This is a genomic window from Actinophytocola oryzae (genome assembly GCF_004364325.1).
Classification (GTDB): Bacteria; Actinomycetota; Actinomycetes; order Mycobacteriales; family Pseudonocardiaceae; genus Actinophytocola; species Actinophytocola oryzae.
This window is the reverse complement of sequence record NZ_SOCP01000008.1, coordinates 402,336-458,177: the sequence shown is the minus strand read 5'-3', so window position 1 is coordinate 458,177 and position 55,842 is coordinate 402,336. Positions and strand designations below refer to the sequence as shown.

At 70.5% G+C, this 55,842-nt stretch carries 60 protein-coding genes and 1 pseudogene (1 of these 61 cut by a window edge); 9 read left to right on the top strand and 52 right to left on the bottom strand.

Annotated features, from left to right (window positions below):
- Positions 1-1,219 carry the 3' portion of a sensor histidine kinase gene (locus CLV71_RS23770; RefSeq protein ID WP_341771666.1) on the top strand. The gene continues 128 nt to the left of window position 1, outside the view, so only the last 1,219 of its 1,347 coding nucleotides appear in the window; its start codon lies beyond the left edge, outside the window; it ends in the stop codon at positions 1,217-1,219.
- Between the two features lie 111 nt (positions 1,220-1,330).
- Here the strand turns inward: CLV71_RS23770 and CLV71_RS23765 are convergent, their stop codons facing one another.
- Both CLV71_RS23765 and secG read right to left on the bottom strand, forming a co-directional pair.
- Positions 1,331-1,672, bottom strand: coding sequence for an RNA polymerase-binding protein RbpA (locus CLV71_RS23765; RefSeq protein WP_133905027.1), 342 nt, complete (start codon positions 1,670-1,672; stop codon positions 1,331-1,333).
- A gap of 72 nt (positions 1,673-1,744) precedes the next feature.
- A complete protein-coding gene (gene secG, locus CLV71_RS23760; RefSeq protein WP_133905026.1) occupies positions 1,745-1,978 on the bottom strand; it encodes a preprotein translocase subunit SecG in 234 nt (77 codons plus the stop codon).
- A 219-nt stretch (positions 1,979-2,197) separates the two neighbouring features.
- On the opposite strand from secG, the gene CLV71_RS23755 reads away from it, so the two are divergent.
- Complete coding sequence (locus tag CLV71_RS23755; RefSeq protein WP_133905025.1) at positions 2,198-3,313, top strand: beta-1,3-glucanase family protein; 1,116 nt, start codon at positions 2,198-2,200, stop codon at positions 3,311-3,313.
- A gap of 59 nt (positions 3,314-3,372) precedes the next feature.
- On the opposite strand, the gene tpiA is transcribed toward CLV71_RS23755, so the two are convergent.
- The 11 genes from tpiA to CLV71_RS23700 all read right to left on the bottom strand — a co-directional run bounded on the left by tpiA (position 3,373) and on the right by CLV71_RS23700 (position 14,876).
- Positions 3,373-4,155, bottom strand: coding sequence for a triose-phosphate isomerase (gene tpiA / locus CLV71_RS23750; RefSeq protein WP_133905024.1), 783 nt, complete (start codon positions 4,153-4,155; stop codon positions 3,373-3,375).
- A 139-nt stretch (positions 4,156-4,294) separates the two neighbouring features.
- Complete coding sequence (locus tag CLV71_RS23745) at positions 4,295-5,497, bottom strand: phosphoglycerate kinase (RefSeq protein ID WP_133905023.1); 1,203 nt, start codon at positions 5,495-5,497, stop codon at positions 4,295-4,297.
- Between the two features lie 7 nt (positions 5,498-5,504).
- Positions 5,505-6,509: a type I glyceraldehyde-3-phosphate dehydrogenase gene (gene gap, locus CLV71_RS23740; RefSeq protein ID WP_133905022.1), complete on the bottom strand. Its 1,005-nt coding sequence runs from the start codon at positions 6,507-6,509 to the stop codon at positions 5,505-5,507.
- Positions 6,510-6,935: 426 nt separating this feature from the next.
- A complete protein-coding gene (whiA, locus tag CLV71_RS23735; RefSeq protein ID WP_133905021.1) occupies positions 6,936-7,922 on the bottom strand; it encodes a DNA-binding protein WhiA in 987 nt (328 codons plus the stop codon).
- Positions 7,923-8,099: 177 nt separating this feature from the next.
- The gene (locus CLV71_RS23730) at positions 8,100-9,044 is read right to left on the bottom strand and encodes a gluconeogenesis factor YvcK family protein (protein ID WP_133905020.1); all 945 of its coding nucleotides are present in this window, start codon (positions 9,042-9,044) and stop codon (positions 8,100-8,102) included.
- Entirely contained in the window at positions 9,041-9,931 is an 891-nt protein-coding gene (rapZ, locus tag CLV71_RS23725; protein ID WP_133905019.1) for an RNase adapter RapZ, read from the bottom strand. Before rapZ ends, CLV71_RS23730 begins: the two co-directional genes overlap by 4 nt.
- Before the next feature lie 130 nt (positions 9,932-10,061).
- Positions 10,062-12,005 carry an excinuclease ABC subunit UvrC gene (gene uvrC, locus CLV71_RS23720; protein ID WP_133905018.1) on the bottom strand — a complete coding sequence of 648 codons (1,944 nt, stop codon included), beginning with the start codon at positions 12,003-12,005 and terminating at the stop codon, positions 10,062-10,064.
- Positions 12,006-12,014: 9 nt separating this feature from the next.
- Positions 12,015-12,278, bottom strand: coding sequence for a DUF397 domain-containing protein (locus CLV71_RS23715; RefSeq protein ID WP_133905017.1), 264 nt, complete (start codon positions 12,276-12,278; stop codon positions 12,015-12,017).
- Positions 12,172-13,077, bottom strand: coding sequence for a helix-turn-helix domain-containing protein (locus tag CLV71_RS23710; RefSeq protein WP_133905016.1), 906 nt, complete (start codon positions 13,075-13,077; stop codon positions 12,172-12,174). Before CLV71_RS23710 ends, CLV71_RS23715 begins: the two co-directional genes overlap by 107 nt.
- Before the next feature lie 162 nt (positions 13,078-13,239).
- Positions 13,240-14,259, bottom strand: coding sequence for a GDSL-type esterase/lipase family protein (locus tag CLV71_RS23705; RefSeq protein WP_133905015.1), 1,020 nt, complete (start codon positions 14,257-14,259; stop codon positions 13,240-13,242).
- A 122-nt stretch (positions 14,260-14,381) separates the two neighbouring features.
- A complete protein-coding gene (locus CLV71_RS23700) occupies positions 14,382-14,876 on the bottom strand; it encodes a Rieske (2Fe-2S) protein (RefSeq protein ID WP_243866664.1) in 495 nt (164 codons plus the stop codon).
- Between the two features lie 144 nt (positions 14,877-15,020).
- On the opposite strand from CLV71_RS23700, the gene CLV71_RS23695 reads away from it, so the two are divergent.
- Entirely contained in the window at positions 15,021-15,812 is a 792-nt protein-coding gene (locus CLV71_RS23695) for a carboxymuconolactone decarboxylase family protein (protein WP_133905014.1), read from the top strand.
- Here CLV71_RS23695 and CLV71_RS23690 read toward each other — a convergent pair.
- The 10 genes from CLV71_RS23690 to def all read right to left on the bottom strand — a co-directional run bounded on the left by CLV71_RS23690 (position 15,804) and on the right by def (position 23,722).
- Positions 15,804-16,253, bottom strand: a complete 450-nt coding sequence (locus CLV71_RS23690) for a PH domain-containing protein (RefSeq protein WP_243866663.1) — start codon at positions 16,251-16,253, stop codon at positions 15,804-15,806. The two genes, CLV71_RS23695 and CLV71_RS23690, sit on opposite strands and share 9 nt — an antisense overlap.
- Entirely contained in the window at positions 16,250-16,747 is a 498-nt protein-coding gene (ribH, locus tag CLV71_RS23685) for a 6,7-dimethyl-8-ribityllumazine synthase (protein ID WP_133905012.1), read from the bottom strand. The genes CLV71_RS23690 and ribH overlap by 4 nt, the downstream gene beginning before the upstream one ends.
- Positions 16,748-16,920: 173 nt before the next feature.
- A complete protein-coding gene (locus CLV71_RS23680) occupies positions 16,921-18,156 on the bottom strand; it encodes a bifunctional 3,4-dihydroxy-2-butanone-4-phosphate synthase/GTP cyclohydrolase II (protein WP_208297707.1) in 1,236 nt (411 codons plus the stop codon).
- On the bottom strand, positions 18,149-18,802 hold the full coding sequence (locus CLV71_RS23675) for a riboflavin synthase (protein ID WP_133905010.1): 654 nt from the start codon (positions 18,800-18,802) through the stop codon (positions 18,149-18,151). The genes CLV71_RS23680 and CLV71_RS23675 overlap by 8 nt, the downstream gene beginning before the upstream one ends.
- A 2-nt stretch (positions 18,803-18,804) precedes the next feature.
- Positions 18,805-19,455 (bottom strand): ribulose-phosphate 3-epimerase, encoded by a 651-nt coding sequence (gene rpe / locus CLV71_RS23670; RefSeq protein WP_208297720.1) that lies wholly within the window; start codon positions 19,453-19,455, stop codon positions 18,805-18,807.
- Between the two features lie 62 nt (positions 19,456-19,517).
- Positions 19,518-20,501, bottom strand: coding sequence for an asparaginase (locus tag CLV71_RS23665; RefSeq protein WP_243866662.1), 984 nt, complete (start codon positions 20,499-20,501; stop codon positions 19,518-19,520).
- Complete coding sequence (locus tag CLV71_RS23660; protein ID WP_133905008.1) at positions 20,498-20,812, bottom strand: hypothetical protein; 315 nt, start codon at positions 20,810-20,812, stop codon at positions 20,498-20,500. The genes CLV71_RS23665 and CLV71_RS23660 overlap by 4 nt, the downstream gene beginning before the upstream one ends.
- Positions 20,809-22,254 (bottom strand): RsmB/NOP family class I SAM-dependent RNA methyltransferase, encoded by a 1,446-nt coding sequence (locus CLV71_RS23655; protein ID WP_133905007.1) that lies wholly within the window; start codon positions 22,252-22,254, stop codon positions 20,809-20,811. The genes CLV71_RS23660 and CLV71_RS23655 overlap by 4 nt, the downstream gene beginning before the upstream one ends.
- On the bottom strand, positions 22,251-23,177 hold the full coding sequence (fmt, locus tag CLV71_RS23650) for a methionyl-tRNA formyltransferase (RefSeq protein WP_133905006.1): 927 nt from the start codon (positions 23,175-23,177) through the stop codon (positions 22,251-22,253). The genes CLV71_RS23655 and fmt overlap by 4 nt, the downstream gene beginning before the upstream one ends.
- The gene (gene def / locus CLV71_RS23645) at positions 23,177-23,722 is read right to left on the bottom strand and encodes a peptide deformylase (protein ID WP_133905005.1); all 546 of its coding nucleotides are present in this window, start codon (positions 23,720-23,722) and stop codon (positions 23,177-23,179) included. Before def ends, fmt begins: the two co-directional genes overlap by 1 nt.
- Before the next feature lie 102 nt (positions 23,723-23,824).
- Between def and CLV71_RS23640 the strand changes: the two genes are divergently transcribed.
- Positions 23,825-24,406 carry an RNA polymerase sigma factor gene (locus tag CLV71_RS23640; protein WP_243866661.1) on the top strand — a complete coding sequence of 194 codons (582 nt, stop codon included), beginning with the start codon at positions 23,825-23,827 and terminating at the stop codon, positions 24,404-24,406.
- The gene (locus CLV71_RS23635) at positions 24,403-25,194 is read left to right on the top strand and encodes a hypothetical protein (RefSeq protein WP_133905004.1); all 792 of its coding nucleotides are present in this window, start codon (positions 24,403-24,405) and stop codon (positions 25,192-25,194) included. Before CLV71_RS23640 ends, CLV71_RS23635 begins: the two co-directional genes overlap by 4 nt.
- On the opposite strand, the gene CLV71_RS23630 is transcribed toward CLV71_RS23635, so the two are convergent.
- The 18 genes from CLV71_RS23630 to pyrR all read right to left on the bottom strand — a co-directional run bounded on the left by CLV71_RS23630 (position 25,191) and on the right by pyrR (position 43,422).
- Entirely contained in the window at positions 25,191-27,173 is a 1,983-nt protein-coding gene (locus CLV71_RS23630) for a primosomal protein N' (protein WP_133905003.1), read from the bottom strand. The genes CLV71_RS23635 and CLV71_RS23630 overlap by 4 nt on opposite strands.
- A gap of 36 nt (positions 27,174-27,209) precedes the next feature.
- Positions 27,210-27,638 carry a hypothetical protein gene (locus CLV71_RS23625; RefSeq protein WP_133905002.1) on the bottom strand — a complete coding sequence of 143 codons (429 nt, stop codon included), beginning with the start codon at positions 27,636-27,638 and terminating at the stop codon, positions 27,210-27,212.
- A complete protein-coding gene (locus CLV71_RS23620; RefSeq protein WP_133905001.1) occupies positions 27,635-28,168 on the bottom strand; it encodes a MarR family winged helix-turn-helix transcriptional regulator in 534 nt (177 codons plus the stop codon). The genes CLV71_RS23625 and CLV71_RS23620 overlap by 4 nt, the downstream gene beginning before the upstream one ends.
- A gap of 10 nt (positions 28,169-28,178) precedes the next feature.
- Positions 28,179-28,400: a hypothetical protein gene (locus tag CLV71_RS47880; protein WP_166664200.1), complete on the bottom strand. Its 222-nt coding sequence runs from the start codon at positions 28,398-28,400 to the stop codon at positions 28,179-28,181.
- 134 nt (positions 28,401-28,534) lie between these two features.
- On the bottom strand, positions 28,535-28,888 hold the full coding sequence (locus tag CLV71_RS23610) for a DUF5313 family protein (RefSeq protein ID WP_243866660.1): 354 nt from the start codon (positions 28,886-28,888) through the stop codon (positions 28,535-28,537).
- Between the two features lie 13 nt (positions 28,889-28,901).
- A complete protein-coding gene (gene metK / locus CLV71_RS23605) occupies positions 28,902-30,104 on the bottom strand; it encodes a methionine adenosyltransferase (protein ID WP_166664223.1) in 1,203 nt (400 codons plus the stop codon).
- A gap of 66 nt (positions 30,105-30,170) precedes the next feature.
- Entirely contained in the window at positions 30,171-31,397 is a 1,227-nt protein-coding gene (coaBC, locus tag CLV71_RS23600; protein ID WP_133904999.1) for a bifunctional phosphopantothenoylcysteine decarboxylase/phosphopantothenate--cysteine ligase CoaBC, read from the bottom strand.
- Positions 31,398-31,839: 442 nt separating this feature from the next.
- Positions 31,840-32,130: a DNA-directed RNA polymerase subunit omega gene (gene rpoZ, locus CLV71_RS23595; protein WP_208297706.1), complete on the bottom strand. Its 291-nt coding sequence runs from the start codon at positions 32,128-32,130 to the stop codon at positions 31,840-31,842.
- Positions 32,130-32,729 carry a guanylate kinase gene (gene gmk, locus CLV71_RS23590; protein WP_133904998.1) on the bottom strand — a complete coding sequence of 200 codons (600 nt, stop codon included), beginning with the start codon at positions 32,727-32,729 and terminating at the stop codon, positions 32,130-32,132. The genes rpoZ and gmk overlap by 1 nt, the downstream gene beginning before the upstream one ends.
- Positions 32,726-33,043 carry an integration host factor, actinobacterial type gene (gene mihF / locus CLV71_RS23585; protein ID WP_133905065.1) on the bottom strand — a complete coding sequence of 106 codons (318 nt, stop codon included), beginning with the start codon at positions 33,041-33,043 and terminating at the stop codon, positions 32,726-32,728. The genes gmk and mihF overlap by 4 nt, the downstream gene beginning before the upstream one ends.
- A 574-nt stretch (positions 33,044-33,617) precedes the next feature.
- Entirely contained in the window at positions 33,618-34,439 is an 822-nt protein-coding gene (pyrF, locus tag CLV71_RS23580; RefSeq protein WP_133904997.1) for an orotidine-5'-phosphate decarboxylase, read from the bottom strand.
- Entirely contained in the window at positions 34,436-37,738 is a 3,303-nt protein-coding gene (carB, locus tag CLV71_RS23575) for a carbamoyl-phosphate synthase large subunit (RefSeq protein WP_133904996.1), read from the bottom strand. The genes pyrF and carB overlap by 4 nt, the downstream gene beginning before the upstream one ends.
- Positions 37,725-38,348 (bottom strand): DUF4276 family protein, encoded by a 624-nt coding sequence (locus CLV71_RS23570; protein ID WP_243866659.1) that lies wholly within the window; start codon positions 38,346-38,348, stop codon positions 37,725-37,727. The genes carB and CLV71_RS23570 overlap by 14 nt, the downstream gene beginning before the upstream one ends.
- Positions 38,345-39,526 (bottom strand): AAA family ATPase, encoded by a 1,182-nt coding sequence (locus CLV71_RS23565; RefSeq protein ID WP_133904995.1) that lies wholly within the window; start codon positions 39,524-39,526, stop codon positions 38,345-38,347. Before CLV71_RS23565 ends, CLV71_RS23570 begins: the two co-directional genes overlap by 4 nt.
- Positions 39,523-40,638 carry a glutamine-hydrolyzing carbamoyl-phosphate synthase small subunit gene (gene carA / locus CLV71_RS23560; protein WP_133904994.1) on the bottom strand — a complete coding sequence of 372 codons (1,116 nt, stop codon included), beginning with the start codon at positions 40,636-40,638 and terminating at the stop codon, positions 39,523-39,525. The genes CLV71_RS23565 and carA overlap by 4 nt, the downstream gene beginning before the upstream one ends.
- Positions 40,635-41,906, bottom strand: coding sequence for a dihydroorotase (locus CLV71_RS23555; RefSeq protein WP_133904993.1), 1,272 nt, complete (start codon positions 41,904-41,906; stop codon positions 40,635-40,637). Before CLV71_RS23555 ends, carA begins: the two co-directional genes overlap by 4 nt.
- Positions 41,903-42,835 carry an aspartate carbamoyltransferase catalytic subunit gene (locus tag CLV71_RS23550; RefSeq protein WP_133904992.1) on the bottom strand — a complete coding sequence of 311 codons (933 nt, stop codon included), beginning with the start codon at positions 42,833-42,835 and terminating at the stop codon, positions 41,903-41,905. Before CLV71_RS23550 ends, CLV71_RS23555 begins: the two co-directional genes overlap by 4 nt.
- Positions 42,832-43,422 (bottom strand): bifunctional pyr operon transcriptional regulator/uracil phosphoribosyltransferase PyrR, encoded by a 591-nt coding sequence (gene pyrR / locus CLV71_RS23545; RefSeq protein WP_133904991.1) that lies wholly within the window; start codon positions 43,420-43,422, stop codon positions 42,832-42,834. The genes CLV71_RS23550 and pyrR overlap by 4 nt, the downstream gene beginning before the upstream one ends.
- Positions 43,423-43,686: 264 nt before the next feature.
- Between pyrR and bldD the strand changes: the two genes are divergently transcribed.
- Positions 43,687-44,175: a transcriptional regulator BldD gene (bldD, locus tag CLV71_RS23540; protein ID WP_075123575.1), complete on the top strand. Its 489-nt coding sequence runs from the start codon at positions 43,687-43,689 to the stop codon at positions 44,173-44,175.
- Between the two features lie 276 nt (positions 44,176-44,451).
- Here bldD and CLV71_RS23535 read toward each other — a convergent pair whose 3' ends face one another.
- The 4 genes from CLV71_RS23535 to CLV71_RS23520 form a co-directional block, all read right to left on the bottom strand.
- The gene (locus CLV71_RS23535; RefSeq protein WP_133904990.1) at positions 44,452-45,375 is read right to left on the bottom strand and encodes a DMT family transporter; all 924 of its coding nucleotides are present in this window, start codon (positions 45,373-45,375) and stop codon (positions 44,452-44,454) included.
- Between the two features lie 69 nt (positions 45,376-45,444).
- Positions 45,445-45,864 (bottom strand): transcription antitermination factor NusB, encoded by a 420-nt coding sequence (nusB, locus tag CLV71_RS23530; RefSeq protein WP_133904989.1) that lies wholly within the window; start codon positions 45,862-45,864, stop codon positions 45,445-45,447.
- A complete protein-coding gene (efp, locus tag CLV71_RS23525) occupies positions 45,865-46,428 on the bottom strand; it encodes an elongation factor P (protein ID WP_133904988.1) in 564 nt (187 codons plus the stop codon).
- A gap of 27 nt (positions 46,429-46,455) precedes the next feature.
- Positions 46,456-47,547, bottom strand: a complete 1,092-nt coding sequence (locus tag CLV71_RS23520; protein WP_133904987.1) for a M24 family metallopeptidase — start codon at positions 47,545-47,547, stop codon at positions 46,456-46,458.
- Between the two features lie 32 nt (positions 47,548-47,579).
- Between CLV71_RS23520 and CLV71_RS23515 the strand changes: the two genes are divergently transcribed.
- Entirely contained in the window at positions 47,580-48,050 is a 471-nt protein-coding gene (locus CLV71_RS23515) for a B-4DMT family transporter (protein ID WP_133904986.1), read from the top strand.
- Here CLV71_RS23515 and CLV71_RS23510 read toward each other — a convergent pair.
- The 6 genes from CLV71_RS23510 to aroC form a co-directional block, all read right to left on the bottom strand.
- Positions 48,011-49,528: a glycoside hydrolase family protein gene (locus CLV71_RS23510; protein WP_133904985.1), complete on the bottom strand. Its 1,518-nt coding sequence runs from the start codon at positions 49,526-49,528 to the stop codon at positions 48,011-48,013. The genes CLV71_RS23515 and CLV71_RS23510 overlap by 40 nt on opposite strands.
- A gap of 76 nt (positions 49,529-49,604) precedes the next feature.
- The gene (locus CLV71_RS23505; protein WP_243866657.1) at positions 49,605-50,459 is read right to left on the bottom strand and encodes a GNAT family N-acetyltransferase; all 855 of its coding nucleotides are present in this window, start codon (positions 50,457-50,459) and stop codon (positions 49,605-49,607) included.
- Positions 50,456-50,884: a type II 3-dehydroquinate dehydratase gene (aroQ, locus tag CLV71_RS23500; RefSeq protein WP_133904984.1), complete on the bottom strand. Its 429-nt coding sequence runs from the start codon at positions 50,882-50,884 to the stop codon at positions 50,456-50,458. Before aroQ ends, CLV71_RS23505 begins: the two co-directional genes overlap by 4 nt.
- A gap of 20 nt (positions 50,885-50,904) precedes the next feature.
- Positions 50,905-51,990, bottom strand: coding sequence for a 3-dehydroquinate synthase (gene aroB / locus CLV71_RS23495; protein ID WP_243866656.1), 1,086 nt, complete (start codon positions 51,988-51,990; stop codon positions 50,905-50,907).
- A gap of 88 nt (positions 51,991-52,078) precedes the next feature.
- Complete coding sequence (locus tag CLV71_RS23490; protein WP_133904982.1) at positions 52,079-52,591, bottom strand: shikimate kinase; 513 nt, start codon at positions 52,589-52,591, stop codon at positions 52,079-52,081.
- Positions 52,588-53,769, bottom strand: a complete 1,182-nt coding sequence (aroC, locus tag CLV71_RS23485; RefSeq protein WP_133904981.1) for a chorismate synthase — start codon at positions 53,767-53,769, stop codon at positions 52,588-52,590. The genes CLV71_RS23490 and aroC overlap by 4 nt, the downstream gene beginning before the upstream one ends.
- 128 nt (positions 53,770-53,897) lie before the next feature.
- On the opposite strand from aroC, the pseudogene CLV71_RS50695 reads away from it, so the two are divergent.
- Positions 53,898-54,176: pseudogene (locus CLV71_RS50695) on the top strand (IS110 family transposase); the annotation flags it as partial.
- A gap of 223 nt (positions 54,177-54,399) precedes the next feature.
- The gene (locus tag CLV71_RS23480; protein WP_166664222.1) at positions 54,400-55,257 is read left to right on the top strand and encodes an endonuclease/exonuclease/phosphatase family protein; all 858 of its coding nucleotides are present in this window, start codon (positions 54,400-54,402) and stop codon (positions 55,255-55,257) included.
- Between the two features lie 58 nt (positions 55,258-55,315).
- On the opposite strand, the gene CLV71_RS23475 is transcribed toward CLV71_RS23480, so the two are convergent.
- The gene (locus tag CLV71_RS23475) at positions 55,316-55,756 is read right to left on the bottom strand and encodes a prepilin peptidase (RefSeq protein ID WP_243866655.1); all 441 of its coding nucleotides are present in this window, start codon (positions 55,754-55,756) and stop codon (positions 55,316-55,318) included.
- Positions 55,757-55,842: the final 86 nt, after the last annotated feature.

The window sequence follows — 55,842 nt, the reverse complement described above, 5'->3', positions numbered from 1 at the left end:
CACGTTTCCACCCAAGGTCGCCGGCGCCTCGTTCGACATCGCCGACCTCCGCATCCTGCCCAGAACGCCGCGGCTCGCCACCCGCCTTCTGCCACGCTGGGTAGCCTTCTTCCGCACGAGCAAACGCGCCCGGGGCATCGCCTCCGACGTCGCCGCCCTGCTGCTCGCGGTGCTCGACGTCTGGCTCGTCATCCCCGAGGACGCGCCCTCCTACTCGACGTGGCTGTCCGCCGTCGCGGTGGCCGCCATGGTCATGCGCCGCCACGTGCCGTTCCTGGCCGTCCTGGTGACGGTGCCGGGCTTCATGACGGGCTGGTCGCAGCTCGCCGCCATGATCGCGCTCGGGTCGCTCGCGAAGAAGCACCGGCTGCTGTCCCCGAAGATGGTCGTCGGGATGGTGCTCGTCTTCCTGTGCGGGTACGTCCGCTGGCCGCTGTCGGACTTCGTCGCGTTGAGCTGGCAGGAGCACCTGCTGAACGTGATCTGGGCCGTCATCATCGCGGGCATGCCGGTGGCCATCGGGCTGCTCATGTCCGCGCGGCACGAGCTGTCCGCGCGGATCCGGGAGCTGGCGACGAGCCGGGAGCGGGAGCGGCGGCTCCTCGCCGAGACCGTCCGCGCCGCCGAGCGGGCCGAGCTGGCCCGCGAGATGCACGACGTGGTGTCCCACCAGGTCACGCTCATCGCCATGCAGGCGGGCGCGCTACAGGTGTCCGTGGACGGCAGCGCCGCCGAGGCCGCCCGCACGATCCGCGAGCTGTCCACCCGCACCCTGGAGGAGCTGCGCAACCTGGTGGGTGTGCTGCGCTCCGGCGACTGCGTGGAGGACACCCAGCCGGGCCTCGACGAGCTGGACGACCTCGTGCGCAACTTCCGCGACGACGCCCTGCCGGTCGCTCTGGACGTCCACGCGCGGCCTGGCGACCTGCCTCGCTCGGTGTCCCACGCCGTGTACCGGACGGTGCAGGAGGCGCTCACGAACGTCCGCAAGCACGCGGCGGGTGCGCGGGCCTCGGTCTCGGTGCAGGCAGGGCGGGACACGTTGGTCGTCGAGGTGCACAACGGGCGGGCCAAGGCACGCAAACCGTCACTGCCCTCGGGCGGTCACGGGCTCGTCGGCCTCAGGGAACGCGCCGGGCTGCTCGGCGGCACGTTCTCGGCGGGGCCGACGTCGGAGGGCGGCTTCCGGGTGTCGGCCACCTACCCCCTGGCGGGCTGAGACACGACGAAGGCCGCCGTACGGAACGTGGGTCCGTACGGCGGCCTTCGTCGAACGATCTCTGCGGCCTGCGCAGCTTCGGAGGGCGGAACTCCCCCGGGCCGCAGGCCCTCAGCCTTCGCGTTGTTTGCGGAGCTTGGCCAGGGCCTCGGCGAGGATGGCCTCGCCGTCGGCGTCCGACCGGCGCTCCTTCACGTACGCGAGGTGCGTCTTGTACGGCTCGTTGCGCGGAGCCTTGGGCGGTTCCTGCGAGTCCCTGCCGCCCGGGAGGCCGCAGCGCGGGCAGTCCCACGACTCCGGCTCCTCGGCATCGAGCGCGAACGAGGGTTTGGACTCGTGCCCGTTGGCACACCAGTAGGAGACCCGCCTGCGCGGTGCAGACTCGCCCCGCTCCGACTCGCCCATTGGCCCAGCGCCGACTCGAGTACCTCGAATCGCACTACCACCAGCCATCGACTGTTACACCCCCACAAGGTGGTTCAGGCGGAAAGAAGGTTCGTCCCGTTCCCGGAGAGGACAGGACGGTCAGGCGACCTTGATGAGCAGGCCGAGCCCGATGACGCAGATGATCCAGACAGCGCCGATGAACAGCGTCGCGCGGTCCAGGTTCTTCTCCGCGACGCTCGAGCCGGACAGGCTCGACTGCATGCCGCCACCGAACAGTGACGACAGGCCACCGCCACGGCCACGGTGCAACAGAACCAGAAGGATCAGCAGCAGGCTGGTGACGATGAGACCAATCTGCAGGGCTAGAACCATTTCATCCTCGCTGTCGACCCGGGACCGCGTCAGTTACGGTCGAAGCCACAGGTTACCTGGCGCCTGCTGATCGTTACACAGCGCCCCTTGCCACTTGCGGCTGATTGTTGCCCGCGAGAACAAATTGGTCAATACTCTGCGGCGGGACTCGTTACACCGTTGTATCCGCGTGGCCTCCTCTCGTGCCCTGCCCTGGGCACGTACGGAAGGAGAACACGCATGATCTCTCGTCGCTCGTTCCTCGGGGGGCTCGCGGCGGCGACAGTCGTTGTCCCGCTCGGGGCCCGTGTGGCCAGTGCGGCTTCGATGTCACTGGTGATCGCGAACGAGTCCGGCCGGGGACCGCTGTGGGTGTACGTGGTCGGCACGGACCTGGCGACCGGGCAGCAGTGCCGTCTGTCCGCCGACGGCGCGCTGGTGCCGGTGTCCACGAACGACAACGGCCCCGACGGCTACACCGACTACTCGATCCCGGTCGACGGCTCGCGGACGCTCTCGCTGCCGAAGGGCATGTCCGGCCGGGTGTACGTGGCGCTCGGGTCACAGCTCAGGTTCCGGGCCAACCCCGGCAACGCGCTGGCCTACCCGGCGGGCTGGGTGTCGTCCGACCCGAACTACCCCGTGCTGCACGACTGCATGGAGTTCACCTACGACGGCGCCGGGATGCACTGCAACGTCACGATGGTCGACATGTTGTCGGTGCCGCTCGCGATCTCGCTGTCCGGCGCGTCCCAGCAGTCGACGGGCCGGTTGCGTGACGGCGGCCGCGCGGCGGTGTTCGACGCGTTGCGGGGTGTGCCGGAGTTCGCGGGCCTGGTGTTGGACGACCTGCGGGTCATCGCGCCTGGTCACGGCCTTGACGCGGGCCTGTTCGACGGCGGCTACCTCGGTGGCTGGATCGACGAGGTGTGGGACCACTACCGCTCGACCACGATGACGGTCACGGCCGGCGCCAGGACCTTCACGGGTTCGGTGCAGGGCGACCAGTTCGTGTTCGACAACGGAGTGCGGGCGTTCTCGAAGCCCTCCACCCGGGACGTGCTGTTCTGCGACGGCGCGCTGGCCGCCCCGAACGACGGGGTGACCGGTCCGGTGGCGGCGGCCCTCGGTGCCGGGTTCAACCGTGGCGTCCTGCTGGACACCGGTGCCCAACCCGTGGCTGACGCGGGCACGTACTACCGGCGCGCGGTGACCAACCACTACTCCCGCGTGATGCACGAGAACACGGTCGACGGCAGGGCGTACGGCTTCGCCTTCGACGACGTGTGCGAGCACGCGTCCTACATCGAGGACCCGAACCCGTCGAACCTCACCCTGACGCTGACCCGGTTCTGAGAGAACGAAGGGCCCTCCGTGCAACCGGAGGGCCCTTCGCCAGAAGTCGCGACAGCCGGTCAGGGCAGCGGGCCGCCCGCGGCCATGGCGCTCAGCTTCGTGAACTCCTCGGCATCGAGGCTGGCGCCGCCGACCAGGGCGCCGTCGATGTCGTCCTGCTTGACCAGGTCGCCGATGTTGCCCGACTTGACCGAGCCGCCGTAGAGAACCCGCACGGCGTCGGCGATCTCCTGGCCGTACTTCTCCGCCAGCCTGGCCCGGATCGCGCCGCAGACCTCCTGGGCGTCCTGCGGGGTGGCCACGCGGCCGGTGCCGATCGCCCACACCGGCTCGTAGGCCACGACGACCTTCGACACCAGGTCGGTCTTCACGCCCTTGAGGCCGGCGATCAGCTGCTCGGTCGTGTGCTCGACGTGGTTGCCCGCCTCGCGGACGTCCAGCTTCTCGCCCACACAGAGGATCGGCGACATCTCGTGCTTGAGGACCGCCTTGACCTTCGCGTTGACGAGGTCGTCGGACTCGGCGTGGTACTCGCGGCGTTCGGAGTGGCCGACCGTCACGTACGAGCAGCCGAGTTTCGACAGCATCGCCGCCGAGGTCTCGCCGGTGTACGCGCCGGACTCGTAGCGGGACACGTCCTGCGCGCCGTACTTCAGCTTCAGCTTGTCGCCGTCCACGAGCGTCTGGATGCTGCGGATGTCGACGAACGGCGGCAGCACCGCGACCTCGACCTTGGCGAAGTACTTCTCCGGCAGGGAGAACGCGATCTTCTGCACCAGGGCGATGGCCTCGAGGTGGTTGAGGTTCATCTTCCAGTTGCCGGCAATAAGGACCTGCCTCATCCCGCCACCCCGCAATTCACTGTGTTGGTCGCCTTGCGAGAAGAAGAGTTCTGTTCGGTCACGTGCTTGTGGCTGGCTTGCGTCACGTTCCCCTGAGGCGCGGTTGAGCAGGGCTCATCGTGGCGCCACGAAAAACCGCTCACGCGTTGTCCTCCAGCACCGCGACGCCCGGAAGTTCCTTGCCCTCCAGGTACTCCAGCGACGCGCCGCCGCCGGTGGAGATGTGGGAGAAGCCGTCCTCCGGCAGCCCCAGCGCACGCACGGCCGCGGCGGAGTCGCCGCCGCCGACCACGCTGTAGGAGTCCGAGTCCACGATGGACTGCGCGACCGCACGGGTGCCGTCCGCGAACGGGGCCAGCTCGAACACGCCCATGGGGCCGTTCCAGAAGACCGTGCGCGCCTCGGCGAGCACGGCGGCGTACCGCTCGGCGGTGATCGGCCCGATGTCCAGGCCCATCCAGCCTTCCCGGATGTCGGCCACGAGCACCGACTCGGTCTCGGCGTCCGCCGAGAACCTGTCCGCGATCACGACGTCGGCCGGGAGCATGATCTTCTCGCCCGACTCGGCCAGCAGCTTCTTGCAGGTGTCGATCATGTCGCCCTCGAGCAGCGACTCGCCGACGCCAAGGCCCTCGGCGGCCATGAACGTGAAGCACATGCCGCCGCCCACGAGGAGCCTGTCGACCTTGGGCAGCAACGACTCGATGACGGCCAGCTTGTCCGACACCTTGGAGCCACCGAGCACCACCACGTACGGCCGCTCCGAGTCGCCTGCCAGCTTGCGCAGCACCTCGACCTCGGCGAGCACGAGCCCACCCGCGTAGGCAGGCAGGACCTTCGCCACGTCGTACACCGACGCCTGCTTGCGGTGCACCACACCGAAACCGTCGGACACGAACGCGCCGCCCTCGCCGACCAGTGCGGCGAGGTCACGGGCCAGCGCGGCCCGCTCCGACTCGTCCTTGCTGGTCTCGCGGGCGTCGAAGCGGATGTTCTCCAGCAGCGCGACCTCGCCGTCCGCCAGGCCGTCCACAGTGGACCTGGCGGAGTCGCCGACGACGTCCGCCGCCAGCGTCACGGTCGCGTCGAGCAGCTCATCCAGCCGCACGGCGACCGGCTTGAGCGAGTACTTCGCCTCTGGCGCGCCCTTCGGGCGGCCGAGGTGGGCGGTGACGACGACGCGCGCACCCGCGCCGGTCAGCTTGCTGATCGTGGGCACCGACGCGCGGATGCGACCGTCGTCGGTGATGGTCTCGCCGTCGAGGGGGACGTTCAGGTCGGCGCGCACCAGCACGCGCCGACCGGCCACACCCTCGGCGAGCAGGTCGTCGAGCGTCTTCATCAATACCTCAGAGCTTCGACGCGACGATCGCGGTCAGGTCCGCGAGACGGTTCGAGTAGCCCCACTCGTTGTCGTACCAGCCGTAGACCTTGACCTGGTTGCCGATGACCTTCGTGATCGGCGCGTCGTAGATACACGACGCCGGGTCGGTGACGATGTCCGAGGAGACGATCGGGTCCGTGCTGTAGCGCAGGATGCCCTTGAGCGGACCCTCTGCCGCCGCGAGGTAGGCGGCGTTGACCTCGTCCACGGTGACCTCGCGGGCGAGGTCGACCGTGAGGTCGGTGATCGAGCCGGTCGGCACCGGGACACGCAGCGAGTAGCCGTCCAGCTTGCCGTTCAGCTCCGGCAGCACCAGGCCGATGGCCTTGGCGGCACCGGTGGAGGTCGGCACGACGTTCAGGGCGGCGGCGCGGGCGCGACGCAGGTCCTTGTGCGGGCCGTCCTGCAGGTTCTGGTCCTGCGTGTACGCGTGGATCGTGGTCATCAGGCCCTTTTCGATGGTGAACGCATCGTGGAGGACCTTGGCCAGCGGGGCCAGGCAGTTGGTGGTGCAGGAGGCGTTGGAGATGATCGTCTGCGTGCCGTCGTAGAGGTGCTCGTTGGCACCGATGACGACGGTGAGGTCCTCGCCCTTGGCGGGCGCGGAGATGATGACCTTCTTGGCGCCACCCTCGTCGACGTGCTTGCGCGCGTCGTCGGCCTTGGTGAAGAAGCCCGTCGACTCGATGACGACGTCGACGTCCAGGTCCTTCCAGGGCAGCTTGCCCGGGTCGCGCTCGGCGAGCGCCTTGATGGTCTTGCCGTCGACCTCGATGCCCTCGTCCGTCGCGCGGACGTCGTAGGGCAGTCGGCCCAGGATGCTGTCGAACTGCAGCAGGTGGGCCATGGTCGCGACGTCGCCGAGGTCGTTGAACGCAACGATCTCGATGTCGTGCTTGCTCGCGGCCACCGCGCGCCAGAAGTTGCGGCCGATCCGGCCGAAGCCGTTGACGCCTACTCGAACCGTCACCGTGCGTCTCCTCATGATCGTGTTAGCTGAGGGCCCGAACTCACCCTACTGCCAGAGGTTTGCCTGGTTGTCGAGTGTGCGGGCGACCTAACTGTATCGAATCAGTTGACCGGCTCCCACTGGGCCCGGATCCGGTCGCGGGATTTTTCCGACCGTCACCGTATCTGGCCACGGGGCACCGACTCTTGTTCTGGTGTAAGGGCGCTGGCAGCGGTGGCGAGGCGGGGGATGGCTCGCTACCGCGGGGGGATCGGCACTCGGTGGAAAGACAGGGTTCGCCTGACTGTTTGGGGGTCAGTCAGGCGAGCCCTGTAGTGCGTTTGAAACGTTCACAGACCGCTCACCCGGCCCCGCCGGCCGTACTGAAGGACGCCTTCCTCACGCCCAGCGTTACGAAGGCGTCCTTCAGTGCGGGGCCCGGCCGGGTCAGACCTCGGCCTCGAGCATCTCCTGGGTGACCGCGGACTCGGTGTCCGGCAGCCCCATCTCCTTCGCCCGCTTGTCGGCCATGGCCAGCAGCCTGCGGATGCGTCCGGCGACCGCGTCCTTGGTCATCGGCGGGTCGGACAGCTGGCCCAGCTCCTCCAGCGATGCCTGCCGGTTGGACAGGCGGAGCCTGCCCGCCGCACTGAGGTGCTCCGGCGCCGACGGGCCGAGGATCTCCATCGCCCGCGCCACCCGCGCGGCGGCCGCGACCGCGGCACGCGCCGAGCGACGCAGGTTGGCGTCGTCGAAGTTGGCGAGGCGGTTGGCGGTCGCGCGGACCTCGCGGCGCATCCGCCGCTCCTCCCACGCCAGCACCGACGTGTGCGCGCCGAGCCTGGTCAGCATCGCCCCGATGGCGTCGCCGTCGCGGACCACCACCCGGTCGGCGCCCCGCACCTCGCGGGACTTGGCCTGGATGCCCATCCGCCGCGCGGCCCCGACCAGCGCCAACGCCGCCTCCGGGCCCGGGCACGTGATCTCCAGTGCCGACGAGCGGCCCGGCTCGGTCAGCGAGCCGTGCGCCAGGAACGCCCCACGCCAGGCGGCCTCGGCGTCGCACGCTCCCCCGGACACCACCGCCGCGGGCAGCCCGCGGACGGGTCTGCCGCGCTGGTCGAGCAGGCCGGTCTGGCGGGCCAGCCCGTCACCGTCCCTCACCACCCGCACGACGTACCGCGTCCCCTTGCGCAGCCCGCCGGACGCGAGGACGTGGATGTCCGCGCTGTGCCCGTACAGGTCGTGGATCTCCTTGCGCAACCGGCGCGCGGCCGCGCCCGTGTCCAGCTCGGCCTCGACGACCACCCGGCCGCCCACGATGTGCAGCCCGCCCGCGAACCGCAGGAGCGACGACACCTCCGAGCGCCGGCAACACGTCTTGGACACGGCCAGCCGGCTCAGCTCATCCTTCACCGCCGCGGTCATCGCCACGATGACAGCTCCTCTCCCACCTCGCGGGTACTCCTCCCACAGAGCCCCCCGCCTCCCACGCAGGCGTACATCCCACCATCAACCGGTGCAACGCGCCCGCTCATGCCCGAACTCCTGCCCGACCGGGCCCTTTCGCACACGTGCTCATCTACTGGAACGACCTCTGACCAGCTCCGTTCAACCCGCCAGCGCGCCGAGGAGGCTCTCGGCGAGTGCCACCGGGTCGTGCCGTTCCCGTGCTCCTGCCGTCGCGATCGAGTCCAGCCGAAGCCGGGCGCCGAGCGACTCCGCCGCGGTCCGCAGGCGGTCCGGCGTCGACACCGAGTCGGCGTCGGCGATCACCGCGTCGACCCGGAGCCGAGGAGCGTGCTCGCAGAGTACGTCGAGATGGCGTTCCGGGGAGAACCCGGCGGTCTCCCCCGGCTGCGGGACCAGGTTCAGTACCACCATGCGGGACGCCGAGGTGTCTATCAGGGCCTCGTGCAGCTCGGGGACCAGCAGGTGCGGCAGCACGCTGGTGAACCAGGACCCGGGGCCGAGCAGCACGACGTCGGCGTCGAGCACGGCCTGGACCGCGGCCTCGCACGCCTTCGGCACGTGGTCCGGGCCACCGGGTGCCTGCAGCCGGATCCGCCGGACCTGGCCTGGCGTGGTCGCCACGGCGACCTGGCCCCTGATGCGGCGCACGGCGGCGGGGTCCTCGTCGAGGCCGGTCACGTCCGCCTCGATGTCGATGGGCTCGGTGCACATGGGCAGCACGCGGCCGGTGAGTCCCAGCAGGCGAGCGGCCTCGGCCAGCGCGGCGACCGGGTCGTGCAGGATCTCCATCAACGCGGCGAGGACCAGATTGCCGACCGCGTGACCGGCGAGCGCGCCGGTGCCGCCGAAGCGGTGCTGGAACACCGTCGACCACAGCGTCTCCTCCTCGCCGTCACCGGCGAGCGCGGCCAGTGCCTTGCGGAGGTCTCCCGGAGGCAGGAGGCCCAGCTCGCGCCGCAGCCTGCCGGAGGAGCCGCCGTCGTCGGCGACCGTGACCACGGCGGTCACGTCCGGGGTCAGCCTGCGCAGTGCCGACAGCGTCGCGTGGAGTCCGTGCCCTCCGCCGAGCGCGACGGCTCTCACTCGCGCCCCAAGTCCCGGTGCACCACCTTCACCGCCATGCGATCCTCGGCCGCGAGCCGCTTCGACAGCTCCTCCGAGATCGCCACGCTGCGGTGCTTGCCGCCGGTGCAGCCGATCGCGAGCGTCAGGTAGCGCTTGCCCTCACGCCGGTAACCGGCGCCGATCAGCCGCAGCAGCTCGTGGTAGCGGTCCAGGAACTCCTCCGCGCCCTCCTGGGTGAGCACGTAGTTGCGCACGTCGGCGTCCTTGCCGGTCAGGTCCTTCAGCTCCGGGATCCAGAACGGGTTGGGCAGGAACCGGACGTCCATCACGAGGTCGGCGTCCATGGGGATGCCGTACTTGTAGCCGAAGGACAGGACGGTCACCTTCGTGGAGGTGGCCGAGTCCGTGCCGAACGCGTCCTCGATCTTGGCGCGCAGCTGGTGCACGGACAGCGTCGAGGTGTCCAGCACCAGGTCGGCGTCCTCGCGCAGCGGGCCGAGCAGGTCGCGCTCGGCCTTGATGCCGTCGATCAGCCTGCCGTCGCCCTGCATGGGGTGACCGCGCCTGACCTGCTCGAACCGGCGGACGAGAACGTCGTCGGTGGCCTCGAGGAACAGCACCCGGGGCTTGTAGCCGGACGCGTCGAGGTCGCGGATGATCGCGGCGAGGTCGTCGGTGAACGCGCGGCTGCGCACGTCCATCACGACGGCCACCTTGGTCACCGCGCCCTGGGCCTTGGCACCCAGCTCCACCATCGTGGAGATCAGTTCCGGTGGCAGGTTGTCCACGACGAACCAGCCGAGGTCCTCCATGCACTTGGCCGCGGTGCTGCGGCCCGCGCCGGACAGGCCGGTCACCACCGCGACCTCCACGCCCTGCGCGTGGTCCTCAGGCGTCTCGGTCACTGTTCCGCCTCTCCGGAATTCAAGGTGTTGGTCACGTCGGCGAAGCAAGGTTCTGTCTGGTCACGTACCTGTGGCTGGTTTGCGTCACGTTCCCCTGAGGCGCGGTTGAGAAGCACTCGGCCTGCTCCACTCAAGACGTTCTCCCGTTGTCCGTTTCGGCGGCAAGTGCTCTGTGCACCAGAGCCGCCGTCTGTGCGCCGATCCCCGGTACACCGCTGATGTCGTCCACTGACGCCTGGCGTAACCGTTTGACCGAACCAAAGTGCTTGAGCAAAGCGGCCTTGCGGCTCTGGCCGAGGCCGGGGATGCCGTCCAGCGCCGAGGTGGTCATCCGCTTGGACCGCTTCTGGCGATGGTAGGTGATAGCGAACCGGTGTGCCTCGTCACGGACGCGTTGCAGCAGGTAGAGGCCCTCGCTCGTCCGCGAGAGGATGGTCGGCTCGGGGTCGGCGGGCAGCCACACCTCCTCCAGTCGCTTGGCGAGGCCGATCACCGCGACGTCCTGGATGCCCATCGAGGCCAGCACGTCGGCCGCCGCGTTGGCCTGCGGGCCCGCGCCGTCGACGACGAGCAGGTTCGGCGGGTACGCGAACTTCTTCGGCCGCCCGGTCTCGGGGTCGATGCCGCCGCGCTGCTCCTCGCGGGTCTCCTGGAGGTAGCGGTGGAAGCGCCTGCGCACGACCTCCGCGATCGAGGCGACGTCGCCCTCGGTGGCCGCGTCCTTGATCGCGAAGCGGCGGTACTCGGACTTGCGGGGCAGCGCGTCCTCGAACACGACCAGCGAGGCCACGACGTCGCTGCCCTGGATGTGGCTGATGTCGATGCACTCGATGCGCAGCGGCGCGGTGTCGAGGCCGAGGGAGTCCTGCAGCTCCTGGAGTGCGGCCGAGCGGGCGGTGAGGTCGCCCGCGCGGCGGAGCTTGTGCTGGGTGAAGGCCTCTTTGGCGTTGCGTTCGAGGGTCTCCATCAGTGCGCGCTTGTCACCGCGCTGGGGGACGCGCAGCTGGACGCGGGAGCCGCGCAGCTCGGTGAGGAGGTCGGCCATGGCGTCCTCGTCCTCGGGCAGGGCCGGGACGAGCACCTCGCGGGGGACGGGGCTGGTGTCGGCCTCGGGACCGACGTCGCCGGCGAGGTCGGCCTGGTCGCCGTAGAACTGGAGGAGGAACTGGTCGACGAGGTCGGCCTCGTCCATGTCCTCGATCTTGTCGATGACCCAGCCGCGCTGGCCGCGGACCCGGCCGCCTCGCACGTGGAAGACCTGGACGGCGGCCTGGAGGTCGTCGTGCGCGAAGGCCACGACGTCGGCGTCGGTGCCGTCGCCGAGGACGACGGCCTGCTTCTCCATGGCGCGGCGCATGGCGGCGAGGTCGTCGCGGAGGCGGGCGGCGCGCTCGAACTCGAGGTCGGAGGAGGCGGCGTTCATCTCCTTCTCGAGGCGCTTCATCATGTGGTCGGTCTTGCCGGCCAGGAAGTCGCAGAAGTCCTCGACGATGTCGCGGTGCTCGTCGGCGGAGACCTTGCCGACGCAGGGGGCCGAGCACTTGCCGATGTAGCCGAGGAGGCAGGGGCGGCCCATCTGGCCGTGGCGTTTGAAGACGCCGCCGGAGCAGGTCCTGGCGGGGAAGACACGCAGGAGGAGGTCGAGGGTCTCGCGGATGGCCCAGGCGTGGGCGTAGGGGCCGAAGTAGCGGACGCCCTTGCGGCGGGGGCCCCGGTAGACGTGGAGGCGGGGGTACTCCTCGTTGAGGGTGACGGCGAGCACGGGGTAGGACTTGTCGTCCCGGTAGCGGACGTTGAACCGGGGGTCGAACTCCTTGATCCAGTTGTACTCGAGCTGGAGCGCCTCGACCTCGGTCGCGACGACGGTCCACTCGACGCTGCCCGCCGTGGTGACCATCTGCCGGGTGCGCGGGTGCAGCTGCGTGAGGTCGGCGAAGTAGGAGTTGAGCCTGCTGCGCAGGGACTTCGCCTTGCCGACATAGATCACCCGTCCGCCGGGGTCGCGGAACTTGTATACCCCGGGCGCGTCAGGAATCGTGCCCGGCGACGGACGATATGTCGACGGATCAGCCACCCGACCAGCCTACGACCGACCCCCGACAGCCATCGACACCACCGTTACGAAGCGTCGCCAGCTCGCGGATGGTAGGACCAACGCCGACCTGGCGTTCTTCGAGTCCCGAACCCCCGCCGACACCTCACCGAACGCCACCTCGACGCAGTCGCTCCCGCCCTCCTGGCTATAGCTGCTCTTCCTCCAGCTCGTAGATGCCAGCCTCACTCCGGCAGCTCCTTTGGTCGAGTGCGTTTGCCAGGGCGGCAACGAACGTCCTCGATTCTGCCTCATCGAGGGCGATCGAGGAGATCTTCGGCAGGAGCCGGCGATAGGCGATGACGAACTCTTGGTCCTCCAGGAAGAGGCCGGTCCTGACGTGGTCGAGGTAGACCAAGGGGTTGTGTTCGGCGTACTCGAACAGGCGGAACGAGTTGCCGAACACCGCCCGAACCTCCGCAGAAGCAGGCAGGACCCGCAGGGTGATGTGGGGCAAGGCTGCGAGGAACAGCAGCCTGAGCAACTGCTCCTTCATCACGTTGTGGCTGCCCACTCGCAGGCGGAGCGCCTGCTCGTGAATGTAGAAGATGAACTCGCCCTTTCGGGGCCGGTGCAGGATCTGCTGGCGTTCCTCCCGCGAACGAATGCCCGCCTCCACCGCTTCCCTCGACCAGCCAGGCGTTCGCTCGATCCACACCCGCGCGTAGCGCCGGGTCTGGAGCAGACCGGGGATGACTGTCGGCTCGTAGCTGATCGAGCGGTCGGCAGTGGATTCGTGATAGATCAGGGAGGTGAGGGAGTCCTCCAGCCAGTCGCCGTGTGGGCCCAGCCAGTAGCCAGTCTGGCGCTCAGCCTCCCCGCACAAGTGGAGAAGATCCCTGGCCTCGGCGGCGAACACCTTGCAGGCGCCCAGGTAATGAATGGCATCGACCAGGCTGATCTCCACCTGACCCTTCTCGACCCGGCAGACCTTGCTGCGGTGCCAACCGGTCGTTCTCGCGACGTCGTCGCCGCTCAGGCCGGCCAGTTCGCGGTACTTCCGTAGTTCTGCGCCCAGTTCCCGGTAGCAGGCTGTGGCGTTGGTGCGTCCCATGTGCGCACGCTACGGCCGCTCATCAGGGATTCCTTGTGCCACACGCGAAACACCACCCCAACGGATGGCCCCTTGCCAGGGTGGCGACACGTGCCCCCGCGGCGGCCGGCGAGAACACGGCCGCCGCGGGGTCACGCTCACCCCCCAGTGCCCCCTATCCGGCTACACGGCATGGAGGTTGCCGTCGGCCCCGATCTGGCACTGGGCTGAAGAACGGCCCGAGTTCACGAACTCCGTGACACACCGGCCAAGCTGTGCGTGCCCCTGCGCGTTGGGGTGGAAGGACTCCTGCGCCATGTGGATACCGATCGCGTCGAGACCACCGGTCACCCACGCCCACGGGTCGACCTTGACGCGGTTCTGCCACTCCGTGGCCGAGTTGCCGTAACCACTGCACGCCTCGTGGCCCTCGGTCGCCCGCGAGAAGTCCAGGAACCTGGCGCCACTGCGGGTCGCCGCGCCGCGCAGGGCCTCGGCGAACTGCGGCACCGCTTCGGTACGACCGTACTGAGCGTCGGCCAGCTTGAACGGGCAGCCCTGGGGGCCGTGCAGGGTCGCGTCCATGCGCTCGGTCAGCGGGGAGGCGTACGAGGTGAGGACCAGGTTGTACGAACCAGGGGCGTAGCCTGCCTGGGACATCGCGGACTTGACGTCGGCGAGTGCGGCCTCGACCCTGGGTGTCATGGCCGCGAGTCGTTGGGGCCACTGGGTTCGCAGGGAGGACCGGCAGCCGGAGCTGAACGGGTTGAACCACTCGCCGATGCAGTCGAGGATGGTGTCGGCGAACTGGGGCTCGTCGTTGGCGCCGATCTGCACGATGACCGTCGTCACGCGGTACTGCTGGGCCACCGAGATCAGCCTGCGGGACTGGGAGCCCTCCGTGTAGTGGGTCGTGTCGGCCAGCGACACGTTCGAGGAGTCGGCGCCGGAGCAGGCCAGGTTGATGGTCTTGCTGGCGACGGATGTCTTGTGCACCAGGGCGTTGAGCGAACGGTGGCACCAGTCGCCGTTCTCGCCTCGGGTACCTGTCTCGTAGTTGCCGGCACCCTCGCCGGAGATGGCGCTGTCGCCGAGCGACACGACGGCGGTCGGACGGTCGTCGGCGGCGTTGGCCGTCGGCGCGGCGACCGTCAGGCCGCCGATGAGTAACGCCGCCAGTAAACCGATCTTCGCTGATCGCATGACCTGACTCCCCGAGCACACGTGTTCACCACTGGTTATGGCGGTCCCACACTAACCACGCGGTCATCCGCCTGGCTATAACCCGAATGGGGCTCGCGTTTGCTCGGGGAGCCGTAAAACGGTCAGGCGAGCACGACCTGGTCGCCCTCGACCTTGACGTCGACCGTCGCGAGCGGTTGGGCCGCGGGCCCCTTCTTCACGGAGCCGTCGGCAGCGTTGAACTGGCTGCCGTGGTTCGGGCACGTCGACACGCCGTCGACCGGCGCCTCGACCGTGGTGCCCATGTGGGTGCACGCGGCGTTGTACGCCTTGACCTCGTCACCCTCACGGACGATCAACAACATGCCGCCCTCGGGATTGGCGACGATGACCCCGCCGCCCTCCGGTACGTCGGCGACGGCGGTCAGGCCCGCGGCACCACCGCCGCCGGGAGTCGAGCCGCCCGGGGTCGAGCCGTTGGTGGTGGCGCCTCCTGAACTGTCCGAGCTGTCGGAGCAGGCGGCGAGGACCGCGCCTGGGACGACGAGCGCGACCATCAGGCCACACAGGACATCGCGGCGCGACCGGGGAGCGGTCGTGGGGGTGTTCGTGGGCGAGGTGGGTTCGACAGCAGTCAAGCCGGGCCTCCAGTGGTTGTCTCGGCAATGATGGGAACACCGGGCCCTACGCGTCGGCGTGCCGAACGGTTCAGCGCCGGTACCTCCGAATGACGGAGGGGGAAGGGTCGCGCAGCGTGACCGTCGTGGGGTAGGAAGCGGGGTATGAGACTGTCCGTCCTGGACCACGGCCACCGCCTGCGTGCCCGGCTGTTCTTCCGCGCGACCGGCCGCGACACCCCGGATATCGTGCGCATGCTGCTGTACCGGCCGGACTTCTTCTCCCGCGCCCTGCTGGCCGTGACGGCCCCGGCGATGCGTGGACCCTCCTTCTGGACAGCCGGTGAGCGCGAGTACCTGGCGATGCGCACCGCGCAGCTGCACCAGTGCCCGTTTTGTGTCGACTCTCACGCCGAGCTGACCCGGATCGCGGGCAACGGCGAGATCACCCCGGAGGACCCCTCGTCGGCGCGGCCGGAGCTGCGGGCCGTGCGTGCCTTCCTCGACAGCACGCAGACGCCCGACCGAGTCGGTCGTGTCACCGAGGTCCCGAGGGCGGCCGTCGAGGAGGCGCTGCGGGTCGACCTGGTGTGGAACGTGGTGAACAGGATCGCGAACGCGTTCGGCTTCGTGCTGCGTGGCGACCAGGTGCACAGCGGCACCCGGGCGTTGCACAGGTTCGGGTACCGGTTCCCCGGGTTCCTGCTGGCGGGCGGTGCCCCCGAGGACGACCCGATCGAGGCGCTGCGTGAGGTGGTTCGCCGCACGCCCGTCGGGGACGACGTGAAGTTCTACGCCGCGCTGGTGCGCAACGCGTCGTACCGGGTCACCGACGAGGACTTCGACCGCCTGCGCGCTGCGGGACACAGCGAGGACGAGATCTTCGAGCTGACGGCGGCCACCTCGGTCGACGCGGCACTGCGCAGCTACGACGCCGGGATGCGCGCGTTAGCGTGACTCGGCGTCGGTCTCGGTCTCGGCGTCGGCCTCCCGGCGCAGGCGGCGCAGCTCGCGCATGGCGGTCACGGCGTGCTCGCCGTCGATGGCCTGGACGGCGAGGATGGGGATGTACTCGTCGGCGGGCAGCTCGAGGCGTGCCCACGGCGAGCCGTCCGGGAAGCTCACCGAGGTGACCTCCGCCCAGCGGTAGCGGTGCGTGCCGAGCATGTTGCGCACCTCGACGCCGTCGTGGTCGGCCCGCACGCGGGGACGCGCGAACCAGAGCGCGGCGAGCGCCAGGATGAGCCCGATCCCGATCATCGCGATCTGGTCGGACACGTAGAAGGTCACTCCCGTCGACGAACTGCGCAGCAGCAGCCCGACCACCACGAACACGACGACGAAGAACACCGCGACGGCGACGGCGATGATCCGGGCCTTGTGGGGATGGGCGGTCACTCGAAGCTCCGATCCATCCACGGCTGGCGCAGCCCGCGCACGACCATGGCCGTGTCGAGGGCGGCGACCGTGGCCTCGAAGCCCTTGTCCTCCGCCGAGCCGGGCAGTCCGCACCGGTCGATGGCCTGCTGCTCGTCGTTGACGGTCAGCACCCCGTTGCCGACGGGCGTCGACTCGTCGAGCGAGACACGCGTGAGCCCGTAGGTGACGGCGTCGCACACGTACTCGAAGTGGGGCGTCCCACCCCGGACGACGACCCCGAGGGCGACGACGGCGTCGTGCTGCTTGGCGAGGGCCTGGCAGACGACGGGCAGCTCGATCGCGCCGGGCACACGCACGACGGTCGGCTCCTTGATCCCGGCCTTCGCCGCGGCGGCGAGAGCGCGTTCGAGCAGCGTCGACGTGATCTTCTCGTGCCACCGGGTGGCAGCGATGGCGAGGCGGATGCCCTCGCACTCCTGGACCTCGACCTCGGGACGGCCTTCACCACTCACGTCAAGCAGTATCCTCCCCCGCCCACCGGACAGCGAGGGAGCCCGCCGTGCCGTCGCCGCCCCCACCCGCCGAACGTACTGAAGGCGTCCTTCAGTACGCCCAGCGTCAGGAAGGCGTCCTTCAGTGCATGGGGGCGGGACCGGGGGCCGGGGGGGTCGGGATGTCGCGGGGGTCAGCTTTGGGCTTCGAAGATCTCCAGGTCGCCCAGTTCGTGGCCCATGCGGTCGCGCTTGGTGCGTAAGTAGCGCAGGTTCTCGGCGTTGGGGCGGACCGGGAGCGGCACGCGGTCGACGATGGTCAGGCCGTAGCCGTCCAGGCCGACGCGCTTGGCCGGGTTGTTCGTCAGCAGGCGCATCGACTTGATGCCGAGGTCCACCAGGATCTGGGCGCCCTGGCCGTAGTCGCGGGCATCGGCGGGCACACCCAGCGCCAGGTTGGCGTCCACGGTGTCGTGGCCGTCGTCCTGCAGCTGGTAGGCCTGCAGCTTGTGCATGAGGCCGATCCCCCGGCCCTCGTGGCCACGCATGTACAGCACGACCCCCCGCCCCTCGGCAGCCACCGCCGCGAGCGCCGCGTCCAGCTGGGGTCCGCAGTCACACCGCAGTGACCCGAACACGTCACCCGTCAGGCACTCCGAGTGCACCCTGACCAGCACGTTCTCGCCGTCGTCAAGGTCGCCGTAGACCAGTGCGATGTGCTCGATGCCGTCGAGCTTGGAGTCATAACCGACGGCCCGGAACGCGCCGTGTGCCGTCGGGATGCGGGCCTCCGCCACGCGGACGACCTGCACCTCCTTGCGGCGGCGGTAGTCGATGAGGTCGGCGATCGAGATGATCGTCAGCTCGTGCTCGGCCGCGAAGACCTCCAGCTCCTCGCGCCGCGCCATGTCGCCCTCGTCCTTCTGCGACACGATCTCGCACAGCACCCCCGCCGGACGCAGCCCGGCCATGACCGTCAGGTCGATCGCCGCCTCCGTGTGCCCGGCGCGACGCAGGACCCCACCCTCCTTGGCGCGCAGCGGGACCACGTGGCCGGGCCGCGTGAAGTCGCCGGCCACGGACTTCTGGTCGGCCAGCAGGCGGATGGTCCTGGCGCGGTCGGCGGCCGAGATGCCGGTGCTCACGCCCTCCCTCGCGTCCACCGTGACCGTGTACGCGGTGCCCCGGACGTCCTGGTTCGTGTGGAACATCGGCGGCAGGTCCAGGCGGTCGCAGTCGGCCTCCGTCAGCGGCACGCAGATGTACCCGGACGTGTAGCGGACCATGAACGCGAGCAGCTCCGGCGTGGCCTTCTCCGCCGCGAAGATCAGGTCGCCCTCGTTCTCCCGGTCCTCGTCGTCCACGACGATCACCGGGCGCCCGGCCGCGATGTCGGAGATCGCTTGCTCGATGCCCTCGATGTCACCCATGAGTAGCCTCCTCCGCCTCGAGGCCATTCTCCTCCGCCAAGGTCGAGTTGCCCGCCAAGTGTGGTAGGGCCAACCTCTCGACGTACTTCGCCACCACGTCGACCTCCAGGTTCACCCGGTCGCCGGGTGTCCGCATGCCGAGAGTGGTCGCCCGCAGGGTCTCCGGGATGAGGCTGACGCTGAACTCGTCGTCGGACACGTCCACGACCGTGAGCGACACGCCGTCGACGGTGATCGAGCCCTTCTCCACGACGTAGCGCGCCAGCTTCGCGGGCAGCCCGATGCGGACGAGGTCCCAGTGCGCACTCGGCTCACGCGACAGGATCACCCCGGTGCCGTCGACGTGCCCCTGCACGATGTGCCCGCCGAAGCGCTTGCCGACGGCCGCGGCGCGCTCCAGGTTGACGGCCTCGCCGGTCGCGATCTTGTCCAGGCTGCTGCGCACGAGCGTCTCGCGCATGACGTCGGCGGTGAACGCACCCGCCGACACCTCGACGACCGTCAGGCACACGCCGTTGACGGAGATCGAGTCACCGAGCTGCGCGTCGCTCGTGACGAGCGGCCCCGCGATGGTGACGCGTGCGGCGTCCGGCAGGTCCTGCACGGCGACGACCTCGCCGCGTTCCTCCACGATCCCCGTGAACACCCCTACATCGCCCTCCTGGCTCGGTCCCTCAGTGCCTCGATCGCCCTGCCCGGGTCGTTCGCCCCGTACACGGCCGAACCCGCGACGAAGCAGTCCACCCCGGCCTCGGCCGCCTGCTCGATGGTGTCGGCGTTGATGCCGCCGTCGATCTCGACCACCACCCGCAGCTCGCCCGAGTCGACCAGCCGCCGCGCGCGACGCACCTTGTCGAGCACCTCCGGCATGAACTCCTGACCGCCGAAACCCGGCTCGACGGACATCACGAGCAACGTGTCGTAGTGCCGCAGCAATTCCACATAGGGCTCGAACGGGGTACCCGGCTTGACCGAGAGCCCGGCCTTGGCGCCCGCGGCCCGCAGGTCGTTGGCGAGCTTGACCGGGTCGGCGGCGGCCTCGGCGTGGACGGTGACGTTGTAGGCGCCCGCCTCCGCGTAGCCGACGGCCCAGCGGTCGGGGTCCTCGATCATGAGGTGGCAGTCGACCGGGATCGCCGTGCTGTTGAGGATCGCCTTGACGACCGGCAGGCCGATGGTCAGGTTCGGGACGAAGTGCCCGTCCATGACGTCGACGTGCAGCCAGTCCGCGTCCTTGACCGACTGCGCCGCCTCGGCGAGCCGCGCGAAGTCGGCGGCGAGGATGCTGGGCGCGATCATGGGAGTTCGTGGCACGCCGTCGAGCCTATTGCGTCGAGGTAGGGCCGTGCTGGGGCATCCGCTCAGCGGAAGCGGTCGAACGCCTCGACTATCGCCGTCGGGTTGGCTTCGACGGCGAGCAGCAGCGTGAGCAGCACCCGCGACTTGGCCGGGTCGAGGAAACCGGACTGGATCAGGCCGCGGTCCAGCAGGTCGCGTTCGGAACCGGGGTAGCCGTAGGTGTGGCGCAGGACCGAGCCCGCGCCGGTGCGGGTGGACAGGACCACCGGGATGCGCACGGCCTGGTCGGCGACGACGGGCACCATGGCGGCGGGGACGTGACCGGCGCCGAGCCCGGCGATGACCAGGCCGTCGAACAGGTCGCCGGCACGCCGCAGGAGCGCGCCGTCGTCACCCATGGCGACGGTGACGAGCCCGACGCGGACGTCGGAGACGCGGGGATCGGCAGGCAGTGTGAGGCCGGTGCGGGCGATGCCCCGCAGGCGCGGGTCGCCCTCGACGACGAACCCGATCGGCCCGAAGCCGGGCGAGACGAACGCGCCGGTGCTGCTGGTGTGGTTCTTGCGGACGAACCGGGCGCCGTGGATCTCGTCGGACATCACGACGAGCGTGCCGATCCGCCGCGCGTCCGGCGACAGGGCGACGCGGATGGCGGCATAGAGGTTGGCGGGCCCGTCCGGTCCCGCCGAGTGCGGGTGGCGCATGGCCCCGGTCACGACCACGGGCGCGTCGTCCGGCACGGTCAGGTCGAGGAAGAACGCGGTCTCCTCGATGGTGTCGGTGCCGTGGGTGACCACGACCCCGACCGCACCCGCGGCGATCTCCTGACGCACGCGGGTGGACAGCGCGACGAGGTCGGCGAACCCGAGCGACGGGCTCGGCAGCGACCGCAGCGACTCGGTGGTGATCTTCACGTCCAGCTCGGCGAGCCCCGGCACGGACGCCACGAGGTCGTCTGCCCCCAGTGACGGCACGATCCCGCCGCTGGCACTGGGCGCCATCGCGATCGTCCCGCCCATGGAGATGACCGCGACGTGGCCCGTCACGGCTGGACGCGGGTGAGCGCGACCTTCGCCAGCCGCGGCCACTCGGCGGCCTGGTCGAACGGGACCGCGACCCAGTCCTTGAACGGGCGTCCGCCGCCGGACGGGTCGAACAGGGCCGCGCCGGGCAGATCGAGGGCCGCGCCGTGCTCGGCGGTGCCGTCGCCGAGGCGGAAGGCGAGGTCGTCGCCCTTCAGGCAGGTGAAGGCCTTGCCGTTCGCCTTCAGCGCACGCTTGCCGAACATCGCCCCGGCGATCACGCCGGTGGCGGCCAGCTCGGCGGCGATGTCGTCGAGCAGGTCGTCGGGGCTCACGCGGGCTTCCTGAGCAGTGCGCAGAACATGGCGTCGGTGCCGTGCCGGTGCGGCCACAGCTGCACGTACGGACCGTCCCCGAGGCCCGGCATGTCAGGGAACGACTCGCGGGCGTCCAGCGGGGTGAGGCCGGTCTTGCGGACGACGTCGGACACCACGCCGATGGTCTCCGACAGGTGCGGCGAGCACACGACGTAGCCGACCACGCCACCCGGACGGGTGACGTCCACGGCCGCCAGCAGCAGCTCACGCTGCAGCTTCGTCAGCTCGCCGACATCCGAGGGCTGGCGGCGCCAGCGGGACTCCGGCCTGCGCCGCAGCGAACCGAGGCCCGTGCACGGCGCGTCGACCAGGACCCGGTCGAACGTGCCGGTGCCGAAGCCGAGCGCGGCGGGTGACCGGCCGTCACCCACGTGCACCACGATCGGGAGCCCCTGGGTCGACTGCTCGACGAGCCGCGCCCGGTGCGGGGCCTTCTCGACCGCGTCGAGGCGGCCGCCCTGGATGCCGAGCAGCGCGCCGAGCAGCGCCGACTTGCCGCCGGGGCCCGCGCACAGGTCCAGCCAGTGCTCGTCGGCGCCGTCGACGTCCGGCCTGGTCAGCGCCACCGCACACAGCTGGCTGCCCTCGTCCTGCACCGACGCCAGCCGCTCGCGCACCGCGTCGATCCCGGCCGGGTCGCCGGAGCCCGCCGCGAGGCGCACCCCGTACGGCGAGTACGGCGCGACCTCGCCGCCGGTCATCGCGGCCAGCTCCTCGGCGGTGATCTCGCCGGGGCGGGCCACCAGGTGCACGGCCGGGCGCTCGTTGTCGGCGGCCAGCGCGGAACGCAGCTCCTCGCCGGTCGAGCCCAGTGAGTCGGCGAACGCGCGGGCCACCCAGCGCGGGTGCGCCTCGCGCATCGCGAGGTTGCCGATGCGGTCCTTGTCCGGGTCGGGCGCCAGCTCGTCGAGCCACTCCTGCTCGGTGTGCTCGGCCACCTTGCGCAGCACCGCGTTCACGAAGCCGCTGCTGCGTGAGCCGTGCTCGGCCCGCACCAGGTCGACGGTGGAGGCGACGGCGGCGTGCGAGGGAATCCTCGTGCGCAGCAGCTGGTAGCAGCCCAGGCGCAGGACGTCGAGCAGCGCGGGCTCCACCTTGGCGAGCTGGCGGTCCACACAGGCCGCGAGGACCTCGTCAAGCAGGCCGATGCAGCGGCACGCGCCGTAGGTGAGCTCGGTCGCGAGCGCGGCGTCGCGGCCGGTGATGCGTCTCTCCCGCAGGATCTGCGGGAGCAGCAGGTTCGCGTAGGCGTCGCGGGCGCGGACCTCGCGCAGTGTGTCCAGCGCCGCCTGGCGGGCCGGGTCGTCGACCGGGGGCCGGTCGGGTCCGGACCGCTGCTTGGGTGGGTGGGGGGTGCGCGGCCGGGAGAACCTCGCCGGACGCCGTCGTGGTTGCGTCACTTCAGCCGCTCTCCTGGTTCTACTCGCGCGCCTCGCGCCCAGTCGGTGGCCGCCATCCGTTTCTTGCCGGGTGCCTGCACCTCGCCGAGCGCGACCGGGTCGGTCGCGGTGCCGACGAGGACCCGCTTGCGCTCAACCCGCAGCTCCCCCGGCGGGATCGCGTCCGCGACCACCGTCCTGACCGGGCCGAGCTTGATGCGCTCGTCACGGAACTCCGCCCACGCGCCGGGGTCGGGCGTGACGGCGCGGGCCAGCCGGTCCACGGCGAGCGCCGGTGCGGTGAAGTCGAGGCGCGCGTCCTCCGTGGCGATCTTCGGCGCGTAGCTCACGCCGTCCTCCGGCTGCTCCACCGCCTGGAGCGTGCCGTCCTCGATGCCGTCCACCGTGGCCACGAGAAGCCCCGCACCCGCCTGCGCGAGCCGGTCGAGCAGCACGCCGGCGGTGTCGCCCGCGCGCACCGCCTCGGTCAGCACACCGAACACCGGGCCCGCGTCGAGCGCCTTCACGATCCGGAAGACGCTCGCTCCGGTGATCTCGTCACCGTGCCGCACGGCCGCCTGCACCGGGGCCGCGCCACGCCATGCGGGCAGCAGCGAGAAGTGCAGGTTCACCCAGCCGTGGGTCGGGATGTCGAGTGCCTTCCGGGGCAGGAGCGCCCCGTAGGCGACGACCGGGCACACGTCGGGCGCGATCGTGCGCAGCCGGTCGAGGAAGTCGGGGTCGGACGCCTTGGCCGGGGTGAGCACCTCGATGCCGTGCTCGTCGGCGAGTGCGCCGACGGGTGAGCGCACCAGGTGACGGCCACGGCCGGCAGGGGCGTCCGGCCGCGTGACCACGGCGGCGACCTCGTGCCGGTCACTGGCGAGGAACGCACGCAACGACGGCAGTGCGACCTCGGGTGTACCAGCAAAAACGAGACGCATCAGGACCCGCCGAACAGTGAGTGCGGGCTCTGCTTGATCGTGGGTGTGCTGCCCTCGAACCAGTCCGCCTCGCGGATGGCCTTCATCGCCGCCTTGCGGGTCGTCGCGTCGAGCCGGTCGACGAACAGGACACCGTCGAGGTGGTCCGTCTCGTGCTGGACGCAGCGGGCCAGCAGGTCGGTCCCCTCGATCTGGAGGGGCTCGCCGTGCATGTCCCAGCCGCGCGCGACGATGTTCCTGGCCCGCTTGCAGTCCCAGTAGAGTCCCGGGATCGACAGGCAGCCCTCCTCACCGTCCTGGATGTCGTCGCCGACGGCGGTCCAGGTCGGGTTGACGAGGTGGCCCGCGAACCCGTCGCAGTGGTAGGTGAACACACGCAGTCCGACGCCGAGCTGGGGCGCCGCCAATCCGGCGCCCTCCTGGCTCTCCATGGTGTCCCAGAGGTCCTTGACGAGGGTGGCCAGCTCCTTGTCGAAGTCGACCACCTCGGCGGCGGGGGTGCGCAGCACGGGATCGCCGAAGAGGCGGATGGGCTGGACAGTCACATTGCTCCGATCGGGTTCCAACGAGCGACGGAGGCCAGTCTATTCAGTGCCCGGATGGTGCAACGGTGAGTGCCGTGCCGGCCACTTGCTGACGTGAACGAAGTGAACACAGCGAACGCCCCGAGGGGACCTGCCATCACCTCCGACGCCGATCTCTGGGCCAGATCCTCAGTAGGCGACCATGCCGCCTTCAGCGAGCTGTTCGAGCGGCACGTCGAGGCGGTGTGGAACCACGCCTACCGGCTGACCGCCTCGTGGAACCTCGCCGAGGACGTCACGTCCAGCACGTTCCTGCAGGCGTGGCGCAAACGCGCGGATGTCGTGCTGGTGCGGGAGTCGGCCCGGCCGTGGCTGTACACGGTCGCCGGCAACGTGGTCCGCGACGAACGCCGCGCCACGACCCGGTTCCTGCGGGTGGTCCGCAGGGCTCCGGACTCGTCCGTCGCGGCCGACCACGCCGACGAGGTCGCCGACCGGGTCGACAGAGACGCACGCATGGTCCGCGTGCTCGCGGCGGTCCGGTCCCTGCCCCGCGCCGAGCGGGAGGCCGTCGAACTGTGTCTGCTCGGCGAGGTGGGGTTGGCCGACGCGGCGGAACTGCTCGGCGTGGCCGAGGTGTCCGTCCGCTCTCGTCTCTCGCGTGCCAGAGCACGGCTGCGTACGAAACTGGAGGACTCGCCATGAACGATCTCGACCTGCCACCCCGCAGGACGATGCCGCCGGAAGTTCGCCACCGCGTGCGGATGCGGATGGACCAGTCCGCCGACACACCGTCGCGCAACCGCAAGCCGTTGGCCGTAGCCGCCGCGGTGGCCGTGCTGGCGGCCGGCGCGGTCATGGTCACCCAGTCGGCCGCGCCGGACGACTCGAACAGCCGGGCGGGGCAGTCCAACCCGACCGACACCTCGGCCAGCGGACCGGCACGCACCTCGGCCGGCGAGAAGCCCCTCACCACGCCGGACGAGGACCTCGACAACTGCGCCCACGTCGTCGCCGCCAGCCCGCTGGCCGGTGCGTACCCGCCGAGGAACACCTGGGTGTACAAGTCGGTCTTCGGGTTGAGTGAGTACGAAATCGGCATCGTCATGTTCGAGGCAGCCGGCCACACCATGTTCTGCGTGCTCGACGACGGGACGGCGACGGTGTCCCCGCCGACCAACCCACGGGTGACCTTCGTGTCGACCGATACCCAGGCCGTCTACGGGGTGTACATGTTCCCCGACGGGATCATCGTCGGGGTGGCGGAGAACCTCGACGGGGTTTCTCTGGAGTACGTCATCGAAGGCACGAGCCTCGGGCCGATGCCGCCCATCCACAGAGGCGTGTTCTTCGCCGGGCCGTTCCCGGACCTGCACGATGGTGACCAGGTCCAGATGAACGGCCGCGACGCGGCCGGCAACCTGGTTGTCACGGGGGAATGGACGTACGACCCGGCCCAGCTCCACGAGCAGGGAGCGTCCGGGCACTACTAGATCAGTTCCAGCGGATCGAGCCGGACTCGGATCGAGTCCGGCTCTTTCCGTGCCGTGCGGGCGTGTTGCGCGGTGGTGAGGGCGGCGGAGAGCGCCCGGCCCTCGGCGCGGGTGGCGCGGACGAGGGCGCGTTCCTTCTCGGTGTTGCCGTCGCGGTCGGGCTCGCCGAGGGGGACGGGTCCGAGGATCTCGCCGGACGCGGGGAGCTTCAGCTCGTCGAGGAACATGGCCAGTGCCTTCGGCGGTCCGTCGACCGACGCCATCCGCACCGCAGGGGGGAAGCCCAGCTCGGTGCGTGCGGCCAGCTCCTGGCTCGCGTGCCAGACCGGGTCCCAGCGCACCAGCGCCTGCACGACGGGCATCGCCGACTCGGCGAGCACGACGACCCGCCCGTCGCTGCGGACCATCGCGGCGGCGGTCATCCAGCGGCGCAGGGTCTCCTCGGTGGCGCGGAGGTCGGCGCGGCCGAGCAGGGCCCAGCCGTCGAGCAGGAGCGCGGCGCCGTAGCTCCCGACGGGCTCGGCGCCCGGGGTGGCGACGACGAGGGCCGGGCGGTCGTCGACCTGCCCGAGGACCTCCGCCCCGCCGGAGCCGAGCACGGGGACGTCGGCGAAGGCACGGCCCAGCTCCTCGGCGGTGCGCTTGACGCCGACGACGATGGCACGCAGTCGCCGGGACCCGCACTCGCCGCAGCGGAAGGCCGTGTCGGGGACGCCGCACCACCGGCAGGTCGGCGGGCGGGCGTCGGCGCCCCTGGAGGGGAGGCCGAGCGGGCCCGCGCAGCGGCGGCAGCGTGCGGGGCTTCGGCACTGCTGGCAGGCGAGGGCGGGGACGTAGCCGCCGCGCGGGACCTGGACGAGGACCGGCCTGCCTGCCTTGAGCGACTCACGGGCGGCCTCGAAGGCGACGGACGGGATGCGGGCCGCGCGGGCGGCCGGGTCGCGGGCGAGCTGCTGGTCGGTCTCGCCGAGGGAGGTGATGCGCGGCGAGGCTCTGCGCACCTCGTCCCGTGCGGCGACGATCTCGGGTGCCCAGCCGGACTCGACGAGCAGCTGGGCCTCGGCCGTGCGCGCGAACCCGGCGACGAGCAGTGACGCGCCACTGGTGTGGGCGCGCTGGATGAGGACGTCGCGGACGTGCGGGTAGGGAGCGTGCGGGTCGGCGTGGAGGTCGTCGCCGTCGTCCCAGACGACGAACAGGCCCGGCCGCTGGACGGGGGCGAAGACGCTGGCACGGGTGCCGACGACGATGCGGGTGGTGCCGCGCTTGACGCCCAGCCAGGCCCGGTACCGCTTGGCGGGGCCCGCGTCGGCGGACAGGGCGACGACGTTGTCCCCCACTCTTTCCGCGCAGGCCTGGTAGAGGCGTTGGACGTCCCGGTAGTCGGGCACGACGAGGACGGCGCCCCGGTCGCTGGCGGCGGCGGTGGCGGCCAGCTCGGCGAGGCGGGCGGGCCAGTCCTCGCCGGGAAGCGCCTGCCAGACGGCGTGGGCCTGCCGCGAGTTGCGGAGCGCCTCGACGAAGGCGGGCCCTCGGGGGTAGCGGGCCCACGCGGTGGTGTCGGGCGGCTCGGGTGTCGCGGGTGGCTCGGCGGGTGACTCGGCTTCGACCTTGGCGTGGCGCGGCGGGATGGCGAGGCGCAGGACGTCGGTCATCATGCCCGCGTACCGGTCGGCGACGGCCCGCGCGAGGGTGGCGATGTCGGGGGTGAGCACGGGTTCGCTGGAGACCACCTTGCCGATGTACTCCATGCGGCCGCCGAACTCGGACTCGGCGACCCGTTCGAGGAGGTAGCCGTCGACCTGCTTGCCCGCGAAACGCATGCGGAGGCGGCAACCGGGGACGGCGGCCTCGTCGAGGGACTCGGGGACGAGGTAGTCGAAGGGACGGTCCAGGTGGGCGAGGGGGACGTCGACGTAGACGCGGGCGACCGGAAGCGTGGCCGCCGGGCGGTTCTCCCCTTTACGCACGCCGGTCATGCCCGCTGGTCTACCAGATCGGGGCGTCGGCGCTGGTCATAGGGTGGTGGCGGGAACCCTGGCGAAGTGTGCGCGGGACTGGGCGGGGAGCCACAGCAGGACGAGGGTGGCGGCGGCCAGGACGATGCCGACCGGGTTGAGGGGCGTTTCGTCGGCGATGGCGAACAGGGTGACGAGGCCGCCGACGACGGTGAGGCTCAGGAGGATCGTGGCTCTGACCCGCGTGCCCCGTCGGCCGGCGGGCAGCCGTGCGGCGACCACGGTGTAGAAGATGGCCAGGAGGACGTGGATGCCGAGCGACCCGACCGCCGCGCCCTCGGCCGCGTCCCGGGTGGGGGCGAAGGACTCACCGGCGAACGAGGTGACGGTGTCGTCCCAGTCGAGGATGAGCAGGACGGCGATGAGCAGCTGGAACGCGGCGAGGGCGTAGAGGCACCACGTGGTCCACCGGATGGTCGTGTTCATGGTTTTCCCTCGTGTTCGTGGGGCTGTCCGGCTGGTTGGTGGGCCGGCTGTTCGCGTGGCCGGAAGCGCCAGCGGGGTGCCTTGCCGGGTCGCGCCGGGCGGCGGGCGGCGGTGCCGCGTTCGGCCCAGTCCCGGGTGAGCCGCGCCAGCAGACGGGTGAGCGTGACGAGATCGTCGGCATCCCAGTCGGCGACGACCTGCTCGAACGCGGCGAGCCCGAGGCTCTCCAGCCGGTCGAGTTCCTCGGTGCCGTCCTCGGTCACCTCGACGAGGCAGGTCCGTGCGTCGAAGGGATCGGCCTCGACGGTCACGTGCCCGGCGTCCTCCAACGCCTGCACGTGCCGCGTGACGGAGGACGGCGCCATGTCCAGCCGTTCCCCGATCTCGCTCGGCCGCAGCGGTCCGTCGGCGACCATCCGAAGGACGCCGACCCGAGGCGCGTCGAACGCCTTCGCCATCCCCCGCTGAGCCTCCGAGACCAGCACGAAGGTGGCCCTGTTCAGCTCCCGCACCACGTTCGTTCTTTCCATGAAGGAAAGACTAGCGTTTGACAGTAGGCACTGCCAGTACCGGCCCTTCGGACCAGAACCAGCTGACACTTTCGTGGGGCACGCTCACCCACGGGACGGCCGGTGGCGGCAACACGTCACCGAACGCCCACTGCCGCACCACGTCCCGCAACTCGTCGACCGTGACGAACGACTCCGCCGGGAAGGCCCTGTCGTGGGGGTTCCATGCGTCGTGGGTCAGGTCGACGCCCACGCGGGTGGCAACGAAAGTTGCGTCGAGATCGCTTTTGTCGATGCCGCTGACGCCGCGGTGCGGGATTCCAAAGAATACGAACGGACCGGTTCTCGTTCTGCCGAGTACCGCCTTGTCGGCATTGTTCGCCGTAGTCAGCTGGGCGGGTAGTACGACGCGTACAAGGCGACCGTCGCGGCGCGTTCCGACACCGGGGTTTCCTCGCGGATCTTTCGGTTGAGGCCCGGTGGATAGCCGGCCTTCAGCAACCGCCGCTCACACGCGTCCTCCATGAAGGACAGTGAGAAGTAGAGACCCAGCAGGTAGCCGAGCGCGACCATGGCGAACCGCAGGGACAGCGGGCCAGGTACGAGCAGGCACAGCCACCAGAACGAGAACTGCACGAGGGCACGGCTGAGGTGCCTGAGCACCCACGTGCCGCAGGTCAGGTCGTAGAGCACCCACTGGTGGTATGCGGTGGGCAGGGAACCCGCCACCGCATACCGCAACCAGTGAATGGGGTCAGGCGCCCGCGAGCGACCTGAGGGCGTCCGCACGGTCAGTCCGCTCCCAGGGCAGGTCCAGCTCGGGACGGCCGAAGTGGCCGTACGCGGCGGTCTGCCGGTAGATGGGCCGCAGCAGGTTGAGGTCGCGGATGATCGCGGCCGGGCGGAGGTCGAAGACCTCGCTGATCGACTGCTGGATCTTCGTCGGATCAACCGTCTCGGTGCCGAACGTCTCGACGAACAGGCCGACCGGGGCCGCCTTGCCGATGGCGTAGGCCACCTGGACCTCGATGCGGCTGGCGAGACCGGCGGCGACCGCGTTCTTGGCCACCCAGCGCATGGCGTACGCCGCGGAGCGGTCCACCTTCGACGGGTCCTTGCCGGAGAAGGCGCCACCACCGTGGCGGGCCATGCCGCCGTAGGTGTCGACGATGATCTTGCGGCCGGTCAGGCCCGCGTCACCCATCGGTCCGCCGATGACGAAGCGGCCGGTCGGGTTGACCAGCAGGCGCACGTTCTCGGTGTCCAGCTCCAGCTGGCCGATCTCGGGCAGCACGACCTGCTCGCGCACGTCCACACCGAGCAGCTTCTCCAGGTCGACGCCCTCGGCGTGCTGCGAGGACACGACGACGGTGTCCAGTCGCACGGCCTGGTCACCCGCGTACTCGATGGTGACCTGGGTCTTGCCGTCCGGACGCAGGTACGGCAGCTGGCCGTTCTTGCGGACCTCGGTCAGGCGCTTCGACAGGCGGTGGGCCAGCGCGATCGGCAGCGGCATCAGCTCCGGCGTGTCGGTGCACGCGTAGCCGAACATCAGGCCCTGGTCGCCCGCCCCCTGCTTGGCGATCTCGTCCTCGTCGCTCTCGACACGCTTCTCGTACGCGGTGTCGACACCCTGCGCGATGTCGGGCGACTGCGAGCCGAGCGCGACGTTGACGCCGCACGAGTTGCCGTCGAAGCCCTTGGCCGACGAGTCGTAGCCGATCCCCAGGATCGTCTCGCGTACCAGGGCCGGAATGTCCGCATACGCCTCGGTCGTGACCTCGCCCGCGACGTGCACCTGGCCGGTGGTCACGAGGGTCTCGACCGCCACGCGGGACTTCGGGTCCTTCGACAGGAGAGCGTCCAGCACCGCGTCGCTGATGGCGTCGCAGATCTTGTCGGGATGCCCCTCGGTCACCGATTCGCTGGTGAACAGCCGGCTTGCGGATTCACTCACGACGTTTCCCACCCACTCTTTCCCTGGTTGCTGCGATTAGCGTATGAACTGGGTATCGAGCGCCGCTCAGTTATGAGTCAGCGTTACCACGGCATCCCATATATCGGACGCCATGTGCGCCTTCGAGCCCAGTGCGATAGGCCGTTCGGACCCGTCGGAGGACAGGAGCCAGCCGGCGTTGTCCTCGGTCTCGAAGGCCTTGCCCTCCCCGACAGCGTTGACGACGAGCAGGTCACAGCCCTTGCGCTTCAGTTTCGCACGAGCGTGTTCCAGCACGTCAGCGCCACCGTCGCCGGTCTCCGCGGCGAAGCCGACGATGACCTGGCCCGGCGACCGCACCCCGACGAGCTCCGCGAGCACGTCCGGGTTGCGCGTCAGAGCGACCGGGTCCGGGTCCCGGTCGGTCTTCTTGATTTTGTACTCAGCCTGCGACACCGGGCGGAAGTCGGCAACCGCGGCCGCCATGACCACCACGTCAGCACCTGGTGACACGACGTGCATGGCGTCACGCAGCTCCAGTGCCGTGCCCACCCGGACCAGCTCCACGCCCGCGGGCTCCGGCAACCCGACCGTCGCCGCCGCGACCAGCGTCACCTGCGCGCCGCGTTGCGCCGCGGTGCGCGCGAGAGCGTAGCCCTGCTTGCCGGACGAGCGGTTGCCCAGGTAGCGGACCGGGTCCAGCGCCTCCCGGGTGCCACCGGCCGACACGACGACCCGCAGACCGGCCATGTCCCTCGGCAGCGCGTCCGGCCGGGCCAGGAGCAACCTGGCCAGGTCGACGATCTCGGCGGGGTCGGCGAGCCGCCCCTTGCCGGTGTCCTTGCCCGTCAGCCTGCCGCTCGCCGGCTCGGTCACCACGACGCCGCGCTCGCGCAGTGTCGCCACGTTCTGACGCGTGGCCGCGTGCTCCCACATCTCGGTGTGCATCGCGGGCACCATCATGACCGGACAGCGTGCGGTGAGCAGCGTGTTGGTGAGGAGGTCGTCCGCGAGCCCGTGTGCGGCCTTGGCCAGCAGGTTCGCGGTCGCGGGCGCGACGAGCACCAGGTCGGCTTCCTGGCCGATGCGCACGTGCGGCACCTCGTGCACGTCGTCGAAGACGCCGGTGTGCACCGGCTGCCCGGACAGCGCCTCGAACGTCGCGGCGCCCACGAAACGCAGCGCCGCCTCTGTCGGCACGACCTGGACCGAGTGTCCGGACTCGGTCAGCTGCCGAAGGACCTCGCACGCCTTGTAGGCGGCGATACCGCCGCCAACGCCCAGAACGACGCGGGAGGTCCCGCTGTGGATCATGGCCTCGCTCCGCTCAGCGTTCGCGGGCCTGTACCCGGCGTCTTCCCTCCTGCGCGCGGAGACCCAGGGCTCGTACCTCGCCGGGCCTCCGTGCTCGTCAGTCCAGACACCGGCGGCCCGCTCTGGATCATGACCTCGCTCCGCTCAGCGTTCGCAGGCCTGTACCCGGCGTCTTCCCTCCTGCGCGCGGAGACCCAGGGCTCGTACCTCGCCGGGCCTCCGTGCTCGTCAGTCCAGACACCGGCGGCCCGCTCTGGATCATGACCTCGCTCCGCTCAGCGTTCGCAGGCCTGTACCCGGCGTCTTCCCTCCTGCGCGCGGAGACCCAGGGCTCGTACCTCGCCGGGCCTCCGTGCTCGTCAGTCCAGACACCGGCGGCCCGCTCTGGATCATGGCCTCGCTCCGCTCAGCGTTCGCAGGCCTATTCCCGGCGTCGGCCCACTCATTCGCCTTCGGTGTGCTCCAGCAGGCCTGCGTGGATCTCGCGGAGCGCGATGGACAGCGGCTTCTCGCGGGGGCCCGGCTCGACGAGCGGGCCGACGTACTCGAGCAGGCCCTCACCGAGCTGCGCGTAGTAGTCGTTGATCTGCCGTGCGCGCTTGGCCGCGTAGATCACCAGGGCGTACTTGGAGCTGACCTTGTCGAGAAGGTCGTCGATCGGGGGGTTGGTGATGCCCTCGAGCTGCTGGCTCGAGGGGTCGCCCAGTGCGCCCAACTCGGCGGGTGTGATCACTAGTGGTTCTCCAGCTGATCAGAGGACTTGTCAAGTATCAACTTTAGCAAGTCGCGCGCGGCGCTCCGCACGTCGGTGTTGACAACCACAGCGTCGAACTCCGACTGGGCCGCCAGTTCCTCCTTGGCGGTCCGCAGGCGACGCTCCACGACCTCCGGCGCCTCGGTGCCGCGCTGTACCAGCCGCTCGACCAGGGCGTCCCAGCTCGGCGGCGACAGAAACACGAGGTAGGCCTCGGGCATCGCCTCGCGCAGGTTGCGGGCTCCCTGCAGGTCGACCTCGACCAGGGCGGGCTCACCGGCGGCCAGGCGGTCCTCGATGGGGGCCCTCGGCGTACCGGACCGGTGGATGCCCCGGTGGATCTCGGCCCACTCGAGCAGGTCGTCGTTCTTGATCATCCGGTCGAACTCGTCGGCCGTGACGAACCGGTAGTCCACCCCGTCCAGCTCGCCCGGTCGCTGGTCCCGCGTGGTGGCCGACACGCTGAACCACAGGTCCGGGTAGAGCTTCCGCAGCTCGTGGACGACGCTGCTCTTACCTACGCCGGAAGGGCCGGCTAGTACGACCAGCCGGCCCCTCCGATTCGCATTTCTCGTCACTCGCCGCTGAATTCGGCGAGCAACGCCTTGCGCTGGCGGTCGCCGAGGCCGCGCAGGCGGCGACTAGGGGCGATCTCAAGACGCTCGATGATCTGCTGGGCACGCACCTTGCCGACGCCCGGCAGGGCCTCGAGCAGTGCGGTGACCTTCATCTTGCCCAGGACCTCGTCCTTGTCGGCCTGAGCGAGCACATCCTTGAGGGTGGTGCCACCTCGCTTCAGGCGCTCCTTGAGCTCAGCTCGGGCGCGTCGGGCGGCAGCCGCCTTCTCCAGCGCTGCGGCCCGCTGCTCCTCGGTCAGCTGGGGAAGGGCCACGATTTCCTCCGGGGGGTGGGGTTTTCTGCGGATCGGTGTCGCGACGTTACCGAGGACCGGCTGGTCGTGACAACGCGGGTCCACCTTAGTGCGGTGGGTGATGCACTCGAGAGCATAGATCAACTCTCAGTAGCGAACACCCGTGGACCTGCGGTAACACCTTCGGGTCAGGTGTGTCGGGACCATACCGCACGCGCGGCGCGAAGCGCTTCGACGTGGTATGGCAGAACGATCTTGGTGAGGGTGTAGGCGAGCGCGACACCGGGGGTCGTATCGCCCGGCAGGAGCTGCGACCAGGCGGCCACGAACGCGCCAGCGGGAGCGAGTTCCCCCAGGTGGGACGGTGTGGCCTGACCAACTGCCGCAGCACCGGCCAGGCTTCGACACAGAGGCGGCGGCCGGGTGCCGCGACCATGGGGAAAGCCGGGGGAATCGGCCGCGTGTCGCTCGCCGCGGACGGGTACGCGCTTTCCACGACGGAAATATGAAATCCAGTCAAACCTTGCCGTTACGCGGGATTCCGGCAAGTTCGTCCGGATCGAAATCCGAGATGGAATCCAGTTCGGGAGATTCGTCAGCTCACGGAGTCCCTGACCAGAAGCGCGGCCGACCGCAGCGTCCCCACGTCCGGGCCGTGGCGCAGGATGTCCCGCGACGAGGACGGCAGGACGCGCTCGCGCACCGGCCCGAAGACCGACGCCAGGTCGGCCACGCCCGCGCCCTGCGCGCCGAAGCCCGGCGCGAGGATCATCCCGTTGAGCTTGGACAGGTCCAGCTCCGTCGCGCCGACCGTGGCGCCGATGACGAGGCCGACCGGGCCGACCGGGCTCGCGCCCGCGTTCCTGGCGGCGGCCTCGTCGACCATCGCCTGCGCGACGGTCACCCCGTTCTCGTCGCGGGCCCGCTGCACCTGCGGGCCCTCCTTGTTGGACGTCAGCGCCAGCACGAACACCCCTCGGCCGGTCCGCTCGGCGAGGTCGAGCGCCGGGGTGAGCGAGCCGAAGCCAAGGTACGGCGAGATCGTGACGGCGTCGGCCGCCAGTGGCGAGCCCTCCCCCAGGTACGCCTGGGCGTAGGCGGCCATCGTGGAGCCGATGTCGCCACGCTTCACGTCGAGGAGCACGAGCGTCCCGGTGTCCCGGAAGCCGGCTACCACCCGCTCCAGCACCGCGACGCCCGCGGAGCCGTGTGCCTCGAAGAACGCCGACTGCGGCTTGACGACCGCGACCTCGCCCGCGAGCGCCTCGACACACGTCATGGCGAAGCGCTCGAGCCCGGTCGCGTCGACGGGCAGGCCCCACTGCTCCAGCAGGGACGCGTGCGGGTCGATGCCGACGCACAGCGGCCCGTGTGCCGCGACGGCTTCGGTGACCCTGGCGCCGAACGGGGCCCTCACCGCTGGCTCCGCAGCGTGGCCTGCAGCGACTGCAGCGACTCCACCCCGATGTCCTGCCCGATCAACGCCTCGATGCCGTGCACGGCCGCCGCCGCGCCCTGGATCGTGGTCACGCACGGAATGTCCCGCGAGACGGCCGCGGTGCGGATCTCGTAGCCGTCCACGCGCGGACCGGGGTTGCCGTACGGGGTGTTGATCACCATGTCCACCCCGCCCTCCTTGATCATGTCCACGATGTTCTGGTCGCCCTCGAAGTGCTTGCGCACCTCGGTGCACGGGATCCCGTTGCGCCGCAGCACCTCCGCGGTGCCCGCGGTGGCCAGGATCTCGAACCCGAGGTCGGCGAGCCGCTTCACCGGGAAGATCATCGCCCGCTTGTCCCGGTTCGCCACCGACACGAACACGCGCCCGCTCGTGGGCAGCGAGCCGTAGGACGCCGTCTGCGACTTGGCGAACGCCTTGCCGAACGACGTGTCGACGCCCATCACCTCGCCGGTCGACTTCATCTCCGGGCCGAGCAGGGAGTCCACGCCGAGGCCCTCCGGCGTGCGGAAACGGTGGAACGGCAGCACGGCCTCCTTGACGGCCACCGGCGAGGTCGGCGGCAGGTCCGCCCCGTCACCGTGGTCGGGCAGCAGGCCCTCGGCACGCAGGTCCGCGACGGTCGCGCCGAGCATGATCCGCGCGGCGGCCTTCGCGAGCGGGGTGGCGGTCGCCTTGGACACGAACGGCACGGTCCGTGACGCCCTCGGGTTGGCCTCCAGCACGTACAGGACGTCGTCCTTGAGCGCGTACTGGACGTTCAGCAGGCCCCGCACGCCGATGCCCTTGGCGATCAGTTCGGTGGAGTGGCGGATGGTCTGCAGGTCGGTGCGGCCCAGCGTGATCGGCGGCAGCGCGCAGGACGAGTCGCCGGAGTGGACGCCCGCCTCCTCGATGTGCTCCATGACGCCGCCGAGGAAGACCTCGTCGCCGTCGCACAGCGCGTCGACGTCGATCTCGATGGCGTCGTCGAGGAACCGGTCGACCAGCACCGGGTGCTCCGGGGTGATCTCGGTGGCGCGCTCGATGTAGCCGGCGAGGGACGCCTCGTCGTACACGATCTCCATGCCGCGACCACCGAGCACGTAGGACGGCCGCACGAGCACGGGGTAGCCGATCTCGTCGGCGATCCGCTTGGCCGCGCCGAACGACGTGGCGGTGCCGTACATGGGCGCCGGCAGGCCCGCGGCGGTGAGGACCTCGCCGAACGCGCCCCGGTCCTCCGCGAGGTGGATGGCGTGGGGCGGCGTGCCGACGACCGGCACCCCGGCCTCGGCCAGCCTGCGTGCGAGGCCGAGCGGGGTCTGGCCGCCGAGCTGCACGATCACCCCGACGACCGTGCCGGACTGCTGCTCGGAGTGCACGACCTCCAGGACGTCCTCGAAGGTGAGCGGCTCGAAGTACAGGCGGTCGGAGGTGTCGTAGTCGGTGGACACGGTCTCCGGGTTGCAGTTGACCATGACGGTCTCGAACCCGGCGTCGCGCAAGGCCATGGCCGCGTGCACGCACGAGTAGTCGAACTCGATGCCCTGCCCGATGCGGTTGGGGCCCGAGCCGAGGATCAGCACCTTGGGCCGGTCGCGCTGGGGCGCCACCTCCGACTCGGCGGCGGGGTCCAGCTCGTAGGCCGAGTAGTGGTAGGGCGTGCGGGCCTCGAACTCGGCCGCGCACGTGTCGACGGTCTTGTAGACCGGGCGGATGCCGAGGCGGTGGCGGAGCGTGCGGACACCGTTCTCCCCCGCCAACTCGGGTCGCAGGGCTGCGACCTGGCGGTCGGAGAAGCCCGCGCGCTTGACCCTGCGCAGCAGCAGCTCGTCGAGCACGGGTGCCGCGCACACCTCCTCCCTCAGCTCGACCAGCGACGCGACCTGGTCGACGAACCACGGGTCGATGCCCGAGGCCGCGCTGACGTCGGCGACGCTCACGCCGAGCCGCAGCGCGCGCTCCACCGTGTAGAGGCGGCCGTCGTGCGGGATCCGCAGGGCGGCGAGCACCCCTTCGACGGTCAGGGTGTCCGGGTCGGGCGTGGTCCAGAAGCCCGCGGCCCTGGTCTCCATCGACCGCAGTGCCTTGCCGAGCGCCTCGACGAAGTTGCGGCCGAGCGCCATGCCCTCGCCGACGGACTTCATCGTGGTCGTGAGCGTCGGGTCGGCGCCGGGGAACTTCTCGAAGGCGAACCTCGGGACCTTGACGACCACGTAGTCGAGGGTCGGCTCGAAGCTCGCCGGGGTCTCGCCGGTGATGTCGTTGCGGATCTCGTCGAGCGAGTAGCCGATGGCGAGCTTCGCGGCGATCTTGGCGATGGGGAAGCCGGTGGCCTTCGACGCGAGCGCGCTCGATCGCGACACCCGGGGGTTCATCTCGATGACGACCAGGCGCCCGGTCCCCGGGTGGACCGCGAACTGGATGTTGCAGCCGCCGGTGTCCACGCCGACCGCACGCAGCACGTCGATGCCGACGTCACGCATGTGCTGGTACTCGCGGTCGGTGAGGGTCATCGCGGGGGCGACGGTGACCGAGTCGCCGGTGTGCACGCCCATCGGGTCGATGTTCTCGATGGAGCAGATGACCACGACGTTGTCGCATGCGTCGCGCATCAGCTCCAGCTCGTACTCCTTCCAGCCGAGCACGCTCTCCTCGATGAGCACCTCGTGCACCGGCGACTCGGCGAGCCCGGAGGTCGCCATGCGCTCCAGGTCCTCGGCGGTGTGCGCGACGCCCGAGCCGAGGCCGCCCATGGTGAACGAGGGCCGGATGACGACGGGGAGGCCGAGGTCGTCGACGGTCTTGCGGACCTCGTCCATCGTGTGGCAGACCGCGCTGCGGGGGGTCTCGGCGCCGACGGAGGCGCAGATGTCCTTGAACCGCTGACGGTCCTCGCCGCGCTGGATGGCCTCGATGTCGGCGCCGATCAGCTCGACGCCGTACTTCTCGAGGACGCCCCGCTCGTGGAGGGCGACCGCGGTGTTGAGCGCGGTCTGCCCGCCGAGGGTGGCGAGGATGGCGTCCGGCCGCTCCTTGGCGATCACCTTCTCGACGAAGTCCCAGGTGATCGGCTCGATGTAGGTGGCGTCGGCGAACTCCGGGTCGGTCATGATCGTCGCCGGGTTGGAGTTCACGAGGCTGACCCGCAGCCCCTCCTCACGCAGCACCCGGCACGCCTGGGTACCGGAGTAGTCGAACTCGCACGCCTGCCCGATCACGATCGGCCCAGAGCCGATCACGAGCACGTGCTCGATGTCGTCACGCTTGGGCACCGCGGCCGCCTTCCTTCACGAGCCTGCGCAGGCCGTCTCGAAACACCTGAAAACTCCTGGAACGGTTGTTGTCCACATCCATGTGCGGCGCGACCTCTCCGGCTGCCACGTACTTCGCCAGACCTTTCCGGTGGTAGCCGTGCTTGCGCAGAACCCGCTCGAGCGCTTCCCACGTCCCTCGGACCGCGTCCGGATCCCGGTAGCCGTCCTGCTGCCCCAGGCTGGCGGGCAGCCGGGGATACGCGTGGCACAGGGCCGGCACGTCGCCGAGGAACCACGCCTCGAGCTCCTCGATCACGATGCGGAACATCACCGCATGGGAGGGCAGTGAGGAAGCCACCGCGATCCGCTCCAACTCGGCTTTCAGCCGGACGCAGTCGTCGCCGTCGCGATCCAGCAGAACGACGACGCGCAGGTTCGCTTCCGACCAGTAGGACGAATAGGCACGAAGCCGCTGAGGAAGTCGTCGGAGCAGGTCGTGCTTGCCGTTGAAAATGTAGATCTTGAAGGGGCACTCCGGGACTATGCGTGGCAACAGGCTCCGCAACGCGAGTTCCGCGGACGGCTCCTCCACGAGTACCTCCAGCCGCACCGGGCCGGTGACAGTCACGATCGCCCCGTCAACGGGTCACCGACGCTGAAGTACCCCTCGGTCCACAGGTCCCCGAGTGCTCCACCTGCTTCGACCATGTCGACCAGCCTCGGCATGTCGGCTGCCCGCTGTGCTTGGGCATAGCCGTCCTCAGCTCGGTAGAGGACCCAGACCTCTTCGGGGCGCATCGCGTCCACGAGACGAGGTGAGTGCGTCGCGACGATGACCTGGCCGCTCTCGGCAGACGATCGTGCGGCCTCCGCGAGGAGGTAGTGCAGCCGAGGATGAACCTGGTTCTCCGGCTCCTCCAGCAGCAGGACCGACGCGGGCTCGCGCAGTGCGACGAGGTAGCCGAGCAGCTTCAAGGTCCCTTCGGAGATGTTCACGGGAAGGATCGGCTCGTCGGCGCCCTCTTCCTTGATCCGTACGATGTCGCGGCCATCCCCGAGCCGCTCCGGGACGACGTCCGCCAGGCCTGGTACGTAGCGCCGAAGCTCCCGAATGACCGGTTCCCACACTTCTGACTTGCGTTCCCGCAGGTGCAGCACCACAGTCGCCAGGTTGTCGCCGGTCGTCGACAACCTGGCCGTCTTGCGTGATGAACCGTTGCCGGCGCGGATCCGCTCGATGTCGAGGTTCGAAAGCCGGCACCGCGTGACGAACCGCCGGAACCTGACAATGTGCGGATGAACGTCCAGTTGGCCGAACACCGCCACAGCGAGCACATCAGGACTGGATAGGGAGGCAGGCTCTGCGGAACCACTACCGGCCAGTGTTCCGGTACCTCCGTTGAAACTCAGCAAGGACTCAGCGCCGGGGACAGGCTGGCGGGTGTCCTCCCAGGTCAGCTCTTCCGCTCGCACGACCGGCGTGCCCTCGTCCTCGTCCACCGCCAGTCGGTAGTGGAACCGCTCCAGGTCGATCCGGCAGGTCAGCTCGATCTCAACGGGGCCGACGGCTTCGCGGCTGCGAATCTCGGCGAGGCCGCCGCGTTCGTCCCATGGTGCGGCAAGCCCCCCGCTGACCGCCTGCTGCAGGAACCGGAGGGCGTCGAACACCGTCGACTTGCCGGTGCCGTTGGCTCCCACCAGCGCAGTCATGGAGGTGAGGGGCTCGAACGTGACGTCCCGGAGCACGCGGTAGTTCCGGATGCGAAGCCGCTCGATCCCGAGTTGGGGAGTGTCAGGCGAACTCATCGCCGCCCCTCGCTCATCAGGGCGACGAACTCGTCGAACAGGGACGCGGCGTCGTGGGGGCCGGCCGCCGCCTCCGGGTGGTACTGGACCGAGAAAGCGGGGGTGTCGATGGCCCGCACACCCTCGACGCAGCCGTCGTTCGGGCAGTAGTGGCTGATCGTCGCCGCGCCGTACGGGGTGTCGAAGCGCTGGCCGGGCTCGCCCTCGATGGCGAAGCCGTGGTTCTGGGCGGTGATCGCGACCCGGCCGGTGGCCACGTCGATGACCGGGATGTTGATGCCCCGGTGCCCGTAGCGCAGCTTGTACGTGGACAGGCCCAGCGCGCGGCCGAGGATCTGGTGGCCGAAGCAGATGCCGAAGGTCGGGATCCGCTGGTCGAGGACCGCCTTCGTCAACGTCACCGGGCCGTCGGTCGTCGCGGGGTCACCGGGGCCGTTCGCCAGGAAGAAACCGTCCGGTTCGAGGGCCAGGACGTCGTCGACCGTGGCGTTCGACGGGAGGACGTGGGTCTCTATGCCCCGCTCGGACATCATGCGAGGCGTGTTCGTCTTGATGCCCACGTCCAGCGCCGCGACCCGGAACCGCTTTTCACCGACTGGTTTGACCACATAGGCCTCAGGGGCCGTGACCTCGCCCGCCAGGTCCGCACCGACCATCTGGGGGCTCGCAAGCACCCGTTCCACCATCTCGTCGACGCTGGTGAGCGCCTCGCCGGAGAAAACACCTCCGCGCATCGCGCCGCGCTCGCGGATGTGGCGGGTCAGCGTGCGGGTGTCGACACCCGCGATGCCGACCACGCCCTGCTCGACGAGCGCGTCGTCGAGGGTGCGGCGCGAGCGCCAGTTGGACGGGATCCTGGCCGGGTCGCGGACCACGTAGCCGGCGACCCACACCCGGCTCGACTCGTCGTCCTCGTCGTTCCACCCCGTGTTGCCGATCTGCGGGGCGGTCGCCACCACGATCTGGCGGTGGTACGACGGGTCGGTCAACGTCTCCTGGTAGCCGGTCATGCCGGTGCAGAAGACGACCTCGCCGAGGGTCTCGCCGGTCGCACCGAACGCCTCGCCGCGGAAGACCCTGCCGTCCTCTAGGACCAGGGCAGCCTGCGTCACTGGAGCACCTTTCCTTCGTGGGCGGTGACCCTGCCGTTGAGCACGGTCGTGACCACCCGGCCGGGCAGCGTCATGCCCTCGTACGGGGTGTTGGCGGCGATACTGGCCAGCAGGGCGCCCCGGACGGTCCACGTCGCCGCGGGGTCGACCAGGGTGAGCGTGGCCGGCTCGCCTGCTTCGAGTGGGCGGCCCTGGTCGGTCAGCCCGGCTATCGCGGCCGGGCGCTCGCTCATGACCCGCGCCACGCCGCGCCAGTCGAGCAGGCCCGGCTCGACCATGGTGGCCACGACCACCGACAGCGCCGTCTGCAGACCGAGCATGCCGGGGCGGGCGGCGGACCACTCGCAGTCCTTGTCCTGCTGGGCGTGGGGCGCGTGGTCGGTGGCCACGCAGTCCAGCACGCCCTCGGCCAGCGCCTCACGCAGGACCTTGGCGTCGGCGGCCGTCCGCAGGGGCGGGTTGACCTTGTTGACCGGGTCGTAGGTCGCCAGGCGCTCGTCGTCCAGCAGCAGGTGGTGCGGGGTGACCTCGGCGGACACCGTGATGCCCTGGCTCTTGGCCCACCGGATCAGCTCAGCGGCGCCCGCCGTCGAGACGTGGCACACGTGCAGGCGGGCGCCGGTCTGCCTGGCCAGCAGGCAGTCGCGGGCGATGATCGACTCCTCCGCCGCGGCCGGCCAGCCCGCGAGGCCGAGGCGGGCGGCGTGCTCGCCCTCGTGGGCCTGGGCGCCCTCGGTGAGGCGCGGCTCCTCGGCGTGCTGGGCGATGACCACGTCCAGCGCGGTCGAGTACTCCAGCGCGCGCCGCATGAGCAGCGGGTCGGCGACGCAGTGGCCGTCGTCGGAGAACATCAGGACGCCGGTGGCCGCCATGGTGCCCAGCTCGGCCAGCCGCTCACCCTTCAGGCCGACCGTGACCGCGCCCACCGGGTGGACGTCGACGAGGCCCACCTCGCGGCCTCGGCGGGCGACGTGTTGGACGATCACCGCGTTGTCGGCGACCGGGTCGGTGTTGGCCATGGCGAACACGGCCGTGTACCCGCCGAGGGCGGCGGCTGCCGAGCCGGTGGCGATGGTCTCGGTGTCCTCGCGGCCGGGTTCACGCAGGTGGGTGTGCAGGTCGACGAAGCCGGGGAGCGCGATCAGGCCGTCGGCCTCGATCACCTCGGCGTCGTCGACCGCGCCCTCGGCGATGAGGCCGTCGCGGAGCAGCAGGTCGCGCGGTTCCTCGCCGTAGGGCCGGGCACCCTTGATCAACAGGGGTTTCACGCGACCTCTTCCTCGTGGGCGAGCAGGTGGTACAGGACGGCCATCCGCACGTGCACGCCGTTGGACACCTGCTGGGTGATCGCGGCGCGGGGCGAGTCGGCCACCGCGGCGGCGATCTCCATGCCCCGCAGCATCGGACCCGGGTGCAGGACGACCGCGTGGTCGGGCAGCAGGGCCAGCCTGCGCTCGCTCATCCCGTAGGCGATCGAGTACTCGCGGGCCGAGGGGAAGAACCCGCCGTGCATCCGTTCGGCCTGGACACGCAGCATCATCACCGCGTCGAGGCTCGGCAGCTCGGCGTCCAACGTGTGGGACACCTCGACGGGCCAGCGGTCGACGTGGGCGGGCAGCAGGGTCGGCGGGGCGACCAGGACGACCTGCGCGCCGAGCGTGGTGAGCAGGTGGACGTTCGAGCGCGCGACCCTGCTGTGCAGGACGTCCCCGACGATCGCGATCCGCCTGCCCGCGAGGTCGCCGAGGCGTTCCCGCAGGGTGGCGGCGTCGAGGAGGGCCTGCGTGGGGTGCTCGTGCATGCCGTCGCCCGCGTTGACGACCGAGGTGCCGGACTCCTCCAGCCACTCCGCGAGGCGGTGCGCGGCGCCCGAGGCCGGGTGCCTGATGATCACGCAGTCGGCACCCGCCGCGGCGAGGGTCAGCGCGGTGTCGCGCAGCGACTCCCCCTTGCCGACGCTCGACCCGCTCGACGAGACGTTGACGACGTCCGCGCTCATCCACTTCCCGGCGATCTCGAAGGAGACGCGGGTGCGGGTGGAGTTCTCGTAGAACATCGTGATGACCGTGCGGCCGCGCAGGGTCGGCAGCTTGCGGACCTCCCTGCCGAGCAGGGTGTGCTTCAGCTCGGACGCGGTGTCGAGCACCGCCGTCGCCGCCTCGGCGGTCATGCCCTCGGTGGTCAGGAGGTGCTTCATGCCGACCCCTCCCTCCTGTCGAGCACCACGGCGTCGCGGTCGTCGATCTCGGTGAGCAGGACGTGGACCTCCTCGGTGCGGGACGTCGGCACGTTCTTGCCGACGTAGTCGGCGCGGATGGGCAGCTCCCGGTGGCCGCGGTCGACCAGGACGGCCAGTTGAACCGACCGGGGCCTGCCCACGTCTCTGAGGGCATCCAGCGCCGCGCGGATCGTGCGGCCCGAGTAGAGGACGTCGTCGACGAGGATGACCAGGTGGTCGTCGATGCCGCCGCGCGGCAGGTCGGTCTGGCCGAGCGGTCGGGTCGGTCTGCGCCGAAGATCGTCCCGGTACAGTGTGACGTCAAGCACACCGGTGGGGACGGCGGCGCCGGCGAAGTCGGCGATGCGGGTGGCCAGCCGGGCCGCGATGGGGGCTCCCCGCGTGGGGATGCCGAGCAGGACGACCGGCGGGGCGTTGGCGGCGCCGAGCGATGTGCGCTCGATCACCTGATGCGCCATACGGGCGACGGTGCGCGCGACGTCGCCGGCCGAAAGCAGCTCGCGCCGCTCAGCCGGGTCCGTCGCGCCGCTGTGGGGCGGCACCACGGTCTTGACCTCCTTCCCCGCCTCACTGGACGGGTCCTTAAAGGACGTCTAGCTGCGCGCCCACTGCGGGCGCTGTAGCACCGTATCAGGCCCCACGGATCCACCAGACGGGTGGTAATCCGACGTTTCCACGGACGTCGTACGCAGATCAGCTTGACCTGGTGACAACTGTGGGTAACCATTACTCTGCGTGTCGATTTGCGGCTACCCGCGGCAGCCACGGTTTGGGCCGGCCGGCGGGCGAACGAAATGGAGAATCGCCATATGGGCGACTACGCCAAGGCGCTAGGGAGCAAGCTCCGTGGCATCCGCCAGCAGCAGGGCCTGTCCCTGCATGGCGTCGAGCAGAAGTCAGGCGGACGCTGGAAGGCCGTCGTCGTTGGTTCCTACGAGCGTGGCGACCGTGCCGTGACCGTGCAGAAGCTGGCCGAGCTGGCCGACTTCTACGGGGTTCCGGTGGTCGAGCTGCTGCCGGAGGGCCGGGTGCCCTCGGGCGCCGAGCCGGCGACCAAGATCGTGATAAACCTGGAGCGGCTTCAGCAGCTCCCAGCGGAGAAGGTGGGCCCGCTGGCCCGCTACGCCGCCACGATCCAGAGCCAGCGCGGGGACTACAACGGCAAGGTGCTCTCGATTCGCACCGAGGACCTGCGATCCCTGGCGATCATCTACGACATGACCCCGGGTGAGCTGACCGAACAGCTCATCGACTGGGGGGTGCTCCCACCGGAGGCCCGCCCGTCCAAGGAGGACTGAGCCTGCTCGTCTCTACGGGCTTTTGACGCACCGCCGCACGGCCGAAGGAACACGGGAGTTCGGCCGAGCAGGCGCGCGAGGACAACAACCCGCACATCGACTGGCTTTCCCGGCCGCGACCCCTTCGGGAGGGGGGCCGCGGCCGGCTGTGTCTCCAGACTCCCCGGTTGGTCATCCGGCTCGGGATCCGGCGTGATCGTCGCGCTGCGTACGCGAACGGCCCTGACCGGACCCGCGAGTGCAGATCATCGGCTACTCCATTCAGGTCACCAGCTCCTACCCGACCGGGGCATTACGCCGCCTGCGCGGTGTCACGGTGCCGGTCCGCGAGACCGCGACACCGACCAGACAGAGCACGCCGCCCGCGAACGTGAGCCGGCCCGGCACCTCGCCGAGCAGCAGCCACGACATGACGATCACCAAGGCGGGCACCAGATACGTCGTCGCACCCATCTTCGCCGCGGACGTGCGGGCAAGGGCGTACGACCACAGCGGGAACGCCAAACCCGTTGGGAGCACACCGAGATAGACCACGTTCAGCGTCGCGGACGCCGGCGCGGCGGCCACGCCGGACACCAGCTGCCCGGAGAACGGCAGGCACGCCACCATCCCGACGAGACAGCTGAACGTCGGCACCTGCAACGCGCTTCCGTGCCGTAGCGCGGATTTCTGACTCACGACCGCGACCGCGTAGCCGACCGCGGCCACCACGCACGACAGCACGCCGAGCACCGAGGCGTGGCCGTCGCCCGACATCGAGAGGCCGACCACGATCGCGCCGCCGAACGACACCGCGATCCCCACGAGCACACGCGAGGAGAAGCCCTCACGCAGCACCCAGCCACTCAGCAACGCGATCAGGACAGGTCCGACGTTCACCACCATCGCCGCGGTGCCCGCGTCGATCTCCTGCTCGGCCCAGTTCACCGCGACCATGTACAGGCCGAACCACAACAGACCTGCCGCGAGGATTCCCGGCCACGCCGCGCGTGCCGGCCAGCCCTCCCGCCGTACCAGCAGGAACGCGACCAGCACGACCGCGCCCGTGAACAACCGCCCCAGCGCGAGCGCGCCGGGCGTGTAGTACTCCCCCACGCTGCGAATGGCCACGAAGGCCGAGGCCCACAACACCACGGTGACGCCGGCGGCCAGCAGTGACCGCCGGTCGGTCGTACCGGGCCTGTCGCTGTCTCCGTTCATGTCCGCCACGCTATGGCGGGTTCACGTCGGTTGCCGCCGAAACGAGCAGCGGGTATCGGACCTGGCGTTCTACAGCGTCGCGCGCAGCTGGTCGGCGATCGTCGCGAGCCGCCCGAGCACGCCGTTGACGAACCGGGGCGAGTCGTCCGTGGACAGCGACTTGGCCAGCTGGACCGCCTCGTCGATGGCGACGGGGTCCGGCACGTCGGTCGCCCACAGCAGCTCGTACACGCCCAGCCGCAGGATCGCGAGGTCCACGAACGGCATCCGGTCGAGGGTCCAGCCCTCGGAGTGCTCGGTGAGCAGCTCGTCGATCCGCTCGCGCCGTGCCGCCACGCCCTCGACGAGCGTGACGGCGTAGTCGTTCGGCGCCGGGTGCTCGGTCGACTCGGTGCGCTCGAGGAGCAGCGTCACCGGGTCGGCGTCACGAAGCGCCGCCGCGTACAGGACATCGACCGCGCGCTTGCGAGCTTTGCTCCGCGCGCCCATCTACGAGCTGACGCGGCCGAGGTAGCGACCGTCGCGGGTGTCCACCTTGACCTTCTCGCCGGTGGACAGGAACAGCGGCACCTGGATCTCGGCGCCGGTCTCCAGCGTCGCGGGCTTGGTGCCACCGGTGGAGCGGTCGCCCTGCAGGCCGGGGTCGGTCTGCTGGATCACGAGCTCGACCGAGGTCGGGAGCTCGATGAACAGCGGGTTGCCCTCGTGCGTGGCGACGGTCGCGGTGCTGTTCTCCAGCAGGAACTTCGACGAGTCGCCCACGACGTCGCCGTCGATGTAGGTCTGCTCGTAGGTCTCGCCGTCCATGAAGACGAACTGCGTGCCGTCCTGGTACAGGTACGTCATGTCGCGGCGGTCGACGGTCGCGGTGTCGACCTTGATGCCAGCGTTGAAGGTCTTGTCGACGACCTTGCCGGTCATGACGTGCTTGAGCTTGGTGCGCACGAACGCCGGGCCCTTGCCGGGCTTGACGTGCTGGAACTCGACAACGGTCCAGAGCTGGCCCTCCAGGTTGAGCACCAGGCCGTTCTTCAGGTCGTTCGTGGATGCCACGGGGTCGTTCTCTCCTAGTCGGATCGTCTACACGACGACGAGCTGTTTGGTCGTCAGCGTGAGAAGCTCTGGATCGCCGTCCCGCACGACGAGCGTGTCCTCGATACGGACCCCGCCCCTGCCTCCCAGGTAAACACCCGGCTCCACGGTGACTGCCATGCCGGGGAGGAGTCTACCTTCACCCGTCTTGGCCAGGGACGGTGCCTCATGGATCTCCAGTCCGACCCCGTGACCGAGACCGTGCAGGAACTCACTCCCCCGGCCTGCGGCCTCCACGACCCCGCGCGCGGCGGCGTCCACGTCGGCCACCGCGGTGCCCGGCCGCAGCGCCGCGCGACCGGCCGCCTGCGCGGTCGCCACCAGGTCGTACAGCTCGCGTTGCCAGTCCGCGGGCGCCCCGAGGACGAACGTGCGGGTCATGTCGGAGTGGTAGCCGTCGACGAGCGCGCCGAAGTCCAGCTTCACGAGGTCGCCGGTGGTGAGCTCCGCGTCGGTCGGGCGGTGGTGCGGGATCGCGGAGTTGGCGCCCGCGGCGACGATCGTGTCGAACGACGGGCCCGCGGCGCCGTAGTCGAGCATGCGGGTCTCCAGCTCGCGGGCCACCTCGCGCTCGGTGCGGCCCGGCCGCAGTCCGCCCTGCTCGATGAGGTCGGCGAGCGCCCGGTCGGCCGCCGCGCACGCCATCCGCAGCGCCTCGATCTCGTCGTCGTCCTTGACCATCCGCTGGTCCTCGACGAGCCCGGGGGCACGCACCAGCTCGACGCCCTCGGCGAGCCCGGTGAGCTCGTCCAGCTCGTCGACGGTCACGCGGTGGCTCTCGTAGCCGGTGCGGCGGTAGCCCTTCGCGCTGGTCAGCGCCGCGAGAGCGGGCCCGCACGGACGCTCGACCAGCCGCTCGAGGTCGGGCACCTGCCTCGCCGACTGCGTGAGGTAGCGGCCGTCGGTGCAGAACACCGTCCGCTCGTCGTCCTCCGCGTGGACCAGCAGCGCCGCGTTCGAGCCGGTGAAGCCGGTCAGGTAGCGGACGTTGCGCAGGTCGACGACGAGAAGGGCGTCCAGCTCGCGTTCCGCGATACGGGAACGGAGTGCCGCACGGCGGCGCAGATGCGTCTCGGGCATGACCTCGATGTTAGTGGGACTAACCTGTCCCAATGCGAACCTGGCTGGTACGGGGCTCGGCCATGGCCGTCGTGCACGCGGCGGCCGAGACGCTGCGCGCCGACTTCGGGGTGGCGCACCCGACCTCGCGGACGTTGTTCGAGGCGCTCACGCTCGGCGTGCTGGTCGGGGTAGCGGCGGTGTGGGGTGCGGTGGACAGGTGGCGTGGCCTCGAGGACGCCGGGCGGACGTGGTTGATCGCGTCGCTGGTCGCGGGCTGGGGCTCGGCCGTACTGGGCGTCGTCGGCAAGTCGGTCTTCGTCGACCAGACGGGGGTCGCCGACCTCGGCGCCGCGCTGACCGGCGGGGCCGCGTTCACGGCGTTGCTCGTGCTGATCCCGGCGGCGATCGGGCTGGGGGCGGGCAACTGGATCCGTTCGACCCGCGCCTCGGCGGACACCGACGAGGAAGAGGACGCCGGGGCTCAGCGGGGTGGGCCGACCAGGTCCAGGCCGCGTTCGTAGCCGTCCCACTGCTGCGGGGTGACCGACAGCGCGGTCGAGGAGTTGGCGGCCGCCACGTTCCCCGAGGTGATGCGCCACAGGCGGTCGTCGAGCAGGAACGCGACGCCGCGGCCGCTCGCCGTCCGCGCGGGCACGCCGGGGGTCACGCGCGCGGCGACCTCGACCTTGTCCAGCGACACCGGCCGCCTCGCCAGCACGCGGATCGCGAGCTGCTCTGCCACCGAGCGCCGGTCGAAGCGGACGATCTTGCCACCGACCACCAGGTCGACGGTGCGGGTCGGGGACGGCACCGCGAAGCCGTCGAGCGCGAGGACCGCGCGTGCCGGGTCCGCGCAGGCGTCGAAGTCGACGACGTCGAGACCGAAATGGGCGATGCCGGACGGGCCCGCGGGCGCGTCGTAGGTGGCACGCATGAGGTCGATCGACGCCTTGCCGCACGGGTTGTCCGTCGACACGACCGCGTGGCCGTCGGCGCGGCGGACCAGGCCGGGGCCCTCCCGCCACGGGCCGGCGACCAGCAGCGGCTTGTACGGCTGGAAGCGGAAGCCCCAGTCCCAGAAGGTGATCGTGGTGCCGTCGCGGGTCTCGTGGGCGATCGCGAACGCGGCGAGCGCGTCGACCCACATCCAGTCGGCGCTGAACGCGTCGACGACCGAGCGGGTGCGGGCACTCGTGTCGGCCACCGGGTGGAACCCGTTCGCGCCGAGTGCCTCGACGTTCCTGGTGAACGCGGGGTCGGTGGAGCGCAGCACGAACTGGCCCGCACCGTTGTGGCCGGTCGCCTGGCCGGTCGTGTCGGTGAACATCAGGTAGAACCAGCCCGCCACGTACACCGCTGAGGGCTGGCCCGCACCGTAGGTGTTGTCCCGTTTGAGGTCACGTGAGGCGGTGACCAGCGGCTGGCCGTCGTTCGCCCTGGTCCAGACGCGGCCGTCGGGGCTGGTGGCGAGGCCGATGGCGTTGCCGTGGGCGTGGTCGCCCGAGGCGCCGGTGTAGTACATGTAGTAGGTCGCGCCGACCTTGATGACCGACGGGTCGCAGGTGTGCACGGCGTCGAACTTGCTGGTGCTGCCGGAGAACACCGGGGTGCCGCCGCTGCCGTCCGGGCCCGCGAAGGGGCCGTCCATGGACGCGGACTCGGCGAGCAGGACGTCGTCGCCGGGCGGGTTCGCGACGCCGAGCTGGCTGCACCACCACATGCGGTAGCGGCCGCCGTCGAACAGGACGGTCGGCGCGTAGTTGTAGGGGGCGTCACCGCTGCCCGCGGCGACCACACCGGGGCTGCGGCGTCCGCCGACGGCCTTGAGCGCGACCGGGTCGGTGATCGGCGGGGCGACTGGCTTGGGGGCCTGGGTGGCTTCTCGGGCGGGTGGGCGCGCAGCGGGCTCGGGAGCGGCCTCACTCGGCGTGCATCCCGCGGTGACCGCGGCGGCGATCATGGCGACCAGCAGGCGTCTTCGACGGTGCGTATGGCGCATCGCGAAGAACCTCCGTACGTTGCCCCGACAATCGGCCGAAGACAGTGTAAGGACTACTCCGAGCAGACGTGGTCCTTCACGGCCGGGCGACGAGCTCCACCTCGAAGCCGTCGGCGTTTTCCAGGTACGCGGCGTAGTGGTCGGGCCCGCCCGCGTGGGGGTGCCGGTCGGCGAACATGAGCTGCCAGCCGTGGTCCCTCGCGGCGGCGGTGACGCGGTCGACGTCGGCACGCGAGCCGGCGTGCAGGGCGAGGTGGTTGATGCCGGGGGCCAGGCGTTCGTGCCGGTCACCGGCCCGCGCGGGCGAGTCCTCGACGACGACGTAGTTGTCGCCCTGGCGCCAGCTGACGCCGCGTTCCCAACGCTGGTACTCGTGCCAGCCGAGCTCGGTGAAGAGCCAGCCGAACGTCTTCTCCGCGGTGGCGAGATCGGCGACCCACAACTCGACGTGATGCACGCCACTGGGCTTCACGGGCAGTGCGACGAGGACCCGGTGCTGGCCGCCGTAGTGCAGTCCACCCCCGACGTCCACGAACCCGAGCCGCTCGCCGAAGCGCCTGGCACGGACGTTGTCCTCGTGGACCAAGGCGAACACGGCGGGCGCGATGGTGAAACCGGTGGTCAGGAGGGTGGTCGCGACCTCGGTCGCCAGACCGGTGCCCCAGTGCTCCCTGGCGAGGTACCACCCGCATTCGAGCACGTCACCGGGCAGTTCGGTGGACACGCTCAGGTGCGCGACGCCGACCACCTTCTCGTCGCGCTCGATGACGTGGACGCCGGTGCCCGCAGGCCCCTCGAGGCCGCGCCAGATCGCGGCGAGCTGCCGGACCTGGTCGGGGCTCGTGAGGTCACGCCGGTGGAAGCGGCCGAGCGCCGGGTCCGCGAACAGGGCGACGAGCGCGTCGGTGTCCCGTTCCTCGACGGGTCTCACGCGTTGTCCTTGAGCCAGCGCAGCGCGAGCGTGTACCCGTCGATCCCGAGTCCGACGATGACGCCGCTGGCGATGGCGGAGAGGTAGCTGTGGTGGCGGAACTCCTCGCGCTTGTGCACGTTGGTGATGTGCACCTCGACCAGCGGCGCGGTGAGCAGCGCGCAGGCGTCGCGGACGGCGATCGAGTAGTGCGTCCAGGCGCCCGCGTTGAGGACGACGGGGTGCCCGTGGTCGGCGGCGTCGTGGATCCAGCCGATCATCTCGCCCTCGTGGTCGGTCTGGCGGACCGTGACGTCGAGTCCCAGCTCGGAACCGGTCTTCTCGCAGATGGCGACGAGGTCGGCGTAGGTGGTGCGGCCGTAGACGTCGGGCTCGCGGGTGCCCAACCGGCCGAGGTTGGGCCCGTTGAGCACCAACACCTTCATGGTTTCGACTCCTTCCGGGTTCAGCTCGGCGAGCTGATCCTGTCGTAGGCCGCGGCGAGCAGCTCCGGCGCCGGATCCTCCAGCCGCCCCGGGTTGGCCAGACCGTCGAGGACGACGAAGCGAAGCCGCCCCGCCCGGGTCTTCTTGTCCCCCAGCATGGTCGTGACCAGCTCGGGGAGGGCACCCGGCTCGTAGGTGGTGGGCAGCCCGATGGCGTCGAGCACCGCACGGTGCCGGTCGGCGGTGGCGTCGTCGAGCCGTCCGGCGGCCCTGGCCAGCTCGGCGGCGAAGACGAGCCCGACGCTGACCGCCGCCCCGTGCCGCCACCGGTACCGCTCGCGGCGTTCGATGGCGTGGCCGAGCGTGTGGCCGTAGTTGAGGATCTCCCGCAGGGACGACTCCCGCAGGTCGGCCGCGACGACGTCGGCCTTGACCTGGATCTTGCGGCGAACCAGCTCGGCGAGGACGTCCCCGTCCGGATCGAGTGCGGCGGCGGGGTCGGCCTCGAACAGGTCGAGGATCCCGGGGTCGGCGATGAAGCCGCCCTTGAGCACCTCGGCCATGCCGGGCACGAGCTCCTCGCGGGGCAGGGTGCGCAGGGTGGTGAGGTCGACGATGACGGTCCCGGGCTCGTGGAAGGCACCGACGAGGTTCTTGCCCGCGCCGATGTTGATCCCGGTCTTGCCCCCGACGGCGGCGTCGACCATCCCGAGGAGGGTGGTGGGCACGTTCACCAGCCGGACCCCGCGCATCCAGGAGGCGGCGACGTAGCCCCCGAGGTCGGTGACCGCACCGCCCCCGAGCGCGACGACGGTGCCGCCGCGGTCCATCCCCATGGCGGCGAGGGCGTCCCAGCAGCGTCCGGCGACGTCGAGGGTCTTGCCCGCCTCGGCGTCGGGCACGGTCAGCAGGTGCGCGTCCACCCCGCTGTCGCGCAACCGCTCCAGGGTCGCTCCGGCGAGCGTGTCCAACGTGGGTGGGTGCACGACGGCCACTGTGGACGATCCGGCCACGGCGGCGACGACGTCGTCCCCGAGACCACGCCCGATGACGACGTCATAAGCCCGATCGGTCGCGACCTTGATCCGGACCGGCTCCGCTCCCACGGCGACACTCCTCCACCTAGCCGAAGGCAAAATCATGGCACGCGCCGCACGTCCCGGGGCCGGGCGTCGCGTTCGTCCGGGAAGCCGGTCAGCCTGCCGCGGGCATCGACGCGAGCACGTCGGCCAGGACGTCGTCCGGGGTGCGCTCGCTGGTCTGGATCGTCGTGGCCGCGACCGCCGTGTAGACGGGGCGGCGGGTGTTCAGCAGCTCACGCAGGTGGGCGCGGGGGTTCGGCAGCAGCCACGGGTGCAGCGGCACGAGGCCCTCGCGGCGCAGCAGCTGGTCGAGGTTCACGTCGAGGAACACCACGTGGTGGCCCTTCAGCAGCTCGGGCACGCCGGGTGCGGTCGGGGTGCCACCGCCCAGCGCGAGGACCCCGTCGTGCTTGGGGAGGAGGTCCCCGAGCAGCTCGCGCTCCGACTCCTGGAACTTCTCACGGCCCAGCTGCACGACGAGCTCTCCCGCGGGGAGGCCGTGCGCACGCTCGAGGTCGTCGTCGAAGTCACGGAACCCGACGCCGAGGCGTTCGGCGGCCAGGCGGCCGACGGTGCTCTTCCCGGATCCAGGCGGTCCGACGAGGATCAGCACGGGCCCGGTCACCAGCGCTCCTGAAGTGCCTTGAGGTAGGACTCGGCGTTGCGGCGGGTCTCGCCGATGGAGTCGCCGCCGAACTTCTCCAGGGCGGCCTCGGCGAGCACGAGCGCGACGACGGACTCGAGGACCACGCCCGCACGCGGCACCGCACACACGTCCGACCGCTGGTGGATCGCGACGGCCGGTTCGCCCGTCCTGGTGTCCACGGTCGACAGTGCACGCGGGACGGTCGAGATCGGCTTCATCGCGACCCGGGCCCGCAGTGGTTCGCCGTTGGTGATGCCACCCTCGAGACCACCGGCGCGGTTGGTGCGCCGGGAGACACCGGGGTTGGCGGGGTCGATCTCGTCGTGCGCCTTGCTCCCCCAGCGGCGCGCGGTGGTGAACCCGTCGCCGATCTCGACACCCTTCATCGCCTGGACACCCATCAGGGCGGCGGCGAGACGCGCGTCGAGCCGACGGTCCCAGTGCACGTGCGAACCGAGCCCCGGCGGGAGCCCGTAGGCGAGGATCTCGATGACGCCGCCGACGGTGTCGCCTGCCTCCTTGACGGCCTCGACCTCGGCGACCATGGCCTCGGTGCCCGCGGGGTCGAACGCCCGCACGGGGCTGGCGTCGACCGTGTCGAGGTCGTCGGGCCCCGGCGGCGGCCCGTCGGGTGCCTCGGCCGCGCCGATGGAGACGACGTGGCTCACGATCTCCACGTCGAGCAGCTGTCGCAGGAAGCCACGGGCGACCGTGCCGAGCGCGGTCCTGGCGGCGGTCTCCCGCGCACTGGAGCGTTCGAGCACCGGCCGCGCGTCGTCGAAGCCGAACTTCTGCATGCCGGCGAGGTCGGCGTGGCCGGGCCGCGGCCGGGTCAGCGGCTCGTTGCGGGCGAGGTTGGCCAGCTCGTCGGGGTCCACGGGGTCCGCGGACATGACCTTCTCCCACTTGGGCCACTCGGCGTTGTCGATCCGCACCGCGACAGGGCCGCCCTGGGTCAGCCCGTGACGCACCCCGCCGAGAAACTCGACCCGGTCGGTCTCGAAGCCCATCCTCGGGCTACGCCCGAGCCCGAGACGTCGCCGGGCAAGCTGCTTCGCGAGGTCGTCGGTCGTGACCTCGACCCCGGCGACCATGCCCTCCAGCACGGCTACCAAAGCAGGCCCGTGTGACTCTCCAGCGGTGATCCAACGCAGCACCTGTCGATCCTGTCATGTCCTCCTAAAGCTCCGATCAGCGGTTACCTAGGGCCGGGCTGGTGACCCGGCCGGCGACGCCGGCAGGTGCCCCATCCGCCTCGAGCGGCGAGCGCCACCGGCGCCAGAGCCACGCCGTTGGCCTGGACCCGACCGGCACCGGCTGCACGACGGCCCCCTGCCCAACAACGAACCGAGACTGCGGTCGTTGTCCGACAAGCCCGCCGCGCACGGACCGCTGCCGATGGTCGTTGACCAGCCCGAGACGATCGCCGCGTCGCCGGTCGCCGCGGCCCCGGCCAGCACGTTGCTCACATACCTGAGCTGACGATGCCGCATCGCCACCTCTACCCGATCGTGTGAAGGCCGACGCCCGGGACGCCTTCGTCGTCGCCGATGCCGCCCGCTCCCCCGGATTACCGGCGTCCACGCCCTGAACGAGACCCACGCCGCCCGACATCAGCCGGCGCGTATTCCGGGCCAGGGCACGAGGGCGACGGCGTCGGCCGTCACCAACACCTCCTCACCCGCCGCCGCACCGCGATCTCGTGCGTGGACCCTGGACCGGGCGCTGGATCAGCGACCGGCGTCGTTGGTCCCGCGAATCGTGCCGGGACGTGGCATCCTCGCCGGATGTCGGACATCCTTCGTGTGGTCACGTACAACGTGCTCACCATTGCCGAGGCTGACGGACCGGCTCGGCACCGGATCATGCGTCGGGTCTTTCCCGGGCTCGGTGCGGACATCGTCGCCTTGCAGGAGGTGACGCGCGGGGCTGACTCGGACCAGGTTGCCGAGTTGCTCGGGTCGGAGTTCACGGTCGTCGACCTTCCAGGTGGTTCGTCTGCTGGAGCTGGGGAGTGTCTTGCGACTCGGTTGCCCGTCGCGGCGGTCCATGCGCTCGACGTGCCGGTTTCGGGTGAGGGGCCACAGGCGGTCAGGGCGACCGCGGTGGCCGTTGAAGTGTTGGCGCCGCAACCGATCGGCTCGGTTCTCGTCGTGCATCACCGTGGGACGTTCGAGCTTCCCTTCGAGCACGCGAGGGAGCGCCAGGCCGTCGCCACGGCTCGTTTCGTCGAGGAGCTGGCTGCCGACCGGGACGAGCTTCCTGTTGTCCTCCTTGGAGATCTCAACGCGGCTACGGACGCCGCCAGTGTTCGGTTTCTGACCGGCAAGCAGTCGTTGGACGGGTTCAGCGTGCGGTACGAGGACGCCTGGGCGGCCGTGCACGGGGACCGTCCAGGCCACACGTTCAGCCCTCGCAATCCGCTGGTTCGGGCTGGGCAGCTGCCGTCGGAACGAGGGCGTCGGATCGACCACGTCCTCGTCCGGAGCGGGGCTTACGGCCCTGCACTGGAGGTCGCGGACTGTCGCATGCTGTTCACCGATCCCGTTGACGGCGTTTGGCTCAGTGACCACTTCGGACTGCTGGCCGACCTGCGTCGACCGGAGCACCGGCCAGGGCATTGGGCGGAGGACGTCACCGGGTGAGCAGCCCGGCCCGGGTCACCTGCGCGTCGCCACCTGGCCGCACCGACGAATCGTGCTCCTACGGCGGCTGTATGGTCGGGAACGTTGCCACTACGTAGGTTGCCGCCAGTAAGGCCGGGCCGTGTGGGACGCCGGAGCGCCATCGGTCGCGTGTGCGGCGTGGGGCCGTCGCGTTCAGGAGCAGGGTCAGTAACGCGGCCAGGGTTGTGCCCACGATCAGTGCCGGTAGGCCCACCGCGCCCATCACCGCGCCCTGGGTGCCGGACAGTTTGACGTCGCCTGCGCCCATCGCCTGTGGGGAGAGAGTGTGTGCTGCCAGGTACGCGCCGCCCAGGGTTACCGCGCCCAGCAGTGCACCTTGGGCGATCTGGTGACCTCCCTGAGTCGTCGCCATTGTCATCGTCGCCGCGGTTGCCGGGTAGGCCGGCAGTGTCAGTGCGTTCGGTAGGCGGCGGTGTCTGAGGTCCACCACCGTCAACATCACCGCCAGCCAGCCCACCAGGAGTGGGACTGGCAGCCACCACCACGGGAGGTGGCCTGCCGCTGCTCGCCAGCCCACCAGGGCCCAGAGGAGCGCCACACCCA

What these genes read in the sequence shown, in the direction of transcription:
- CLV71_RS23695 (WP_133905014.1), top strand. Translation starts at nt 15,021, where the DNA reads ATGAGACTGTCCGTCCTGGACCACGGCCACCGCCTGCGTGCCCGGCTG.
- secG (WP_133905026.1), bottom strand. Translation starts at nt 1,978, where the DNA reads ATGGTTCTAGCCCTGCAGATTGGTCTCATCGTCACCAGCCTGCTGCTG.
- aroQ (WP_133904984.1), bottom strand. Translation starts at nt 50,884, where the DNA reads ATGAAGGTGTTGGTGCTCAACGGGCCCAACCTCGGCCGGTTGGGCACC.
- CLV71_RS23745 (WP_133905023.1), bottom strand. Translation starts at nt 5,497, where the DNA reads ATGAAGACGCTCGACGACCTGCTCGCCGAGGGTGTGGCCGGTCGGCGC.
- CLV71_RS23705 (WP_133905015.1), bottom strand. Translation starts at nt 14,259, where the DNA reads ATGCGATCAGCGAAGATCGGTTTACTGGCGGCGTTACTCATCGGCGGC.
- CLV71_RS23550 (WP_133904992.1), bottom strand. Translation starts at nt 42,835, where the DNA reads ATGAAGCACCTCCTGACCACCGAGGGCATGACCGCCGAGGCGGCGACG.
- CLV71_RS23535 (WP_133904990.1), bottom strand. Translation starts at nt 45,375, where the DNA reads ATGAACGGAGACAGCGACAGGCCCGGTACGACCGACCGGCGGTCACTG.
- fmt (WP_133905006.1), bottom strand. Translation starts at nt 23,177, where the DNA reads ATGCGTCTCGTTTTTGCTGGTACACCCGAGGTCGCACTGCCGTCGTTG.
- CLV71_RS23510 (WP_133904985.1), bottom strand. Translation starts at nt 49,528, where the DNA reads ATGCGCCATACGCACCGTCGAAGACGCCTGCTGGTCGCCATGATCGCC.
- CLV71_RS23625 (WP_133905002.1), bottom strand. Translation starts at nt 27,638, where the DNA reads ATGAACACGACCATCCGGTGGACCACGTGGTGCCTCTACGCCCTCGCC.
- CLV71_RS23755 (WP_133905025.1), top strand. Translation starts at nt 2,198, where the DNA reads ATGATCTCTCGTCGCTCGTTCCTCGGGGGGCTCGCGGCGGCGACAGTC.
- rpe (WP_208297720.1), bottom strand. Translation starts at nt 19,455, where the DNA reads ATGATCGCGCCCAGCATCCTCGCCGCCGACTTCGCGCGGCTCGCCGAG.
- bldD (WP_075123575.1), top strand. Translation starts at nt 43,687, where the DNA reads ATGGGCGACTACGCCAAGGCGCTAGGGAGCAAGCTCCGTGGCATCCGC.
- CLV71_RS23680 (WP_208297707.1), bottom strand. Translation starts at nt 18,156, where the DNA reads ATGGGTGACATCGAGGGCATCGAGCAAGCGATCTCCGACATCGCGGCC.
- CLV71_RS23765 (WP_133905027.1), bottom strand. Translation starts at nt 1,672, where the DNA reads ATGGCTGGTGGTAGTGCGATTCGAGGTACTCGAGTCGGCGCTGGGCCA.
- CLV71_RS23630 (WP_133905003.1), bottom strand. Translation starts at nt 27,173, where the DNA reads ATGACCGGCGTGCGTAAAGGGGAGAACCGCCCGGCGGCCACGCTTCCG.
- CLV71_RS23715 (WP_133905017.1), bottom strand. Translation starts at nt 12,278, where the DNA reads ATGAGGCAGAATCGAGGACGTTCGTTGCCGCCCTGGCAAACGCACTCG.
- tpiA (WP_133905024.1), bottom strand. Translation starts at nt 4,155, where the DNA reads ATGAGGCAGGTCCTTATTGCCGGCAACTGGAAGATGAACCTCAACCAC.
- coaBC (WP_133904999.1), bottom strand. Translation starts at nt 31,397, where the DNA reads ATGATCCACAGCGGGACCTCCCGCGTCGTTCTGGGCGTTGGCGGCGGT.
- CLV71_RS23710 (WP_133905016.1), bottom strand. Translation starts at nt 13,077, where the DNA reads ATGGGACGCACCAACGCCACAGCCTGCTACCGGGAACTGGGCGCAGAA.
- CLV71_RS23565 (WP_133904995.1), bottom strand. Translation starts at nt 39,526, where the DNA reads ATGAGTTCGCCTGACACTCCCCAACTCGGGATCGAGCGGCTTCGCATC.
- CLV71_RS23520 (WP_133904987.1), bottom strand. Translation starts at nt 47,547, where the DNA reads ATGCCCGAGACGCATCTGCGCCGCCGTGCGGCACTCCGTTCCCGTATC.
- CLV71_RS23620 (WP_133905001.1), bottom strand. Translation starts at nt 28,168, where the DNA reads ATGGAAAGAACGAACGTGGTGCGGGAGCTGAACAGGGCCACCTTCGTG.
- CLV71_RS23515 (WP_133904986.1), top strand. Translation starts at nt 47,580, where the DNA reads ATGCGAACCTGGCTGGTACGGGGCTCGGCCATGGCCGTCGTGCACGCG.
- nusB (WP_133904989.1), bottom strand. Translation starts at nt 45,864, where the DNA reads ATGGGCGCGCGGAGCAAAGCTCGCAAGCGCGCGGTCGATGTCCTGTAC.
- CLV71_RS23635 (WP_133905004.1), top strand. Translation starts at nt 24,403, where the DNA reads ATGAACGATCTCGACCTGCCACCCCGCAGGACGATGCCGCCGGAAGTT.
- CLV71_RS23480 (WP_166664222.1), top strand. Translation starts at nt 54,400, where the DNA reads ATGTCGGACATCCTTCGTGTGGTCACGTACAACGTGCTCACCATTGCC.